The following is a 54,988-nucleotide window of genomic DNA, read 5'->3' on the forward strand; positions in this document are numbered from 1 at the left end:
CGGCCTCGAGGGGATCACCGCCGCCAAGGCGCGCACCGACGAGACCGTCCTCGCCGAGCTCCAGAAGGCCGTCGACGAGGCCAACGCCGCCGTCTCCAAGGCCGAGTCGATCCGCAAGTTCGCCGTGCTCGAGGCCGACTTCACCGAAGAGTCGGGTCACCTCACGCCGTCGCTCAAGCTCAAGCGCAACGTCGTGATGCGCGACTTCGCGGATGAGGTCGATGCGCTCTACGGCGGCTGACCCCACCTCCCCCTCGAACCGCCCTCCCGGCCCCACCCGTACGACGACGGGGTATGCCGTCGTCGTCCTGGCCCTGCTCTGGCTCGCCTGCCTCGGCATGCTCCAGTGGAGCGTCGTCCGGTTCCGCCTGCCGATCGTGCTCACCCTCACGGCGGGCGCCGTCGGCCTCGCCGTCTGGCTGTGGCGGCGCACCGAGATCCGTTGCGCCCCAATGTGGCTCGCGCCGGTCGTGCTCGTCGCGTCGGTCGCGACCACCTGGGCCGTGCCGCTCTTCAGCTACCTGCGGGGTGGCTCGCTCACGGCGGCGCTGGCCACCCTGTCGGTCGTCGGCATCGGCGCGGCGGGCCTGCTCGCGCAGCCGACAGCGGCAGGGGCGCGGACGGCATACGGGCTCGCGGTGCTCGGCCACGTCGTCACCGCCGCGATCGCGACGATCGGTGACCCCGCTCCGAGGATCGACGTCTGGGTGACGCTGCAGCAGGCCAGCGACGCGCTCGCCCGCGGCGAGAACTTCTACGACATGAGCTGGACCGACTCCCCCGGCATCCAGGACGCCTTCACCTACCTGCCGTGGACGACCGTGCTCCTGGCACCCGGTCGCTGGCTCGGCGGCGACGTGCGGTGGGCGATCGCGTTCTGGTCGGTCGTCCTCTTCGTGGGGGTCTGGGCGCTCGCGCGGCCGCGACCCGGTGACGCGCCCACGAGTGCGCGAGCGACCGCGCTCCGGGCCGCCGTCCCCGTCACCGCCCTCGTCGTCGCTCCCGGCACCCTCACCCAGATCGACCAGGCCTGGACCGAGCCGCTGCTCGCCGCCGGCCTCGTGTGGTGGGCCGTCCTCGTGCGTCGCGGGCACGCGTGGTGGGCGGTCCTGCCGCTCGCGCTGGCCTGCGCGAGCAAGCAGCACCTCGCGCTGCTGCTGCCGCTGCTCCTGATGTGGCGGCCGTTCGGTCCCCGGCGGGCCGTGGCGACCGGCGCGCTCACCGGCGTGCTCATCGCGCCGTGGTTCCTCGCGTCACCGTCGGACTTCGTCCACGACACGGTGACGCTGCTCATCGGCTTCCACCCGATCCGGTTCGCGAACACGTGGTACCTCTACTTCCTCAACGAGCACGGCGTGACCCTGCCGTTCTGGGTCACCGGGCTCGTCGTCCTCGGCGCCCTCGGTGTCGCCGCGTGGCTCGTCGCTCGGCGCCAGCCGGAGGTCGACGAGCTGCTGCGGTGGTTCGCGTTCGTCCTGCTCGCGGCCAACCTCGTCAACAAGCAGGCGTTCTACAACCAGTACTGGCTCAGCGCGGCACTCGTCGCCATCTCGCTCGCCGTGCCGCCACGCGAGCGGGGCGAGGTCACTTCGGCGCGGCCAGCTGGTTCAGCTCCGACACCCACGCCCTCGTGAACGCGGCCCTGGTCGTGCCCAGCACCTCGACGAACGCCCGGTCGGTGGCGGCGTCGGCAGCGGCCGGTGAGCCCGTGACGGTCGACGCCTCGTAGAACTGCTGGAGCCGGGCCTCACCGTGGCGCCGGGCGACGAGGTCGACCGCGAGCCACGCCGCGAGGTAGCTCGGCGCGATCTCACCCTGGGCGGGGTCGAGGTCCCCCTGCGTCGGCAGGCGGGTGGGGCCGGTGCCGGCCGCGACCCGGTCGAGCAGGGGTGCGGCGAGGTCGGCGCGGCGACGGTCCGAGGCGGCGTAGCCCACGTGGTCGGCGTAGCCCTCGACGAGCCACAACGGCGCCGCGCCGGCGAGCGAGCCGCGGACGGCGACGTGGGTGCTCTCGTGCGTGAGGACGAACTGGCGCCCCTCGGGGGTGAGCCGGGCGAACGCGTCGGGGTTGAGGACGATCCGGTCACCGGTCGCCCGGCCGTCGGCACCGAGCGGGCCGTCGGTGATCGCCGCGACCTGACTGAGGTCGTCGGCCCGCCCGACCTGCTCGCGGAACGCCGTCGCGTCCTTGGGTGCGATGACCGTCACTTGCTCGGACCAGGGGCGCTTCCAGCGCTTCGTCACCTCGGCGACCGCCCGGTCCGCCATCGCGGCGTATGCCGTGAGCGTCCTGTCGTCCACCGTGCCGGTCACCGTGCTGGCACGTCCCCGGACGGTGCGGGCACCGGGCAGCGGCGTGGCGGGCTCGGCTCCGGCCGGGGGTGACGCGGCGAGGGTGGACGAGGCCTGCGGCGCCGGGGTGGCGGTCTCGGGGGCGGTCGGGGTCGTCACGGACACGCTCGGGGTGGGGAGGGAGGGGGTGCGGTCGCAGCCGGCGAGCAGGGCGAGCGCGGTGGCGCCCAGGACCACGACGACGACGCGGCGCACACGATCGGCACCTGAGATGCGCCGGGTGCGCGACGTGCTCCACGGCATACGCGTCGTCAGGTCGGTCGGGAGCACGGTCCCATCGTGTCAGGCGGGACTCAGCCGACCGCACGTCCGAGGGTGAAGGGCGCGCGCCGGGAGCGCACGGTCGCGGCCGACTCGGCGGTGATGAGGCCCGCGCGGACGCAGGCCGTGACGGCGGCGCGCTCGTCGGCGTCGAGCGGCAGGTCGGTGCCGAGCCCCATGGAGTCGGGGTCGACCATGGCGGTGACCATGCAGTCGCCGCAGTGGAGGTCTCGCACCGGGCAGCGCGCACAGACGATGGTCAGGCTGTCGGACGTCAGGTCGTGGGTCATGTCGTCACCTCTTTCTCGGGTTGCCACCACGCTAGGAGCCCGCACTGACAGCGCCTCCCGACCGCCGCGCCGGGCCGCCTCCGCAGGGCTGTCGGACCACGCACCTAGCCTCCTCGCATGCGGATGGTCCAGGGCACGCTCGACGACCTGGGCACCCCCCTGTCGGACGTGACGTTCGTCGTCGTCGACCTCGAGACCACCGGTGGTAGCCCGAGCGAGTGCGGCATCACCGAGATCGGTGCGGTCAAGGTGCGCGGCGGGGAGGTGCTCGGTGAGTTCCAGACGTTCGTCAACCCCGGCGAGCCGATCCCGGCGTTCATCTCCGTCCTCACCGGCATCACCGACGCGATGGTCCGCGATGCGCCGCGGGTCGAGCCGGCGCTCGTGGCGTTCCTCGAGTTCGCCGCCGGGTCCGTGCTCGTGGCCCACAACGCCGGCTTCGACATCTCGTTCCTCAAGGCCGCCTGCGCTCGCGCCGACCGCGACTGGCCGCGCTTCCCCGTCGTCGACACCGTCCACCTCGCCCGCCAGCTCGTGAGCCGTGACGAGGTGCCCAACCACCGGCTGGGCTCCCTCGCCCGGCTGTTCGGCGCGGCGGTCACCCCCGACCACCGGGCCCTGCACGACGCCCAGGCCACGGTCGACGTGCTCCACGGGCTCATCGCCCGGGTCGGGTCGCTCGGCGTGCACTCCCTCGAGGAGCTCAAGGCGTACTCCGCCAAGGTGCCCGCGGCGACTCGCCGCAAGCGCCACCTCGCCGACGGCCTGCCCGAGGCGCCGGGCGTCTACCTCTTCAAGGACGGCCAGGGCAGGGTCCTCTACGTCGGCACGTCGGTCTCGATCCGCACCCGGGTCCGCAGCTACTTCACCGCCTCGGAGCAGCGGCGGCGGATGTCCGAGATGGTGCGCATCGCCGAGTCGGTGACCCCCATCGTCTGTGCCACCGCACTCGAGGCCGAGGTGCGCGAGCTGCGGCTCATCGCCGAGCACAAGCCCCGCTACAACAAGCGCTCGCGCCACCCCGAGCGCACGTGGTGGGTCAAGCTCACCGTCGAGCCCTTCCCGCGGTTGTCGATCGTGCGCCACGTCGCCGACGACGGCACCCGCTACATCGGGCCGTTCGCCTCGCGCGGATCGGCCGACGACGCGGTCGCCGGGGTGCACGAGCTCCTGCCGCTGCGCCAGTGCCTCGAGCGGCTCTCGGCGACCAAGCCGCGCTCCCCGTGCGCGCTCGCCGACATGGGCCGGTGCGGTGCGCCCTGCACCGGTGCGCAGAGCGTCGAGGACTACGCCGAGGTCGTCGCCGAGGCCGTCGAGCTGCTCGCCGGCGATGCACGCCGGGCCGTCTCCACGTGGCGCGAGCGGATGGACCGCCTCGCCGAGCAGGAGCGCTTCGAGGACGCCGGCGTCGTGCGCGACCGGATGCTCAGCCTCGTGCGCGGCGCCTCCCGTGCCCAGCGTCTCGATCCCCTGGCCCGCACCGCCGAGCTCATCGCGGCGCGGCGCAGCGAGACCGGTGGCTGGGAGGTCATGTGCATCCGGCACGGCCGCCTCGCGGGCAGCACCGTGGCGCCACGCGGTGCCGACCCCATGCCCTACGTCGAGGCGCTGCGCGCCAGCGCCGAGGTGGTCACGGCAGGGCTCTCCCCCGCGACGGCGGCCACGCCCGAGGAGAGCGAACGCATCCTGCGGTGGCTCGACGCCCCCGGGGTGCGGCTCGTCGACATCGACGGCGAGTGGACCTGTCCCGTGGGTGGCGCGACGGGCGTCCGCCACGAGCTCGAGCCCATCGAGACCTCGCGTCGCCTCACGCCGGGCTTCCGCTCGGCCTAGCCTTGTGTCTCGCCGTCGGCGGTGACGCAGCGTCGCCGTGGAGTCGAGGCCGATCCCGAGGAGTGGGAACCATGTCCTATCCCCCGCGTCTGTACACCGGCGCGTCCGGCGAGAGGTCGGCGTGGGTCACGCCCGGCGACCGCGAGCCGGACCTCGTCTACCCCAACGGCAACCGCGTGCACTACGTCGCGCGCGGAGAGGCCACGGGCGGGCTGTTCGGCCTCTACCGGTGGGAGTTCGCCGGGCCACCGAGCGGTCCGGGTGCCCACTTCCACCGGACGATGTCGGAGTCGTTCTACGTCCTCGACGGGACGGTGACCGTCTACGACGGCAACGCCTGGGTCAAGGCGGGCTCCGGCGACTTCCTCCACGTCCCGCCGGGCGGCCTCCACGGCTTCCGCAACGAGGACGGTCCGGCGACGATGCTGCTGCACTTCGCCCCCGGCGCGCCGCGCGAGCCCTACTTCGAGGGGCTGGCCCGTCCGGGCGGCGTCGCCACCATGACCGACGACGAGCGCGACGAGTTCATGGCCCAGCACGACAACTTCTGGGTCGATGAGTGAGCCGACTACGCTGCGGAGCGTGATCACTGCCATCGTTCTCATCACTGCCGACGTCGACCGGATCCCCGAGGTGGCCCAGGAGGTCGCCGAGCTCGACGGCGTGAGCGAGGTCTACTCCGTCGCGGGTGACGCCGACCTCATCGCCATGGTGCGGGTCCGTGAGCACGACCAGCTCGCCAGCGTCATCGCCGACCGGCTCAACAAGGTCCAGGGCGTCACCGGTACGGCGACGCACATCGCCTTCCAGACCTACTCCAAGCACGACCTCGAGGCCGCCTTCAGCCTCGGTCTCGAGTAGCCCACCCCCGCCCCGCGCCTAAACTTTTGCTCCCCATGGGCACAGCTTGAGGGTCCGGAGGGAACATGTCCCTCCGGACCCTCAAGGTTCCCTCATGGGGAGCAAAAGCTGTGACGGGGCCGGACGCGGCTACGGGACGGTCAGGCGGACGCGACGTCGCGGCTCGCGGTGACCCACCGGTCGAGCTGAGCCGCCGCGGCACCGGCGTCGATCGTCTCGGCAGCGCGGGCGACACCGGCGCGGATCGCCTCGTGGACGTCGGCCGTCGAGGTCCCCGCGGCACCGGCGGCCACGGCCAGCGCCGTGCCGACGTTGAGCAGGACGGCGTCGCGCGCGGGACCCGCGTCGCCGGCGAAGACCCGCCGGGCCACCTCGGCATTCTCGTCGGCGAGCCCGCCCTTGATGCTGTCGATGGACGCGACCTCGAGACCCACGTCGGACGGGTGCACCGAGACCTCGGTGACGGCGCCGTCGCGCACCCAGAGGAGCGTGGTTGCACCGGCGATCGACATCTCGTCGAGCCCCTCGTCGCCGCGGAAGACCGCAGCGGTCGTGCCACGGTCCGCGAACACCCCTGCGATCACCGTGAGGAAACGGGCGTCCGCGACGCCGACCGCGGCATACGTCGGCTGTGCCGGGTTCGTCAGCGGCCCGAGGAGGTTGAACGCTGTGGCGACGCCGAGCTCGGCACGCGCGGGGCCGGCGAACCGCATCGACGGGTGGAAGGTTTGTGCGAAGCAGAAGGTGATGCCGGCGTCGAGGGCCACCTGGCGGACCTGATCGGGGGTCAAGGTGAGGTTGACCCCGAGGGACTCGAGGACGTCGGCGGAGCCCGACTTCGACGAGGCGGCCCGGTTGCCGTGCTTGACGACCCGCAGGCCGGTCGCGGCGATGACGACGGAGGACATCGTCGAGATGTTCACGGTGCCGAAGCGGTCACCGCCGGTGCCGACGATGTCGATGCTCTCGCCGGGCACGTCGATCCGGCGGGCGTGCTCGAGCATGACGTCGGCGAGACCGCGTACCTCGGCGACGGACTCGACCTTGGAGCGCAGTCCCACGAGGAAGCCGGCCACCTGGGCCACGCTCGCCTCGCCGCTCATGATCTGGTCCATGGCCCAGCGCGACTGCTCGAGCGAGAGGTCCTCGCGGTCGAGCAGCCGGTTCAGCAGGTCGGGCCACGTCGGGCCCGAAGGGTCCGTGGCCACCACGTCAGCGTGCCGCGACGCGCGTGCGCGCAAGGCCCGCGATCGCCTCGGCCACCTTGATCGGGTCGAGGGGGTGGGGCACGGCGTCGTCGGCGAGCGACCAGGCGGCGAGCCAGCCGTCCTGGGGGCGACCGGTGAGGACGAGCACCGGGGGGCAGTCGTAGATCTCGTTCTTGAGCTCGCGGCACAGGCCGAGACCGCCGTTCTTGGCCGCCTCCCCGTCGAGCACGACGACGTCCCAGCCACCGGCGTCGAGCGCCTCGGTGACGGCGAACGCGGTCGCACACTCGAGCCATCGGGTGATCTCGACGTCGCGCGCCGGACGTCGCCCGGCAGCGGCCCGCACGGCGTCGCGCGTGGTGATGTCGTCGCTGTAGAGGAGGACCGACACCTGGTGCACAGCCGCACCTGCGGAGGGGGTCGAGCCCGCCGTCGCGAGGGAGTCCGCGTGGGGGGCCGCATGCGCTGAGGTCATGCGCTCATCCTAGCCACGCGCCCATCCGCGAGCCGATACCCCCAAACCCGGGGGTCGGTGCAGCGCCCGAGGAGGATTGAGGCAATAATGACGCTCGTGGCGACTGCAGAAGCAACGACTCGAGTGTCCGGTCCGGTTCCCAGCATCCCGGACTACGGTCCGGCGACCCGTCCCAACATGGTTGCGGTCGGGACGATGGTCTGGCTCGCGAGTGAGCTGATGTTCTTCGCAGCGCTCTTCGCGTTCTACTTCTCCCTGCGCGGGCACCTCCCCGAGATGTGGAGGACCGAGACCGAGCTGCTCAACGTCCCGTTCGCGTTCGGCAACACGATCGTCCTCGTCGTCTCGTCCGTGTGGTGCCAGCTCGGCGTCTGGAAGGCCGAGGCCGGCCAGGTCGCCCGCACCGGCTCGCTCCTGAAGTTCAAGGAGTGGGGCATGCGCGAGTGGTACGTCCTCACCTACATCTTCGGCTCGATCTTCATCGCCGGCCAGGTCTACGAGTACGCCCACCTCGTCGCCGAGGGCGTCACCCTGAGCACGAACTCGTACTCCTCGATCTTCTACCTCGCCACCGGCTTCCACGGCATGCACGTCACCGGTGGCCTCATCGCCTTCCTCCTCATCATCGGGCGCACCTTCACGACCCGGCGCTACACCCACCTGCAGGAGACCGGCGCCGTCGTCACCTCCTACTACTGGCACTTCGTCGACGTCGTGTGGATCGCGCTGTTCGCGATGATCTACCTGCTGAAGTGAGTGTCAGCGCTGAGCGCTAGCGTGACCCTCTCCCCCGGAACCCACATCCCCGAGACCCCGACAGGACCCACGTCGTGAACGCACTGGCCGCCCGCCGTCGCCACCCGGCAGCCATCGCCATCCTGCTCATGCTCGGCCTTCTCGTGACGGGCTTCGTGTATGCCGCGGTCGCGCCGCAGCCGGCCAAGGCCGAGACGAGCTCGGCCGCGGACGTCGCCGCGGGCAAGCAGCTCTTCCAGGCCAACTGCGCCTCGTGCCACGGTGTCAACGCCGAAGGCCGCGCGACGGGCAACGGCGACAAGATCGCCGGCCCGGCCCTCGCCGGTGTCGGTGCGGCGGCCGTCGACTTCCAGATGGGCACCGGCCGCATGCCGATGCGCGCCCCCGCCGTCCAGGCGCCCCGCGGCGAGGTGCAGTTCACCCAGGAGGAGATCGACAAGGTCGGCGCCTACATCGCGTCGCTGGCCCCCGGCCCGGCTGTCCCCTCCGAGGAGGACGTCGACGCGTCCAAGGGCGACCCCGCCAAGGGTGGCGAGCTCTTCCGCGTCAACTGCGCCATGTGCCACAACTTCGCCGGCTCCGGCGGTGCCCTGACCCGTGGCAAGTACGCCCCATCGCTCATGGGCGTCGAGTCCAAGCACATCTACGAGGCCATGGAGACCGGCCCGCAGTCGATGCCCGTCTTCAACGACGGCAACATCGCCCCCGAGGACAAGCGTGACGTCATCGCCTTCCTCAAGTCCGTCGAGGACACCCCCCAGCAGGGCGGGCACGCCCTCGGGTCCCTCGGACCCGTGACCGAGGGCTGGTTCGCCTGGTTCTTCGGCCTCGGCATCCTCATCGCAGCCGCCGTGTGGCTCGGGCAGAAGTCCGCCTGAGCCATGCCGCTCACAGCTTCCCACTCTCCGTCGACAGGATCGATCATCCGATGAACGAGCAGGACAGCCAGCCCACCGGAGGCGAGGTCACCCCCACGGGTGAGTTCGGCTCCGGTGCCGTTCGCCTCGACCAGGGGCACGTCATCGGGGACGGCGGGATCCCCGCCCGCTTCGAGAACCCCGGCTTCCCCCCGCACCCGCACCGTGGCACCGACCTCGACGAGGGCGCCGCCAAGCGGGCCGAGCGCGTCGTCGGCGGGCTCTTCCTCCTGTCGGTCGTGGGCACGCTTGGCTTCGTCGTGGCCTACTTCGCCATCGACTCCGACGCGACGGTCTTCGTGCCCGGCATCGGCATGACCAACGCGCTGCACCTCGTGCTCGGCCTGACGATGGCCGCCTCCCTCCTCGGCATCGGTCTCGGCGCGGTCCACTGGGCCAAGACGCTCATGCCCGACCAGGAGGAGGTCGAGATGCGCCACACGATGCGGTCGGACGACGAGCACCGCAAGGACTTCGGCACGATCCTCGGCGACGGCGCCGAGTCTTCCCACCTCACCCGTCGCCCGCTCATCAAGTACGCCATGGGTGGCGCCCTCGGCCTCTTCGCGGTGCCCGTTGTGCTCCCCGTCCTCGGTGGCCTCGGCCCGATGCCCGGTGACGACCTCTCCGTGAGCTTCTGGAACGGCGACCAGGAGGAGGACGGCACGTACCCCAACAAGCCGCTCCGCCTCATGCGCGACCCGCAGAACACGCCGATCAAGGCGAGCGAGGTCACGATCGGCTCGGTCTTCCACGTCATGCCCGAGGGCCTGCTCGACCTCGAGGAGCACATCCTCGAGGCCAAGGCCAAGGCCGCTGTCATCGTCATGCGCCTCGACCCCGACGACATCAAGGTCCAGAAGGAGAAGGACTGGGGCCACCAGGGGATCGTCGCCTACTCCAAGATCTGCACTCACGTGGGCTGCCCCGTCGGCCTGTACGAGCAGCAGACCCACCACCTGCTCTGCCCGTGCCACCAGTCGACCTTCGACGTCACGCAGGACTGCAAGGTGATCTTCGGTCCCGCGAAGCGCCCCCTTCCGCAACTGCCGATCACCGTCGATGATGAGGGGTACCTCATCTCCAAGGGCCCCTTCAAGGAAGCCACTGGACCGAGTTTCTGGGAGCGTGGTTCCGCATGAGCACCGACACCTTCCCGGCCGGCCGCCCGGCCGACCGCCTGCGCGACGGCGACACGGCCGTCGACCCGGCACCGAGCGCCGCAGCGCGCAAGGCCGGTGGCGTCGCGGGCTGGATCGACGACCGCACCGGCTCCGCCAAGGGCGTCAACTACCTGCTCCGCAAGGTCTTCCCGGACCACTGGTCCTTCATGCTCGGCGAGATCGCGATGTACTCGCTCATCATCTGCCTCATCTCGGGCGCCCTGCTCACGCTGTGGTTCGTCCCCAGCGCTGGCCACACGATCTACGACGGCTCCTACGTACCGCTGCGTGGCCAGCAGATGTCCGAGGCCTACGCCTCGACGCTCGACATCTCCTTCGACGTGCGTGGCGGACTCATCGTGCGCCAGATCCACCACTGGGCCGCGCTGATGTTCATCGTCGGCCTCACGGTGCACATGTTCCGGGTCTTCTTCACCGGTGCGTTCCGCAAGCCGCGTGAGCTCAACTGGGTCATCGGCACCGTCCTGGCCCTGCTCGCGGCCATCGAGGGCTTCGCCGGCTACTCCCTCCCCGACGACCTGCTCTCGGGCACCGGCATCCGTGCCATGGAGGGCTTCGTCCAGACGGCGCCCGTGATCGGCTCCTACCTCGCCTACGGCATCTTCGGTGGACCGTTCCCCGGTGAGGCGATCATCCCGCGTCTGTACTCGGCACACGTCCTCCTCATCCCGGCGATCCTCGTCGGTCTGTTCACCGCGCACATCGTGCTCGTCGCGGTGCAGAAGCACACGCAGTTCCCCGGCCCGGGCCGCACCAACGACAACGTCGTCGGCTACCGCGTCATGCCGGTCTACGCCGCCAAGGCGGGCGGGTTCTTCTTCATCGTCTTCGGTGTCATCGCCCTCATCTCGGCGCTGTTCACGATCAACCCCATCTGGGCCTACGGTCCCTACGACCCCTCCCCCGTGACGGCGGGCTCGCAGCCCGACTGGTACATGGGTGCCTACGACGGCGCGCTGCGACTGCTCCCGGGCTGGCTCGAGTTCAGCTTCCTGGGCTTCACGATGTCGCTCAACATCGCGCTCGGTGCCCTCGTCCTGCTGCCTCTCGTCTACACCGTGGTCGGCGTCTACCCCTTCGTCGAGCGCTGGGTCACCGGTGACGACCGCGAGCACCACCTGCTCGACCGTCCCCGCAACAACCCGACGCGCACGGGTATCGGCATGGCCGGCATCGTCGCCTACTCCGTGTTCATGTTCGCGGCCGGCAACGACATCATGGCGATCAAGCTCGGGCTGTCGATCAACGACATCACCTGGGCGTTCCGGATCGGCCTGTTCGTCCTGCCGCCGCTGACCTTCTGGGTGACCAAGCGGATCTGCCTCAGCCTGCAGCGCCGTGACCGCGACCTCGCGCTCCACTCGCGCGAGTCCGGCCGGATCATCCGCGGTGCCGACGGTTCGTTCCACGAGCGTCACGACGCCCTCTCCGACCACGACCGCTGGATCCTCGTCCAGCACGAGCCGGTGGAGCCCCTCCAGCTCACGCCCGACGTCGACGAGAACGGCGTGGCCCGCCCGGCGGCCCGCAAGGACCGGCTGCGCGCCAAGCTGTCGCACTTCTACTTCAAGGACGCGGTCAACCCGGTCACCCCGGCCGAGCTGGCGGCGGCGCACCACGATGGCCACCACGCGGAGGCCATCGAGGCGCCCTTCGACTACGAGGGCATCGAGGGCACCTCCGACCACGGCCCCGCTGCCGGGGGTGACGGCGCCGACACCGACGCCGGCCGCTCCGAGGCCAGCGAGCGTGGCATCGGCAGTGCCAGCCGACTGCGGGAGTGACCACGGCCCAGCCGTCGAGTTCCAGCGACTGACGAGAGCGACCCCCGGACTTCTGGTCCGGGGGTCGCTCTCGTTGGTCAGGGCGTGCAGGGCAGCCCGCTCGGGCCGGGGCGGCTCAGCCCGCTCGGTCGAGCTGCGTCGACCCTCAAGGCGACGGACCCATGGCGCACCCGGGTGCACGACCACCCGAAGCGTGCATGACAGGGTGGTGGCGTGGATCCCATCACCCCCGAGGACTTCGAGTCGATCGTCGAGGAGTCCCTCGACGACGTTCCGGAGGAGCTCATGGCGATGCTCGACAACGTCGTCTTCCTCGTCGAGGACGAGCCGCCTGCTGACGACCCGGACCTCCTCGGCGTCTACGACGGGGTGCCACTCACCGAACGTGACTCGGGCTGGGGCCTGGGCAACCTGCCGGACCGGATCACGCTGTTCCGGGGACCGCTGACCCGCATGTGCGAGGACCTCGAGGACCTGCGCGACGAGATCGCCGTAACCGTCGTCCACGAGATCGCGCACCACTTCGGCATCGACGACGCGGCCCTGCACGAGCTCGGCTGGGGCTGACCGACCTCGAGTCGACGCTCGGCCGCCGGGCGCACCCGCGCCGCCGGCCGGACGCGTCCTCGCTCGTGGACGTCCCCGGATACGGTTCTCGGGTGAGCATCCCTGCCGACTCCCGGCCCGCCGCGGTCCTCGACGTCCGCGACCGGCGGCTCCTCGCCTGGGTCGGCGCCGGGCTGCTCGCAGGCGGTATGCCGGTCCACGAGGTCGAGGAGGACGTCCGAGACGTGGCACGCACCCTCGGTCACGACACCCCACAGGTCGCCTGCTCCCCGACCGGCCTCATGGTGTCGCTGCGGTCAGGTGAGGCGTCCACCTTCGAGCAGGTCGACGGCGGGCTCCGGTTGGACCAGCTCGCCGACGTCCTCGCCCTCCAGGCCGGCCTACGGACGGGGCGGGTGACGCCCGAGTCCGGACTCGAGCAGCTCGGCAGGCTGCGCGCCCAGCCGCACCGCTACCGCACTGCCGGGTTCGTCGGTGGCGCGATGCTCTCCGGAGTCGGGATCGGGCTCATCCTGGCGCCTTCCCTGGCCACGTTCGTGTTTACCGTGGTCGTCGCTCCCCTCACCCCGGCCTTCGTCCTGCTCGGCGGACGCGGTCGCGCCCTGCGCACGCTCACGCCCTTCCTCGCCGGCTTCGTGGTGGCCCTGCTGGCCTTCCTCAGCGCGGACCAGGGGTGGCTGAGCACGCCGCTGCCCGCCCTCGTCGCCCCCATCGCCGTCCTGTTGCCCGGCGCGCTCATCGTCACGGGCCTCACCGAGCTCGCCGCCGGGGCAATGGTCGCGGGCAGCTCACGCCTGGCCTTCGGGCTGGTCCAGCTGCTGCTCTTCGTCCTCGGTGTCGGCGCCGCCCTGGCGGTCATGGGTGGCACGGCGGGCCTGCTGGACGCGTCGGCACCCACCGGGCCGGGCTGGTGGGCTCCCCTGCTCGGTCTCGCCGTCGTCACGGTCGCCATCGCGCTGCTCGAGTCGGTCCCCATCCGGCAGACCCCGTGGCTGGCGACGGCCATTCTTGCGACGTTCACGGCGCAGGCGCTCACCGTCGCGCTCGTCGAGACGCGCTGGGCGGGTGCCTTCGCCGGTGCCGTCGTGGCGGCGCTGCTGTCGACGCTCCTCGAGTACGTCCGCCCGGAGCTCCCCCGCATGGTGGCCTTCCTCCCGAGCTTCTGGCTACTCGTCCCCGGCTCGCTGGGGCTCATCTCGATGGCCCAGTTCGAGGTCGGCCCGGGCCAGGCTGCGGTCGCCCTCGCCGACGTCGTCGTCGTGGTGGCCGCCGTCGCACTGGGCGTCATCGTCGGCGCGGCCCTGGCGGCTCCGCTGCGCCAGCTGACCCGCCGGCTGGGGCTGCCCCACCTGCGCCGCCTCATGGTCACCCGGCGACGCAGCCCGCGGGCCTGACATCTCCCCTACCCGCCCCGGGTGGGCACACGGCATACACAGCCGTTCTCCGGGCGCGCTGGGCGCGCGGCACGAGAGGTCCGCACCACCGGGCCCGACACACGAAGGACCGGCCGTGTCCGAAGACACGGCCGGTCCTGTCGATGACGCTCAGGAGCGAGGGTCAGAGGGCGTGCGGGCCCTTCCAGTACTCGAAGACCCAGCCGATGAGCGCGGGGATCGTGAAGAACGCGCCGAGGGCGACGAGCCACCAGCCGATCGCGAGACCGAGGAAGATCAGCGCCGAGGTGAGCGCGAGGAACAGCGGCCACCAGCTGTGCGGGCTGAAGAAGCCGTAGTCACCGGCGATGTCGCTGATCTCGCCGAGCGGGTCGTCCTCGGGCGGGACGCCCTCGAGCTTGCGACGCGTGATGTTGAGGTAGCCGGCGATCATGAAGCCGAGCAGAGCACCCAGCGTCAGCCCGACGACACCCACCGGCTCGGTGAAGTCGTTCCAGACGCCGTAGATGACGGCCATGAGGGCGGCGAAGCCACCGAAGAGGTAGCCGATCCGTTCCATCGCCAGCATGGGTCAGTGCTCCTGGTTCTTCGTGTTGGACATGGCCTCGTCGCCGAGGTCCGCCGGGCCGAGGGCCCGCACCAGACCGGACCGCTCGTAGCCGGCCGGGGCCGCCTCGGGGTGGTTGAGGTCGAACGCGGGGCGCTCGGAGCGGATCCGCGGGATCGAGTCGAAGTTGTGGCGCGGCGGCGGGCAGGACGTCGCCCACTCGAGCGAGGCGCCGTAGCCCCACGGGTCGTCGGTCTCGACGAGCGGCGCGTAGCGCCACGTCTTCCAGACGTTGTAGAAGAACGGGATCATCGAGGCGCCGAGCAGGAACGCGCCGGCCGTCGACACCTGGTTGGCGAACGTGAAGCCGTCCTCCGGGAGGTAGTCGGCGTAGCGACGCGGCATGCCCCAGATGCCCAGCAGGTGCTGGATGAGGAAGGTCGTGTGGAAGCCGATGAAGAGCATCCAGAAGTGGACCTTGCCGAGCGTCTCGTCGAGCATCCGGCCGGTGAGCTTGGGCCACCAGAAGTAGAAGCCGCCGAACATCGCGAACACGACCGTGCCGAAGACGACGTAGTGGAAGTGCGCCACGACGAAGTAGCTGTCGGTGAGGTGGAAGTCGAGGGCCGGGCTGGCGAGGATGACGCCGGTGAGGCCACCGAAGAGGAAGGTCACGAGGAAGCCGAGCGCCCAGAGCATCGGCGTCTCGAAGGTGAGCTTGCCGCCCCACATCGTGCCGATCCAGTTGAAGAACTTCACACCCGTCGGCACCGCGATGAGCATCGTCATGATCGCGAAGAACGGCAGGAGGACCTGGCCGGTGCCGTACATGTGGTGGGCCCAGACCGAGACCGACAGGGCCGCGATGGCGATCGTCGCGTAGACGAGCGTCTTGTAACCGAAGATCGGCTTGCGCGAGAACACCGGGAGGATCTCGGAGATGATCCCGAAGAACGGCAGCGCGATGACGTAGACCTCGGGGTGCCCGAAGAACCAGAAGATGTGCTGCCAGAGCATCACACCGCCACTGGCCGGGTCGAAGATGTGCGCCCCGAACCGGCGGTCGGCGCCGAGCGCGAAGAGCGCGGCGGCCAGGGCCGGGAAGATGAGGAGCACGAGGATCGAGGTGATGAGCACGGTCCACACGAAGATCGGCATCCGGAACATCGTCATGCCGGGCGCGCGCATGGTGAGGATCGTCGTGATGAAGTTGACCGAGCCCAGGATGGTGCCGAAGCCGGCGAGGGCGAGGCCGAAGACCCAGAGGTTGCCGCCCATGCCCGGGCTGTAGGACGCGTCCGAGAGCGGGGTGTAGGCGAACCAGCCGAAGGCGGCCGCGCCGCCCGGCGTGAGGAAGCCACCGGCGGCGATGAGGCCACCGAAGAGGTAGAGCCAGTAGGCGAACATGTTGAGCCGCGGGAACGACACGTCGGGCGCGCCGATCTGGAGTGGCATGAGCGCGTTGGCGAAGGCCGCGAAGAGCGGCGTCGCGAACAGCAGCAGCATGATCGTGCCGTGCATCGTGAAGAGCTGGTTGAACTGCTCCGGGTTGTCGACGACCTGCATCCCCGGCTGGAACAGCTCGGCGCGGATGATGAGCGCCATGAGGCCACCCATGAGGAACCACGCGAACGAGGTGATGAAGTAGAGGTTGCCGATGACCTTGTGGTCGGTCGTGGTGATCCACTTGACGACCGTGGCACCCGGCGACACCCGCGGGTGGCGCACGGTCTCACGCTCGCGGAGCATGGTGCGGGTTTCGGTTGCTGCACTCATCTGGTCAGTTCCTCAGTTCCTCGGGCAGGAGCTCCTGCTCGCCCGGCACGAGATCCTCGCGGTTCAGGTCGGTACCGAGCAGTCCGGTCTGGCCCCGCGACTTGAGGTCGGCCATGTGCGCGTCGAACTCCCCGCGCGGGACGACCTTGACGTTGAACAGCATCTGGGAGTGGTAGGCGCCGCAGAGCTCGGCGCACTTGCCCTTGAAGGTCCCCTCCTCGGTCGGGACGACCTGGAACTTGTTGACCTTGCCGGGAATCATGTCGAGCTTCTGGAGGAACTGCGGCACCCAGAACGAGTGGATGACGTCGCGGGACGTGAGCACGAACTCGACGCGCTCGCCGACCGGGAGGTACATCGTGGGGATGGTCTCCTCGGCGCCCGGCTGTCCGGTGAGGATGGCCTGGGTACCGGCCTCGTGGACGTCCTCCTTGACGTAGTTGAAGTCCCAGGACCACTGCTTGCCGACGACGTTGACCGTGACGTCGGGCTCCTTGGAGGTGTCGAGGAGCGTGGTCTGGTCCTTGGCGGTGTAGAAGAAGAACACCGCGACCATGAAGATCGGGACGATCGTGTAGAGGATCTCGAGCGGCACGTTGTAGCGCAGCTGGACCGGGAGCTCGTTGTCGTCGCGGCGACGGCGGTAGGCGACGATGCACCACGCGGTGAGGCCCCAGACGAGGACGCCGACGGCGAGGCAGGCGATCCACGCACCGATCCACAGCGTGCGCACGCGCTCGGAGTTCTCGGTCACCCCCTGGGGGAGGAATCCGTCCTCGAACTTGCCCAGCTCACACCCGCTGAGCGTGACCATCGCGCCCACGGCCACAACGGCCCACAGGGCCAGTCGGCGGCCGCGTGAGCGGGGGTTGAAGTGGTCGTGCTGGCGCACCGTGGCACCCTCCTGCGTCGTCTGCTGGAACACGAACAAACAGTAGTGCATGGTGCGGAACTTCCTCGGGACGGGTGGAGTTACGGTGCAGGCGTGCTGGACGCCACCCGCAGCCCTCTGCACCCTGCTGCCCGAGAGACCCTGCTCACCGCTCTCGACGCCGGCTGGGCCGACCCGCGACGCCTCCACCGGGAGGGCCGCCGGGCCCGTCACCTCCTCGACCGCGCCCGCGAGAGCATCGCCGCCTCGATCGGCGCACGGCCCGACGAGGTGTCGTTCCACCCCAGCGGCGCCCACGCCCTGCGGACCGGCGTGACGGGCCTGCGCCACCCGCGTCGACGCACCTCCACGAGGGTCCTCACCTCCGCCGTGGACCGGGCCGTCCTGCTCCACGAGGCGCACGACGCGGACCCGGACACCGCTCCCCTGCCCGTCGACCGTCTCGGCCGCCTCGACCCGGCAACCCTCGAGCACGCGCTGTCCGCTGCCCCGACGGCCCTCGTCGCCCTCCAGCACGCCAACGGCGAGGTCGGGACCGTCCAACCCGTCGCTGCGCTCCATGACGTATGCCGTGCCGCGTCCGTCCCGCTCCTCGTCGACGGCACCGCGTCACTCGGGCGCATCGTCGACCCCGCTGCGTGGGACGCGCTCGTCGGCGACGCCTCGACCGTGGCCGGGCCGCCGGTGGGCGTGCTCGCCGTGCGCACGGGCACCCGCTTCGACCTGCCCGGTCCCAGGTGGGAGCCCGAGCAGGGACGCGAGGTCGAGGACCCGTGGGTCCCGCTCGTCCTCGCCGCCGCCGAGGGCTGGCAGCAGGCCGTGCACGCCCGGGCGGTCGAGGAGGCGTCGGCGCGGGCCCTCACCGACCGCATCCGCACGGCCGCAGCCGCCGTCCCCGACGTCGAGGTCGCCGGCGACCCCTCCGACCGCCTGCCGCACGTCGTGACGTTCAGCGCGCTCTACGTCGACGGCGAGAGCATCGTCGAGGCCCTCGACCAGCGTGGTGTCGCCGTCGCCTCGGGGTCGGCGTGCACGTCGAGCCGCCTCGAGCCCAGCCACGTCCTCGCGGCGATGGGAGCCCTGACCCACGGCAACGTGCGGGTCACCCTCCCTCTCGAGGCCGTGCGTCCCCATCGGGGCGACGACGTCGGCCTGCTGTGCCGCGAGCTGCCCGGTGTCGTCGCCGAGCTGCGTGCTCGTCTCGGGGTCGGCGACCTGTGAGCCCCGACGTCGTGCCCACCCCCGACCTCGACGCGTGCGGTCAGAAGTGCCCCCTGCCCGTCATCGGCCTGGCCCGGCTGGCCCGCGACCTGCCGGCCGGCACGACGCTCCACGTCCTCGCCGACGACCCCGCCGCCGAGTCCGACATCCCGGCCTGGGCGCGCATGCGCGGGCACGTGGTGACGCTCGAGCGGCGAGGTGGGCACACGGCATACACCGTCGTGCTGGGCTGAGGGGTCAGCCGAAGCGGAGGTCGGGCGCCTCGAGCGCCACCGACAGCGCGTCGAGGTAGCGCCGGCGCGGCCACTCGACGACCCCCAGTCGTTCGAGGTGCTCGGTGGCCCACTGCACGTCGATGAGCCGCCGCTCGTCCCCGTCGGCGCGCACGATGTCGACGAGCGCCGCGAGGGCCACCTTGGACGCGTCCCGCTCGCTGTGGAACATCGACTCCCCGGCGAAGAGACCCCCGACCGCGACCCCGTAGAGACCGCCCACGAGCTCGCCGTCGCGCCAGGTCTCGACGCTGTGCGCCCAGCCGAGCCGGTGCAGCTCGGTGTATGCCGTGACGATCTCGTCGGTGATCCACCGCCCCTCGCGCTCGGGGTCGGCGCAGCGTCGCATGACATCGACGAACGCCGTGTCGACCCGGATCTCGAACTTGGCGCGCGCCTTGGTGAGGGAGCGCCTCTCGCGGAACCCGCCGGGCAGCAGGACACCTCGCGGTTCGGGCGACCACCACCCGATCGGGCGCGTGCCGTGGTCACCCAGGCCCATCGGGAACAGCCCTGCGCGGTAGGCGGCGAGCAGCGTGCCCGGTGCGAGGTCGGCGCCGGCGGCGACGAGGTCCTCGTCGTCGGTGGGCCGCAGCCGGCCGAGCGCCCACTCGCCCGCGGGCGGCTCGACAGGGGGGAACGGGACCGTCACGGCCGGGACGTCAGGGCCTCGCGCACGTGATGTGCGGCTCGACGTCGGCGGCCGACTCGTCGCCGTAGGACTGGGCGAGCCGGTCGAGGAAGGCCGCCTTGTCGAGGACGTACTCCTGCGTCCCCACCGTCTCGAGGACGTAGGTCGCGAGCAGCGATCCGATCTCGGCGCTGCGGCGGTGGTCCAGCCCGGCCGAGAGTCCGGTGAGGAAGCCCGCACGGAACCCGTCGCCGACGCCGGTCGGGTCGGCGCGACGCGTCTCGCGGGCGATGGGCACCTCGATCGGGTCCTCCCCGCGCGTGATGATGACGGCGCCGTCCTTGCCCTTGGTGATGACCCGGGTCGTCACCTGCGCTTGGATGTCGGCGGCGCTCCACCCGGTCTTCTGCTCGGTGAGGTGCGCCTCGTACTCGTTGGTGAAGAGGTAGTCCGCGCCCTCGATGAGTTTGCGGATGAACGGCCCGTCGGCGAACGCGAGCTGCTGCGACGGGTCGGCGACGAAGGTCAGCCCGCGGGAGCGGCACTCGTCGGTGTGGCGGAGCATCGCGTCGGGGTCGTTGGCGCCGATGAGGACGAGGTCGAGCCCGTCGGCCGCGATCGGACCGAGCTCGATGAGCCGGGCCTCGCTCATGGCACCGGCGTAGAAGGTGGCCATCTGGGCCATGTCGTCGTCGGTCGTGCAGACGAAGCGGGCCGTGTGCTTCGAGTCCGAGATGAGGACGTGGTCGCAGTCGACGCCGTGGCGGGTGAGCCAGCTGCGGTAGTCGGCGAAGTCCTCGCCGGCGGCACCGACGAGCAGCGGGCTCTGGCCGAGGGCGGCCATGCCGAAGCAGATGTTGCCGGCGACTCCCCCTCGGCGGATCTCGAGGGTGTCCGCGAGGAACGACACCGAGATCTTGTCGAGCTGCTCGACGACGAGGGAGTCGGCGAACCGGCCCCGGAAGGTCATGAGGTGGTCGGTCGCGATGGAGCCGGTGACTGCGATGCGCACCACGGCAACCTACCTCCTCGGGCGGGGCCGCAGGCCCTCGCACCGGTGGCCCCCGCGACCGGGCGGCACCGCAGCAGTTGATTCGACATCGTCAGGTACTTGACATCACACAGTACTTGGCATCATCGTTGAGCCATGCCCACACACGACCCGCAGATGCTCAAGGGAGTCCTCGGGCTCCTCCTCCTGAGCGTGCTGTCGACCGGGGACAACTACGGCTACGGCCTCGTCACGCAGCTGCGCGCGGCGGGGTTCGACGACCTCGCCGAGGGCACGGTCTACCCCGGTCTCACCCGTCTCGAGTCCTCGGGCCTGCTCGAGTCGCACCTCGTCCGCAGCGACTCCGGCCCGGCCCGCAAGTACTACCGCCTCACGCCTGCTGGGCACGCCGAGCTCGCCGCCCGGCGCACCGCGTGGGAGCACCTCGTCCAGTCCGTCCACACCGCCACCGCCACCGCGCTCATCACAGGGGAGACCGCATGAACATCGTCGACCGCGTCCGGATCGAGTCCGCGATCCTCCGCTACGACTTCTGGCTCGAGATGCGAGGGCTCCGAGGCTCACGGCGCCGGGAGCTGAGGCGTGAGCTGCGGGCGAACCTCGCCGAGGCGGCGACCGACGTGGGGACCACTCGAGCCCTCTTCGGCATCGGCTCGCCCAAGCAGCTCGCGTATGCCGCGACCGACACCGACCCGTCCAGGCCGCGGTGGTCGCAGGGCGCGCTGTGGGCGGCCCTCGTCTTCGGTCTCGTGATCTTCGGCTGCATGTTCACCGCGATCGCCTTCACCGCCGGCGTGGAGGCGAGCGGAGTCGAGGGACGCAGGGTCCACGGCTTCGTCTTCCCGTGGTTCGGCGTGGACTTCGCGGCCCAGGTCGAACCGGGTCGCAGCTACGCCGCCGGCGCCGGGGGCGTCGGGGCCTACTTCCTCGGGCTCCCCCTGCTGACGTTCCTCCTCGTGGCGCAGCCGTGGCGGTTGCTCCGTCGGGAGCGGCACGCGCCCGCGGCGACCAGCGACCGCGCCTGACGCGCCCTCCCGCCCGGGTCGGTCCGTCCGGACCCTTGTCGTTGTCGGCGCGACCGAGCAGAGTGCGCTGCATGGACACTCCCCGCTGGCAGGACGCCGACTTCACCGGGCTCAAGGCCTTCGTCTTCAACTGCACCCTCAAGCGCTCGCCCGAGACCAGCAACACCCAGGGCCTCATCGACGTGAGCACCGCGATCATGGAGAAGCACGGGGTCGAGGTGGAGGTGCTGCGCCCGGTCGACCACGACATCGCCACCGGCGTCTACCCCGACATGACCGAGCACGGCTGGGAGACCGACGAGTGGCCCGAGATCTGGAAGCGCGTCGAGGCCAGCGACATCCTCGTCATCGCCGGGCCCATCTGGCTCGGTGACAACTCCAGCGTGACCAAGCAGGTCATCGAGCGCCTCTACGCCATGAGCGGGATGCACAACGACAAGGGCCAGTACATCTACTACGGCAAGGTCGGCGGCGCGATCATCACCGGCAACGAGGACGGCATCAAGCACTGCGCCTCCAACATCCTCTACAGCCTCCAGCACCTCGGCTGCACGGTCCCGCCCAACGCCGACGCCGGCTGGATCGGCGAGGCCGGACCCGGCCCCTCCTACCTCGACGAGGGCAGCGGTGGGCCCGAGAACGAGTTCACCCAGCGCAACACCACCTTCATGACGTGGAACCTCATGCACCTCGCCTGGCTTCTCAAGGAGCAGGGCGGCTTCCCCGCCGGCGGCAACGAGCGCACGAAGTGGGACCGGGGCGCGAACTTCGACCACCCCAACCCCGAGTACCGCTGAGGCGCACCGCCGCCGACGGCGGCGGGCGTACGGCATACGGCGAAGGGCCCCTCACCAACAGTGGTGAGGGGCCCTTCGGTATGCCGTGGTGCGGCTCAGCTGAAGGAGTCGCCGCAGGCGCAGGAGCTGCCCGCGTTCGGGTTGTCGATGGTGAAGCCCTGCTTCTCGATGGTGTCGGAGAAGTCGATCGTGGCGCCCTCGAGGTAGGGGCTGCTCATCCGGTCGACGACGACCTCGACACCGTCGAAGTCGCGGACGAGGTCACCGTCGAGGGAGCGCTCGTCGAAGTAGAGCTGGTAGATGAGGCCCGAGCAGCCACCGGGCTGCACGCCCACGCGCAGGCGGAGGTCGTCGCGACCCTCCTGCTCGAGGAGGGACTTGACCTTGCCGGCCGCCAGGTCGGTGAGGAGGACGCCGTGCGCCGGGGTCGCCTCGGTCTCGGTCGTGGTCTCGGGCTTGGTGTCGAGCTCGCTCATGGGTGACTCCTGTGATGCGTCGGGGCTCGGGTGGTCTGTGGTCCTGCAGGAGGTCGCAACCGTGGGCGGCCTCGATCTGTTCCCGGGCGTGACCTCAGGATACGTCGCCCTCGGCGGATCACCGACCAGCGGACCACGTTCTGGCCACGCGTGCCGCCCGGGCCCGCAGCGTCCCCACCGGGTCGAGCAGTGCCGCGTCGACCTGCTCGGGAGTCTCGGCGACGGCATACGTGCCGCTGATCCCCAGCCCCATCGTCTCGCGACGGCCGACGAGCACCTGGCCCGCGAGGACGACGCTGGGCAGCCCGGCCTCGAGCGCGGCGGCGGCCACGCCCGACGCGACCTTGCCCTGCAGGCTCTGCCAGTCGAAGGTGCCCTCCCCCGTGACGACGAGGTCGCTCTCGCGCACGACGTCGTGGAACCCCACGGCGTCGAGGACGAGGTCGACCCCGCTCACCCGCCGCCCGCCGAGGAGGTAGAGGGCGTAGCCGAGACCTCCGGCAGCCCCGGCCCCCGGCTCGCGCTCGAGTCGCCGCGGGGCACCGGTGAGGAGGTCGAGGGGCGCGGGGAGCGTTCGGGCGACGATCTCGGTGAACCGGCCGAGGGCGCTCTCGAGCTCCTGCGCCAGCTCCGGGGAGGCACCCTTCTGCGGGCCGAACACGGCGCTGGCGCCCTTGAATCCCAGCAGGGGGTTCTCGACGTCGCTGGCGAGGACGAGGTCGACACCGGAGAAGCGGTCGCGGGCGGCGAGCAGTCCCGACAGGGCGTCGTCGTCCGCCTGGGCGAGCGCGCTGCCGCCCCGGGCGAGGACCTCGGCGGGGCCGGCGCCGAGGGCGGCGAGGAACCCCGCGCCCCCGTCGTTGGTGCCGCTGCCACCGAGCCCGACGACGATCCGGTCGGGCCGCTCGTCGAGCGCGGCGAGGACGAGCTGGCCCACCCCCCACGTGCTCGTGAGGGCCGGGTTGCGCTCGTCGGCCGCCAGGAGATGGAGTCCCGCCGCCTGCGCGGACTCGACGTATGCCGTCCGCTCCCCTTCCCGGTCGACGACGAGGACCGCTGCCGGCACCTCGCGGCCGATCGGGTCGCTCACCGTGAGCGCGACGGTGTCGCCCTCGAGCGCGCGCCCGAGGACGTCGAGGAAGCCCGGCCCCCCGTCCGAGAGCGGGAGCAGGGTGAGCGCGTCGTGAGGCGCGGTGTCGTGCCATCCGGCGGCCATGGCCTCGGCGGCCTGGGTGGCGGTGAGGGTTCCGGTGAAGCAGTCCGGGGCGATGACGACGTGCACGGCACGCACGGTATCGGGTCCGTCCCGACCTCGACACCCACCGTCGGCACCGGGCCGGTGGGGCTGCGGGCCGGTGGGGCTCAGGGTGGGTGGGCCCGGACGACGGGGGTCCCGGCCCGACCGCTCCTCCGGTGGCGGGCCGTGAGCGCGGGTGGTTGGGTCGACAGGTCCCTTCCACGAACCCAGGAGCCAGCATGCGCCTGCGACACCTCTCCCCCGCCCTGTGCGCGACCGCGCTCGCGGCGGTCGCCGCCCTCGTCACCGGCGGGGCCTCCGCGTCCGCCGTGCCCACCGACGGATCGTTGCCACCCGGCCGCGGCTTCCACGCGGTGATCAGGCCGGTCGACGACGCCACGCGCGCCTCGATGATGGGCGTCTCGTGGAAGCCGGGGTGCCCGGTCCCGATCGAGGACCTGCGGGTCATCGAGATGACCCACCGCGGCTTCGACGGCGCGGACCACGTCGGCCACCTCATGGTCCACGAGGACATCGCCCGCGACACCGTCAACGCGTTCCGACAGCTCTACCTGCGGGACTTCCCGATCCGACGGATGGAGCTCATCGAGACCTACGGCGGCTCGGACGACGCCTCGATGGAGGCCGACAACACCTCGGCCTTCAACTGCCGCGCGATCACCGGGGGAACGAGGTACTCGGTGCACTCGTACGGCAAGGCCATCGACATCAACACCGTCGAGAACCCGTACGTCAAGGGTTCGCTCGTCCTGCCGGCCAGCGGTGCGGAGTTCACCGACCGCACCGACGTGCGACCCGGGATGCTCGTCGACGGCGACCGCGCGGTGACCTCGTTCACCAGCCGGGGCTTCGACTGGGGCGGCCACTGGACCTCGCTCAAGGACTACCAGCACATGGAGATCCCGCAACCCTGATCCCGACGCCCTGCGACGTCCACGGAGGGGCGAGCGGTGAGTGACCGGCGTCGGGAGGCCGGCGCACCGGCATACGATCGTGCCGTGACGACGACGCCAGCCGCTCCGCTCCCCCTCCTCGTGCTCGGCCAGGGCCGCGACCTGCACTCGGAGCGAGGGGTCGAGTGCCCGGGCGACCTGCCTGCCCCTTCCGACCCGGACCTCGTGGCGCGCGCCCGCGCCGCCAAGGAGGCTCTCGGCGACAAGGTGTTCGTCCTGGGTCACCACTACCAGCGCAACGAGGTCATCGAGTTCGCCGACGTCACGGGCGACTCGTTCAAGCTCGCCAAGGAGGCGGCGGCCCGACCCGACGCTCCATGGATCGTCTTCTGCGGCGTGCACTTCATGGCCGAGTCCGCCGACATCCTCACGAGCGACGAGCAGACCGTGATCCTGCCCGACCTCGCGGCGGGCTGCTCGATGGCCGACATGGCCGCGATCGCGCAGGTCGAGGACTGCTGGGAGCAGCTCGTCGAGGCCGGCGTCGCGGACGACACGGTCCCGGTGACCTACATGAACTCGTCGGCGGCGATCAAGGCCTTCACCGGTCGCCACGGCGGCACGATCTGCACCTCGTCCAACGCCAGGACCGCCCTCACGTGGGCCCTGGGCGAGCGGGGCGGCGTCGACGGTGACGGCAAGGTCCTGTTCCTCCCCGACCAGCACCTCGGCCGCAACACCTGGGCGCGTGACCTCGGCGGCTCGCTCGACGACTGCGTCGTGTGGGACCCGCACCGCCCGATGGGTGGCCTCACGGTCGAGGAGCTGCAGGCGGCGCGGATGATCCTGTGGCGCGGGCACTGCTCGGTCCACGGCAGGTTCACCACCGAGGCCGTCGCCGCCGCGCGCGCCGAGATCCCCGGCGTGCGCGTGATCGTCCACCCGGAGTGCCGTCACGAGGTCGTCGAGCTCGCCGACGAGGTCGGCTCGACCGAGAAGATCATCCAGACCATCGCCGCCGCACCGGCGGGCAGCGCGTGGGCGGTCGGCACCGAGCTCAACCTCGTGCAGCGCCTGGCCCAGATGTTCCCCGAGCAGCGGATCGCCTTCCTCGAGAAGAACGTCTGCTACTGCTCGACGATGAACCGGATCGACCTGCCGCACCTCGTGTGGGCCCTCGAGTCACTCGTCGACGGCCGTGTCGTCAATGCCATCCGGGTCGACGACCAGGTCGCCGCCGACGCGCGCCGCGCCCTCGACCAGATGCTGGCGCTGCCGGGCGAGACCTCGAAGGACTGACGCTCGCCGGCGTGGGACTCGCCTGACCATCGGGTCCGCCTCGCGCTGCCACGTCGATCTCGCACGACCACGGTGCAATGGGGCCGTGACGTGCGAGATCGACGTGCGGCCGTGGAGTGGACCCGACGGTCGAACGCAGGTCAGAGCGACATGAGGCCGTCCGGTCCGACGTGCGGGTTGTGCGCGGTCGGGACGCGCTCGGACTCCGGAGGCGGGCCGGGCGGGGTGCCGTCACCGAACGGCCGCCCACCGAGCGACTCGCGCCCGTGGGGCAGCGCCCACCCCGACGGGTCCGGCCCCGCCGGGACGACGCCGGTCGGGTTGATGTCGCGGTGGACCTCGTAGTAGTGGCTCTTGATGTGCACGAAGTCGGTCGTGTCACCGAAGCCCGGCGTCTGGAACAGGTCGCGGGCGTAGGCCCACAGCACCGGCATCTCGCTGAGCTTCTGCCGGTTGCACTTGAAGTGGCCGTGGTAGACCGCGTCGAAGCGCGCGAGCGTCGTGAAGAGCCGGACGTCGGCCTCGGTGATCGTGTCGCCGACGAGGTAGCGCCGGGTCGCGAGGCGCTCCTCGAGCCAGTCGAGCGCGGTGAACAGCCGCTCGTAGGCCGCGTCGTAGGACTCCTGCGTCCCCGCGAACCCGCATCGGTAGACCCCGTTGTTGACCTCGGTGTAGACGCGCTTGTTGACCTCGTCGATCTCGTCGCGCAGGTGCTCGGGGTACAGCACCGGAGCGCCCTCGCGGTGGTGCTCTCCCCACTCGAGCGAGAGGTCGAGGGTGATCTGCGGGAAGTCGTTGGTGACGACTCCCCCGCTCGGCACGTCGACGATCGCCGGCACGGTGATGCCCTTGGGGTAGTCCGGGAACCGCGCGAGGTAGGCGTCCTTGATCCGCGGGATCCGCAGCACCGGGTCGAGCCCCTCGGGGTCGAGGTCGAAGGTCCACGAGTCCGAGTCGTGCGTCGGACCGCAGATGCCCATCGAGATCGCGTCCTCGAGCCCGAGCAGCCGGCGCACGATGATCGCGCGGTTGGCCCACGGGCAGGCCCGCGCGACGACGAGCCGGTAGCGCCCCGCCTCGACGGGCCACTGCTCGCCTCCGCGCGTGATGCGGTCCTCGATGTATGCCGTGTCGCGGTTGTAGTCCGCCTCGACGTAGGTGCCCTGCCGGCTGTCCGTGCTGCCGTCGGTGCCCACGATCAGTCCCGACCCATCGCGCCGAGCCGGGCGAAGAGCGCCGCCTCGGCGACGCAGACCTTCTCGAACTCGCCGAGGTGCAGCGACTCGTTGGCGCCGTGCGCCCGGGTGTCGGGGTCCTCGACGCCGGTGACGAGGATCGCGGCGTCCGGGAAGCGCTCGGCGAAGGCCGCGACGAACGGGATCGAGCCACCGACACCGATGTCGACCGGTTCGGTGCCCCACGCGTCGGCGAAGGCCGCGCGAGCCTGGTCGTAGACCGGACCGCTGGCGTTGGCGGCGAAGCCGGCGCCCTGGTCGTCGAGCGTGACGTCGACCCTGGCACCCCACGGGGCGTGCTCGCGCAGGTGCTTCTCGAGGGCGGCGAACGCCTCGGTCGGCACCTCGTCGGCGGCGATGCGCATCGAGAGCTTGGCCGACGCGCTCGGCACGAGGGTGTTGGACGACTTCTCCACCGACGGGGCGTTGATGCCGATCGTCGTGAGCGAGGGCTTGGTCCACATGCGCGAGAGCAGCGAGCCGGAGCCGATCGTCGAGACGCCGTCGAGCAGGCCGGACTCCTCACGCAGCCGCTCCTCGGAGAAGTCGAGGTCCGCGGCCTCCCCCGCCTTGAGCCCGGCGACGGTGACGTTGCCCTCGTCGTCGTGCAGGGTCGCGATGAGCCGGACCAGCGCCGTGATCGCGTCGGGGACCGCACCGCCGAACATGCCGGAGTGGACGCCGTGGTCGAGCGTCGACACGGTGACGACGACGCGGATGAGCCCGCGCAGCGTGGTCGTGAGGGCAGGCGTGCCGATGTCCCAGTTCATCGAGTCGGCGAGCACGATGGCGTCGGCGGCGAGCTTGTCGCCGTGCCTCTCGAGGATCGTCATGAGCGAGTCGGACCCGACCTCCTCCTCGCCCTCGACGAAGACGGTGACGCCGACGGGCAGCGCGCCCTTGTGCGCCCGCAGGGCGGCGATGTGGGCCATGATCCCGGCCTTGTCGTCGGCGGCGCCGCGGCCGTAGAGGCGGCCGTCGCGCTCGGTCGGCTCGAAGGGCGCGCTGTCCCAGTCGGCGTCGTCACCGGGCGGCTGCACGTCGTGGTGGGCGTAGAGCAGGACCGTGGGCGCGCCCTCGGGTGCGTCGATGTGTCCAATGACCGCGGGGGCGCCACCCTCGCGGACGATCTCGACCTCGAGCCCCTCGGCGCGCAGCAGCTCGGCGGTCGCGAGGGCGGAGGCGTCGACGTGCGCCTGGTCGAAGGCCGGGAGCGAGACGCTCGGGATGCGGGTCAGCGCCTCGAGGTCGCTGCGCAGCCGGGGCATGAGGCCACGCACGGTGTCGCGCAGGTCGGAGAGCTCGGTCGGGTCGGTCGGGCTGTTGGAGTCGGTCACCCTGCCGACCCTACTCAGCGGGAGGCGGGCAGGAGGACCCAGCCGGACGGCATACACTCGGTCGGTGTTCGGACGCAGCAAGACCACCAACGAAGAGCTCGCGGAGCAGGCCGCCGTGACCTCCCGCGAGGGCGCCAAGAACCGCCCCACGCCCAAGCGGCGCGAGCAGGAGGCGGCTCGCAGGCGGCCCCTGGTCGAGACCGACCGCAAGAAGGCGCGCAACGCCGACCGCACCAAGCGGCGCGAGCAGATGGCCAAGCAGCGCCAGGCGATGCTCACCGGTGACGAGACCCACCTGCCCGCCCGTGACAAGGGTCCGGCGAAGCGGTTCATCCGCGACTACGTCGACGCCCGCTGGGGCATCGGCGAGTTCATGCTCCCGGTGATGCTCATCGTGCTCGCGCTGTCGTTCGTGCGTCAGCCGTGGGCGATGCTCATCGTCTTCATCATGGTCTACGGCCTCATCGCGTCCGCCGTCATCGACACGTTCCTCATGTGGCGCCGTGTCAAGAAGAAGCTCGTCGCGAAGTACGGCGAGTCGTCCGTGGCACGTGGTGACGGCTTCTACGCCGGCATGCGCGCGTTCCAGATGCGACGCACCCGTATGCCGCGCCCGGTCGTCAAGCGCGGCGACTACCCCAGCTGACACCCGCCAACTGATTGCCCCAAGAGGAGGCCTCGGGCCTCGTCGTGGGGCAATGAGTTGGTGGGGGCGGGGGTCAGACCGAGGCGTCCAGCGGCATCGGCCCGTAGACCTTCTCCCCGTCGCGCAGCAGCGTCACCGCGGCCACGTCGGCCTCGGCGAGCTCGCGCCAGACCTCGCCGAACCAGTTCTCGGCGTCCGACTGCGTCGGGAAGGCGGTGTCGGTCGTCGGCTCGCCGGTGACGGCGGCGCCGTCGGCGTCCTCGTAGGTCCAGGTCCAGGCCTCGGTCACGATGCGTTCTCCTCTGGTGCGGTCGGTGCGGTGGTGGCTGCGGGAGTGGGTGCGGACGCCGCCCCGGCCACCTCGACGGTCGGCTCGAGCACGACCTCCGAGGTGATCGAGCTGGCGATGAAGCAGCCCTCGTGGGCCTCGTGCATGAGCTCGTCGAACCGGCTGACGTCGCTGCCCGCCGCCACGACCACCCGGGGCCGCAGCGTGATCCGGGTGATGCGCATCGGCTTTTCGCGCACGGGCATGAGCCCCTCGGCGTCGTCGGTGTAGCGCAGGACGTCGAGGCCGGCGGTCGCGGCGACGTGGAGGAACGACAGCATCTGGCACGAGCTCGCTGCGAGGACCAGCAGCTGCTCGGGGTTGGCGCGCTCGGCGTTGCCACGGAAGTGCGGGTCGGCGCTCAGCGCGAAGGACCCCGTGGCCGGTGGCACCGCCCCCTCGTGGTCCCGCGTGTATGCCGTGTAGCCACTGCCCGTGGAGCCGTCCGAGCCGTCCCACACGAGCGTGGCGCGGTAGGTGTGGTCAGGCATCGCGACGCCTCACGCCTCGCGCACGCCGACCTCGACGAAGGGCGGCTTGGTCACCGTCGCCGGGACCTCGCGGCCACGCACGTCGATGACGACCTCGTCGCCGATCGCGACGGAGCGCTCCAGCTGGGCGAGCGCGATGCCCTCCTTGCGCGTCGGGCTGAACGTCCCGGAGGTCACCTCGCCGACGACCTCGCCGTCCTTGAGGACGGAGCAGTGCGCACGCGGGATGCCGCGACCGCTGACCACGAGTCCGCGGTTGAGTCGTGACGTCTTGGCGGCGCGCTGCTCGGCGAGCGCCTCCTTGCCCCAGAAGGTGTCCTTGTCCCAGCCCACGGCCCACGCGGCGCCGGCCATGACCGGCGTGATCTCGGTGGTGAGGTCGTTGCCGTGCAGCGGGTAGCCCATCTCGGTGCGGAGCGTGTCGCGCGCGCCGAGACCGGCCGGCATACCCGCCTGGTCCGCGACCGCGGAGGCGAGCGCGTCCCAGAGCCCGGCAGCCGCGTCCCACGTCGGCACGAGCTCGTAGCCGCGCTCCCCGGTGTAGCCGGTGCGGCAGACGATGACCGGCTGGCCCTCCCACTCGGTCTCGGCGAACGACATGTAGTCGTGGTCGACGGGCAGCCCGAGCGAGGTGAGGACCTCGTCGCTGCGCGGACCCTGGACGGCGAACACGGCATACGCGTCGTGGAGGTTCTCGACCTCGATGCCCTCGGGCGCGGCCGCGCGCAGCAGCTCGACGACCGCCGTCGTGTTGGCCGCGTTGGGGATGAGGAAGACGTCGTCGTCGCTGCGGACGTAGGCGATGAGGTCGTCGACGACGCCGCCGTCGTCCTGGCAGCACATCGTGTACTGGGCCTGACCGGGACCGATGCGGCGCAGGTCGTTGGTGAGGCACGTGTTGACGAAGTCGACCGCGCTGACGTCGCCGGCACGACCGCTGACGCGGGCCTTGCCGAGGTGGCTCACGTCGAAGAGACCGACGCGCTCGCGCACCGACGTGTGCTCGGCGACGACACCGCCACCGGGGTACTCGATCGGCATCTCCCACCCGCCGAAGTCGGCCATCTTGGCGCCGAGGGCGACGTGACGGTCATGGACGGGAGAGTGCAGCAGATCGCTCATGTGGGCACGCTATCGCGCGGGCTTCGGGACCGTCACGGCTAGGGTGCGACGCGAAGGGGCGACGATCTCGCCCGCCCGCAGACCTGTCAGGAGTGACCGCAGTGCCCAGCCTGAACCTCTCCACCCGCGACCTCGCGACGCTCAAGGTTGACGCCATCGTCGTCGGCTCCGTCTCCACCGACTCCGGTGCCGAGCTGGCGTCCGGCCACGGCCTGCCCAAGGCAGCCGCGAAGCACCTCGACGCGGTCCTCACCGACCTCGAGGCCAAGGGCAAGGCCGGCGAGGTCGTGCGCGTCGTCGCCGTCCCCGACGTCTCCGCCACGGCGGTCGTCGTGACCGGCCTCGGCAAGGCCGCCGACGTCACGCCCGACGTGCTGCGCGCCGCTGCCGGGTCCGCGCTCCGCTCGGTCGCGACGAAGTCCACGGTCGCCGTGGGCCTCCCGGCTGCCGACGAGGCGTCTCTCGCGGCCGTCTCCGACGGTGCGTATGCCGGGTGCTACACCTTCGACGCCGCCTCCACCAAGGTGTCCGCGGGTGCGAAGAAGACCGCGTCGACGGCGGCGTCGACCGGCCCCAAGGTCACCGTCGTCTCCTCCCTCGGCTCCGGCAAGTCGGTCAAGGCGGCCGTCGAGCGCGCCGCTGTCATCGGGGCGGCCCGCGACCTCGCCCGCGACCTCGTCAACACCCCGCCGAACCTCCTCACGCCTCAGGCGTTCGTCGAGCGCGTCAAGGCAGCCGTCGCGGCGTCGTCGGGCAAGGTCTCCGTCTCGGTCCTCGACGAGAAGGCCCTCGCCAAGGGCGGCTTCGGCGGCATCGTCGGCGTCGGCCAGGGCTCGGCCAACCCGCCGCGCATCGTGACGATGACGTACTCCCCCAGCGGCTTCCGCGGGTCCAAGGGCCAGTCCGTCGCCCTCGTCGGCAAGGGCATCACCTTCGACTCGGGTGGCCTGTGCATCAAGCCGGCGGCCGGCATGCTCACGATGAAGTCCGACATGGCCGGTGCCGCCGCCGTCGCCGCGGCCGTCCTCGCGGCCGCCGAGCTCGGTGGGCCCGTCGCGGTCACCGGCTACCTCTGCCTCGCGGAGAACATGCCGAGCGGCACCGCCCAGCGTCCCGGTGACGTCGTGACGATGCGCAACGGCACGACCGTCGAGATCATCGACACCGACGCCGAGGGCCGCATGGTCCTCGGTGACGGCATCTGCCTCGCGAGCGAGGCCAACCCCGACGTCATCGTCGACATCGCGACCCTCACGGGTGCGCAGATGGTCGCCCTCGGCAGCCGCGTCGCGGGTGTCATGGGCAACGACGACACCTTCCGCTCGGCCGTCGTCGACGCCGGCGCCGCCGAGGGCGAGGACTCCTGGCCGATGCCGCTGCCGCGCGAGCTGCGCGCCGGGCTGGACTCGGTCGTCGCCGACCTCGCGCACAAGGCCGACCGCTGGGGCGGCATGCTCACCGCCGGGCTCTTCCTCCAGGAGTTCGTCGGCGAGGGCATCGACTGGGCGCACGTCGACATCGCCGGCCCGTCGTTCAACGAGAAGGGCGCCGACGGCGCGACCCCCAAGGGCGGCACCGGCTACGGCGTCGCCACGCTCGTGCGGCTCATCGAGTCCCGCACCGCCTGACGGCCCCGCGCCGGACTCACGCGAACGGGCCCGGCACCGGAGATCTGGTCTCCGGTGCCGGGCCCGTTCGCGTCGCTGGGCGGGTGTCTCAGCCGGACTTGCGGCGGAACATCTGGTCGCGGCCCGAGGTCTCGGGGCCGTGACCGTGGTCGACCTTGGAGCGCTCCGAGTGGTCGGACACGTCGGCACCGCCGTGCGCGTGCTTCTTGTCCAGGGCCTCTCGGAACTTCTTCTTCATGTCCTCGCTCGGCGTGGGGCGGGAACTCTTGGAATCGGACACGGGGCCTCCTGGATCGGTGGTGCGGTCTCCCTCACTCTCGCACGGGCGAAGGCGCACCTGCCACAGGCTTTCCGGCACGGACATCGCCAACCCCGGGACGCCGACCCGGCACGGGTGCGATCTTGTGAGGGTGTCGGCGAGCTCGTGGCTGGACCGGGTGACGCTGGGACCGCAGCGTCGCCGGCGAACCATGCGCCGGCGTCTCGCCGAGCTCGACCGACTCGACGCCGTCGCGGCCGCGTCCGGCTCCCTGCGTCCGACGGACGCGATCCCGTATGCCGTCACGCCCACCTCGCGTCGTCGTCGCCTCACCGCACTTCCGCTGGTGGTCGCCCTCGTCACCGGCGGCCTGCTGTGGGTGCGCACAGCGGCGACGGAGCAGATCGACCACGTGGCGCGGGTCATCCCGGTCGAGCACGAACGCCCACCCGTCGCGGTCGACGTGGCGCCGGGCCGGCTGCTCCCGCCACCCGTGGCACCTCCGGGGTCCGGTGGCTACACGTTCATGTCCGAGAACACCCTCGGCCCGGCGGCCTACGACCCGTGCCGCCCGCTCCACCTCGTCGTCAACTACGAGGCGGCACCCGACGGCGCAGACGGCATCCTGCGCGAGGCGCTGGCGATGATCGTCCCCGCGGCCGGCCTGCAGATCGTCATCGACGGCCCGACCGACGAGCGCGCTCGTGAGCAGCGGCCAGCCATGGACCGCGACCGATACGGCAACGAGTGGTCACCCGCGCTCATCGCCTGGACGACTCCCGCCTCGGACCCGCGCCTCGACGGCGAGACGCTCGGGATCGGTGGCAGCCAGGCCGTCGCCGACGACAGCGGCCGGCTCCGGAGCGTGACCGGCATGATCCACCTCGACGGCCCCGACATCTCGCTCATGCTGTCCCGGGTCAACGGGCACGTCGACGCGGTCGCCGTCGTCGCTCACGAGCTCGGACACCTCCTCGGGCTCGGGCACATCGACGACCCGAGCCAGCTCATGGTGTCGCGCTACGACGGCCAGGTCGGGCTCGGCGACGGCGACCGGCGGGGCCTCGCCCGTCTCGCGGAGGCACCCTGCGCCCGGGGGGTGTGAGCGTCAGCGACGCCGCTGGCGCGAGTTCCAGTCGCGCATCCGCTGTGGGTAGCCCGTCTGGTTGACGTCGTAGGTCGGCAGGTGCAGCTCGGTCGCGAGCCGGAACGCGTCAGCGCGCGAGGGGACCGCGCGGCGCATCCACTCGCCGTCGTGGGCGATGAGGATGACCGTCGTCGCCGTGACGTTGGTGGCCGGCTCGACGAACGCCTCGACCCCGCGGCGGGTCGTCGCGAACTCCTGGAAGTTGGTGCGGGCGCGGCGCAGGTCGTCCTTCGAGGGCGCCGTCGAACCAGTCCCGGCCGCCTCCCGCTTGCTTCTCCTCCACCACGCCATGGCGACACGATACGGGCGCAGGCTGGGCGCGGGCTGGAACTCGCCGAGGTGGGCGCGGGCCCCACGCCCTGCGCGGCACGGCAGACGAGAGGGCTCCTCCGGACGGACATGACCTCGTGTGACGCCCGCCACGACGCAGTGACAGGATGGGCCGGAACTCGCGCCGTCGACGAGACCCGATCGACGCGTGCACCCTGACCCACAGAGGGAGCAGCACCCATGCCGGCCACCGCCGAGGACAGCTACGACGTCGTCATCCTGGGAGGCGGGAGCGGCGGCTACGCCTGCGCCTTCCGCGCAGCGGAGCTCGGGCTGCGGGTCGCCCTCGTCGAGAAGGCCAAGCTCGGCGGCACCTGCCTGCACGTGGGCTGCATCCCGACCAAGGCGCTGCTCCACGCCGCCGAGGTCGCCGACACCGCCCGTGAGGGCGCGCAGTTCGGCGTGCGCACGACGCTCGAGGGCATCGACATGGCGGGCGTCAACGCCTACAAGGACGGCGTCATCAGCCGCCTGCACAAGGGCCTGCTCGGGCTCGCGAAGGCACACAAGGTCGACCTCGTCGAGGGCGCCGGACGGCTCGTCGACCGCACCACCGTCGTTGTCGACGGGCGCCGGCTGACCGGCCGGCACGTGGTCCTCGCGACGGGCTCGTACCCGAAGTCGCTGCCCGGCCTCGAGATCGGCGGCCGGATCATGACAAGCGAGCAGGCGCTCCAGCTCGACCACGTCCCGAACCGCGTCGTCGTGCTCGGCGGCGGCGTCATCGGGGTCGAGTTCGCGTCGGTGTTCCGCTCCTTCGGCTCCGAGGTCACCGTCGTCGAGGCGCTACCCCGGCTCGTCGCCGCCGAGGACGAAGCCGTCTCCAAGGTCCTCGAGCGGTCGTTCCGCAAGCGCAAGATCACGGCGAAGACCGGGGTGAAGTTCACCGGTGCCACCCAGGACGGCGACGTCGTCACCGTCACGCTCGAGGACGGCACGTCCATCGAGGCCGACCTCCTGCTCGTCGCCGTCGGCCGCGGGCCGGTCACCGACGGACTCGGCTACGAGGAGGCCGGGGTGACGCTGGACCGCGGTTTCGTCACGACCGACGACCGACTCCGGACGAGCGCCGAGGGCGTGTATGCCGTGGGCGACATCGTTCCCGGCCTCCTGCTCGCGCACCGTGGCTTCCAGCAGGGCATCTTCGTCGCCGAGGACATCGCCGGTCTCGCACCGGCCGTCATCGACGAGAACACCATCCCGCGTGTCACCTACTGCGACCCCGAGATCGCCTCGGTCGGGCTCACCGAGGCGCAGGCGCGTGAGGTCCACGGCGAGGTCGAGACCTACGAGTACAACCTCGGCGGCAACGGCAAGTCCCAGATCCTCCAGACGCAGGGCTTCGTCAAGCTCGTGCGCTCCAAGGACGGGCCCGTCGTCGGCGTCCACATGGTCGGCGCCCGCATGGGCGAGCAGATCGGCGAGGCCCAGCTCATCGTCGGCTGGGAGGCCCACCCCGAGGACGTCGCACCCCTCGTCCACGCCCACCCGACCCAGAACGAAGCACTCGGCGAGGCCCATCTGGCGCTCGCTGGCAAACCCCTGCATGCTCACAACTAGAGTTGACGCACGCCACCGTCGATAGGAGAACAGACACCATGTCCGAACGTGTGACCATGCCCGCCCTCGGCGAGTCCGTGACCGAGGGCACCGTCACCCGGTGGCTCAAGAACGTCGGTGACCAGGTCGAGGTCGACGAGCCGTTGCTCGAGGTCTCGACCGACAAGGTCGACACCGAAATCCCCTCGCCCGTCGCGGGCACGCTCCAGGAGATCCTCGCCGAGGAGGACGAGACGGTCGCCGTCGGCGCCGACCTCGCCGTCATCGGTGACGGCGCTGCGGGCGGTGGCGACTCCAGCGCCCCGGCCGAGCAGCCGGCCGAGCAGGCCAGTGAGGCCCCGGCCGAGGCTGCGCCCGCGAGCGAGGACAGCTCGGGCCAGCCCGGCGACGGCGACGCCGTCGACTCCCCCCAGCAGCAGGACGAGGTCGCCGCTGCCGGCGACGAGGGCGGCCAGGAGCCTGCGACCCCGAACACCGAGGAGTCCGCACCGGCGACGTCCGAGACTGGGTCCGCCTCCTCCGGTGGCGGTGGCGGTGGCACGACCGTGACGATGCCCGCCCTGGGCGAGTCCGTCACCGAGGGCACGATCACTCGTTGGCTCAAGGCCGAGGGCGACGAGGTCGCCGTCGACGAGCCCCTCCTCGAGGTCTCGACCGACAAGGTCGACACCGAGATCCCCTCGCCGGTCGCCGGCACCCTGAGCAAGATCCTCGTCCAGGAGGACGAGACGGTCCCGGTCGGCGCTGACCTCGCCGTCGTCGGTGGCGGCGACGGTGGCTCGCAGCCCGCCCCGGCAGCCGAGTCCGCGCCTGCCGAGGCTCCCGCCGAGCCCCAGCAGGAGGCGCCGAAGCAGGAGGAGCCGAAGCAGGACGAGCCGAAGCAGGAGGCCCCCCAGCAGGAGGAGCCGAAGCAGGACGAGCCGAAGCAGGAGGCCCCCGCCGAGCAGACGTCGAAGGCCCCGGCCCAGCAGCCGGCCGCACCCGACGAGCCGGCCGCGTCCGAGGGTGAGGTCGCCCAAGCCGCCGCGCCCGCTGCGCAGTCCACCGCCCCGGCAGCGTCCTCGGACGGCGACGCCCAGGACGCCTCCGCCTACGTCACCCCGCTCGTGCGCAAGATCGCCTCCGAGAACAACATCGACCTCGGTAGCGTCAAGGGCACCGGCGTCGGCGGCCGTATCCGCAAGCAGGACGTCCTCGCCGCCGCGGAGGCCGCCAAGGCCCCGGCGCAGGCACCGGCCGCACCCGCTCCGGCCGCTGCTGCGCCGGCGCAGTCGTCCGGCTCCAAGGCCGCCGCACCGGAGAGCGACCTGCGGGGCACGACCCAGCCGATGACCCGCCTGCGCAAGGTGATCGCCAAGCGGATGGTCGAGTCGCTGCAGACGTCGGCGCAGCTCACGACGGTCGTCGAGGTGGACGTCACGAAGATCGCGCGCCTGCGCGACCGGGCCAAGGGAGACTTCGCTCGCCGCGAGGGCACCAAGCTCAGCTTCCTGCCCTTCTTCACGCTGGCCGCCATCGAGGCGCTCAAGGTCCACCCCACGGTCAACGCGAGCATCGAGGATGACAACGTCATCTACCACGGCAGCGAGAACGTCGGCATGGCCGTCGACACCGACAAGGGCCTGCTGGTCCCTGTCGTCAAGAACGCCGGTGACCTCAACATCGCCGGCCTCTCGCGCAACATCGCCGACCTCGCCGAGCGCACCCGCACCAACAAGATCACCCCCGACGACCTGGCCGGTGGGACCTTCACGATCACCAACACCGGGTCGCGTGGAGCGCTCTTCGACACCCCGATCATCAACCAGCCGCAGGTCGCGATCCTCGGCACCGGCGCCGTCGTCAAGCGTCCGGTCGTGGTGAAGGACAACGACGGTGGCGAGACGATCGCCATCCGCTCGATGGTCTACCTGGCACTCTCCTACGACCACCGGATCGTCGACGGCGCGGACGCCGCGCGGTTCCTCACCACGGTCAAGGAACGCCTCGAGGAAGGTGCCTTCGAGGCCGACCTCGGTCTCTGAGTCCCATGGCACAGCGCATCGCCGTCGCCGGCTCCTCCGGCCTGATCGGCGGTGCGCTGTGTCGTTCGCTGCGCGAGCGGGGCGACGACGTCGTGCGGCTCGTGCGCCGGCCGTCCGAGCACTCCTCGGAGGTCCAGTGGGACCCCGCCTCGCGCCACCTCGACCCGGCCGTCCTCGACGGCGTCGACGCGGTCGTCAACGTCGCCGGGGTGAGCCTGGGTGACAGGCGCTGGTCGCCGGCGTTCAAGGCCGAGCTCATCTCGTCGCGCACCGACGGCACGACCGCGCTCGCCGAGGCCATCGCGGACACGGGTCGCCAGATCCACCTCGTCAACGGCTCCGCCGTCGGCTACTACGGCGACCGCGGCGACGAGGTGCTCACCGAGGACAGCGAGGGCGGCTCCGGCTTCCTCAGCGACCTGGTGCGCGCGTGGGAGGGCGCGACCGAGCCGGCACGCGCGGCCGGCGCCCCCGTCGCCTGCCTGCGCACCGGGATCGTGCTCGCGGCTCAGGGCGACGCCTTCAAGCCGCTGCTCCTGCTCACCAAGCTCGGGCTCGGCGGGCCGTTGGGCAACGGGCGCCACTACTGGCCGTGGATCACGCTCGTCGACGAGGTGCGCGCGATCCTCCACGTCCTCGACCAGCGTCTCGAGGGCCCGGTCAACCTCACCGGTCCCGACCCGGCTCAGCAGCGGGAGATCGTCGCCGAGATGGGCCGGCAGCTGCACCGCCCGACGGTGCTGCCCGCGCCCTCCTTCGCGTTGCGTGCCGTCCTCGGCGAGATGGCGACCGACATCACCTCGAGCCAGCGCGCTCTCCCCCAGCGGCTGCTCGACAGTGGCTTCGAGCACGCGCACGCGACGTTGCCGGACGCGATCCGGTGGCTGCTCGCGGACGGGTCCTAGACCGCACGGACGTCGTGCACCCGCCACCCCGAGCCCGTGCGGACGAGATCGAGGAGCACCGGGGCGGCCGGGACCGCTGGTCGCGGCACGGCGCCCGAGGGCCCACGCACGACGTGGGCGCCGGTGTCGATCCGGGCGCGGACGGTCACCCGCTCCCCCGTGGTGCCCCTCCTGGCGCCCGTCGTCGCCGGGCCCCCTGCCGCCTCGGCGGAGGAGGCGCCCACGACTACGGCCTCACGCACGGTGAAGGTCAGACCGACGTAGCGCTGGCGCTCGCGCTGCACCCCGGCGAGCACCTCGGTGTCACGCGCCAGCGCCGGGGACCGGGCAGCGTCGACCTCGACGAGCCGGGCCGCGAGACCGGACGCCCACGCCTGCGCCCTCGCGTCGGCGAGGGCCTGCACGAGCTTCACGGCATCGCGTCGAGGTGCGTCTGCGTCGAGGCGGGCGTCGCCCGGGGCTGACGCGCTCGTGTCCTGCGACGCCTCCATGGACACCCCCTCCGGGACCGACCCACGCTCAGCCGACGCGGTCGACGCCCGGGCGTCGTCGCGAGTCCCGAGCCACGAGAGCGCACCGAGGACCGTGGCGGCCACGACCGCCGCCACGGCGACCCAGGGAAGGACGACGCGTCCGACATCGACGAGACGACGGCTGACTGACACGACACCTCCTCCCGCACGTGGCCTGGTCCGGCGGATGCCGTCGAGACCGGCGCCGAGCCACCCCGGGACGCGGCGCGAGCCGTGCGCGACCCCCGGCTGCTCCGACGACGGCGCGTCCCCCGACCGCGCGGCCGCGCGGATCCGACGGGTGAGCAGCCCCACGTCGTCACTCCCCGACGCCAGGACCAGCGGCTGTGCCGGAGCACTCTCGAAGATCGCCAGCGCGAGGGCGTCGGCGTCGGGCCGCTCCTCGGGCCGGGAGCGCAGGGCCTGCTCGATGCTCTCCACCAACCCTTCGGGCAGCCCCGGCACCCGCTCGGTGAGCCGCCCCCGCACGACGGCGGGACCGGGCGCCTCACCGGTCAGGCAGAACCACGCAAGCGCACCCAGGGCATGGACATCGGCAGCGGCGGTGTGCAGCCCGCCGGCCAGGACCTCGGGTGCGACGAAGCCCTCGGTGCCGCGCAGCTCGGTGGGATCGGCCCCGACGATGCGGGCGACTCCGAGGTCGGCCACGAAGGGCCGGCCGTCGAGGTCGAGCAGGACGTTGTCCGGCGACAGGTCGCCGTGCACGACACCGAGGCCGTGGAGACGGGCCAGGGTGGACGCCACCGGGCTCACCACGGTGACGAGCTCGCCCGGAGCGAGGTGCCCCCGTGTCCGGACGACCGAGCCGAGCGTGCCGCCCGCGAGATGGTCGAGGACGAGCGCGACCTCGCCGGTGGGCAGCGTCAGTGCCTTGTGGAGTCGCACGAGGTGCGGGTCGCGCAGACGCCCGAGCACCGCGAGCTCGACGAGGGCGTCGTCGGAATCGACGGCGGACACGACCTTGACCGCCACCGCCGACCCGTCCGGCGCGGTCGCCGACCACACCGTGCCCGAGCCGCCCTCAGCGATGGGCTCCACGACCTCGTAGCCCGGCAGGCTGGGAGCAGCGTGGTCCACGATCCGGTGGCGACCGGCATACCCGGTCGTGCTGGTGCGCTCCGAGGTCTCCATGGGCCCACGGTCCCCCAGACGGCGGAAACGGCCGCGAGCTTTTCCACAGGCCCGGCTAGGGTCACCGCATGCCAGCACCGCAGCCCACGATCCTCGCCACGTCAGGTGGCTACCGCCCCGCGAACCGCACCTACCTCGAGTTCGACGCGCTGGTGCACCACGCCGTCGAGCTCTCCGGCGTGCAGGGCCGCCCGAAGGTGTCCTTCCTGGGCACCGCGAGCGGCGACCAGCGGTTCTTCAACGACCACGTCCACCAGGCCGGCCGCGTGGCCGGCTTCGACATCTCGACGCTCGACCTGTTCCCGATGCCCAACGTGGACGACGTGGCCGGATACCTCCTCGAGCAGGACGTCGTCTGGGTCAACGGCGGCTCGGTCGCCAACCTCCTCGCCGTCTGGGAGGTGCACGACCTCGGCCCCGCGATGCGCGCCGCGTGGGAGGCCGGTGTCGTCCTCTCGGGCGTGTCCGCCGGCTCGATCTGCTGGTATGCCGGCGGCACCACCGACTCCTTCGGCCCCGAGCTGCGCGCGGTCACCAACGGGCTGGCCCTCCTGCCCTACGGCAACGGCGTCCACTACGACTCCGAGGCACGCCGCCGGCCGCTCGTCCACGAGCTCGTCGCCAACGGCACACTGCCGGACACCCACTGCACGGACGACGGGGTCGGCCTCGTCTACCACGGCACCGAGCTCGTCGAGGCGGTCTCGGAGCGTGACGGCAAGGGCGCCTACGTCGTCACCCGGGACGGCGACGCGGCCGTCGAGGAGCGGATCGAGCCGCGTCGCCTGCGCAACCCCTGAGCGGGACCCTCGCTCAGCGGAAGCGGTCGGCAGTCGCCTGGAGCCGCTCCCGGTACACCGCCCACCAGGCCTCGTCCTGCTTCGGCAGGTTGGGCGCCTCGGCCCGCATGCCGGTCGCGCCGTCGACGAGCTCACGGACGATGTCCATCTGCCCGGCGTGCCGGTTGGTCTCGGCGATCATGTGCACGAGGAGCACCTGCACCGGCACGGTCTCGCCGCTCTCGCCCCACCACGACACGGTGCCGGTGGCGTCGAGGTCGAGATCGGCGAGCACCGCGTCGGCATGCGCAGCTGCCCTGGTGTAGAGGTCGAGGATCGAGTCGCGCGACTCGTCGGCGGACGCCCACATGTCACCGTTGTCCTCGAGGGTGTCGTCCATCAGCGCGGCGTACCAGTCGGGCAGGTCGCTCATCGGCCGGCCGAGGCAGTCCCCGAAGTAGCCCGCCTCCATCGCGGCGAGATGCTTGACGACGCCGAGCAGGTTGGTCCCCGTCGGTGTCATCGGGCGCCGGACGTCGTGCTCCGAGAGCCCGTCCACCTTCCAGCGGACGGCGGTGCGAGCGACCGAGAGGTAGCGCAGCAGGACGGCCTTGGGGTCGTCGTACATGTCACGCCTCCTCGGCGCGCGGGCGGGTCCCCGGCGTGAGGACCTCGACGACCCGGCCGTCCTCGGCGCTCGTCCGAGCGGCGTCGATGACGGCGAGGGTGTGCACGGCGTCGGCCGGGTCGACCGGCATCGCCGCCTGCACGTCCTCGGCGGTCAGCGCCTCCCCGACCGCGCGGTAGAAGTCGACCTGGGTCGACGCGGTCGTCGACACCGGCTCGCGCTCGTCGGCGCGGTAGAGCCAGCCGCAGTGCTCGTCGTCGGCGTCGGCGGTGTCGGGGAAGACGTTGACGTCGTTCTCGAACTCGTTCTGGACGTATGCCGCGTCCCGCCCGAGCAGTCGCACGCGCGGACCGGGCGCGCCGGCGACCGACGTGGCGCCCAGGTGCGACGTCACGCCCGTCTCGTGACGGCATACGAGGAAGGCGTCGTCCTCGGCGGGGGTCGTGTGCGACTCGACCGTCGCGAACACCGTCTCGACCGGGCCGAACAGCTGCACGGCCATGTCGACGAGGTGCGAGTGGAGGTCGAGCAGGATGCCGCCGCCCTCGGTCGGCGGGGCGTTCTCGCGCCAGCGGTCCTTGGCGACCGGACGCCACCGCTCCCAGCGCAGCTCGCACCGGAACGGCTCTCCCGCAAGGCGATCGGTGACCACAGTCGCCAGCGTCGTGAACTGCGGGTCGTAGCGTCGGTTCTGGAACACCGTGAGCGGCACCCCGGCGTGGGCGGCGGCGTCGACGAGCCCGAGGGCGTCGTCGGCGTCGACCGCGAGCGGCTTGTCGACGACGACGGGGATGCCGGCCGCGATGACCTTTTCGGCGTGCTCGACGTGGCTGCCGCTCGGGGTCGCGAGCACGACGACGTCGAGACCCTCGACCTCCAGGAGTGCGTCGAGGTCGTCGACGACGAGGGCGTCCGGGAAGTCTGTGGCGACCTCGGCCCGGCGGTCCGGGTTGGACGTGGCCACCGCGGCGAGCTCGAGGCCCGCGTCCCGGATGAGCGGCGCGTGGATCCCGCGCCCCGCCGATGCGTACCCTGCCAGTCCGACTCTCACCATCTCCCGGACACTAGTGGGCGACGGTGTCAGCGGTCTCCTCGACCCGGTCCGTCGTGTCCGCGCCCTCGCGGTCCCCTGCGAGCCGGGCCGGCCACCACACCTTCGGGCCGAGGTCGTGGGCCAGCGCGGGGACGAGCAGGCTGCGGACGACGAAGGTGTCGAGGATGACGCCGAAGGCGACGATGAACGCCACCTGCACGAGGAAGACGAGCGGAAGCACGGTGAGCGACGAGAAGGTCGCCGCGAGGACGATGCCCGCGCTCGTGATGACGCCGCCGGTGACCGCGAGCCCGACGAGGATCCCGGGTCGGGTTCCGCGGTGCACCGACTCCTCGCGCACGCGGGTCATGAGGAAGATCGAGTAGTCGATGCCCAGCGCCACGAGGAAGACGAATCCGTAGAGCGGGATCGCGGGGTCGCTCCTACCGAACCCGAGGACGTGGTCGAAGACGAGCGCCGACACCCCGATCGTGGCTGCGAACGACACGACGTTGGCGACGACGAGCAGCAGCGGGGCGACGAACGAGCGGAGCAGCAGGCAGAGGACGAGGAAGATCACGACGAGGATCGAGGGCACGATGACGCGCAGGTCGCGGCCGCTCGCCTCGAGGACGTCGAGGTTGATCGCCGCCTGGCCGCCGACGAGGGCGTCCGGGCTGATGGCGTCGAGCGAGGTCCGCAACCGCCGGACGGTCTCCTCCGCCTCGGCGCTGTCGGCCGCACCGGTCGAGGTGCCCTGCACGAGCTGGAGGCCGTCGACAGGTGCCGCCTCCGGTGCGGGTTGTCCGGGCACCGGTGGCGTGAGCCCGATGTAGGCCGACTCGACCCCGGGGTCCGCGTCGAGGGCCGAGCGCACCGACTCGGCACGGTCCTCGGGAACGACGACCTGCACCGGGCTGCCGGCTCCGGCGGCGAAGTGTCGCTCGATCGCCTCCTGCGCGTCGACCGAGTCGGTGGCCACGAGGAACGTGTCCTTGATGGTGACACCGGAGGCCTTGAACGTCGGCGCGAACGCCGCGGCGGCGAGCAGCACCGCGAGGGTGACCACCCACGTGCGGCGGGGGTGACGACCGACGAGCCCCGAGACGCGACCCCACAACGAGCGCGTCCCGACGGCGTCCTCCGCGTGGTGGTGGTCGACGCGAGGGGCGAACGGCCAGAACGCCTTCCGGCCGAAGAGCAGCAGCACCGCGGGCAGGAACGTCAGTGACGCGAGCAGCGCACCGGCGACCCCGAACGCGCCCACCGGCCCGAGCCCGGCGGTGTTGCGCAGCGACGCGAGCATGAGGCAGAGCAGCCCGAGGATGACCGTGGCCGCGCTCGCGGCGATCGGCTCGACCGAGCCCCGCCACGCCCGGCGCAGCGCCACCCAGGTGCTGTCGTGCTCGTGCAGCTCCTCGCGGAAGCGGCTCACGAGGAGCAGGGCGTAGTCGGTGGCGGCGCCGACGACGAGGATGAACATGATCCCCTGCGACTGCCCGGACAGCTCGATCGTGCCGTTCTCGGCGAGCGGTCGGATGACGAGCACCGCGAGGCTCAGCCCGAACACCGCGCTGAGCAGTACGGCAATGGGCAGGATCGGGCTGCGGTAGACGACGAGCAGGATGACGAGGACGACGACGAGCGCGACGAGCAGCAGAACCCCGTCGATGCCGGCGAACGCCGCCGAGAAGTCGGCGACGAGGCCACCCGGCCCTCCGACGCTCGTCGTGAGCCCGGTGCCACTGAGCGACACCCGGGCCTTGACCCGCAGCTCCTCGGTCGCCGAGACGATCGGGGCCTCGCCGTCGACGACGTCGGAGACCGCCGCCTCGGTGAGCGGCACGATGAGCAGTGCGGCCCTGCGGTCCTCGCTGGGCACCGGGACGATCTGCGCGCCGTCGACGATGTAGTCCCCGAGCGTCCTGTCGAGCCCCGGCAGGGGCAGAGACGGCAGCTCGCGGCCGAGCTGGAGCAGGGCGAACCCGTCGCGCTCGTCGAGCTCGCCACCGTCGCGCCCCTCGGCGACGAGGAAGAGTGGGATCTCGTCCTCGTCGCTGAACCGGCTCACCGCCTCGAGCACCGCCGTCGACTCGGCGTCGGTGGGCAGGAAGGAGGCGTTGTCGTTCTTCTGCACCTCGGACAGGCGCCCGGTGGCGGGACCACCGATCGCCCCCACGGCCAGCCAGCAGAGCAGCACGACGAGGGCGCCGAACATCACCCGGCGAGGCAGGCGCGCCCGATGCTGTCCCCTGTGGTGCGTCACCCGCCTCACCCTAGGTGCCCGACCTTGGCCGGGGAGGCGAGACGGAAGGTTCGCCCGGGCCCCGGGCTCTGCGTGGGACGGCATACGGTGGGGTCATGCGTTTCGTGCACTTGGGCTTCGCTCCTGACTTCGTCGACTACTCCGACGGCTGGGAGCGCCAGCGCGAGGTGCACGCCGCCGTCGCCGAGGAGCGCGAGCCCGACACGACGCTGCTCCTCGAGCACGCCGCCGTCTACACCGCCGGCAAGCGCACCCTGCCCGAGCAGCGTCCCTTCGACGGCACCCCCGTCGTCGATGTCGACCGCGGTGGCCTCATCACGTGGCATGGGCCCGGTCAGCTCGTCGGATACCCGATCGTGCGCCTGCCCGAGGTGCCCATCGACGTCGTCGCTCACGTCCGCCGCCTCGAGGAGGCGATGATGCGGATGACGCGCGAGTTCGGTGTCGAGACCGTCCGTGTCGAGGGCCGCAGCGGGGTCTGGGTCCTCGAGGACGACCGTGGGCCGGACCGCAAGCTCGGCGCCATCGGCGTCCGGGTGAGCCGCCGGACGACGATGCACGGCTTCGCGCTCAACTGCGACGCCGACCTCTCGTGGGCCGACAACATCGTCGCGTGCGGCATCGCCGACGCCGGCGTCTCGTCGATCAGCCGCGAGGCCGGCCGCACGGTCACCGTCCAGGACCTCCTCCCCTACGCCGAGAAGCACCTCACCGACGTCCTCGGCTGAGTCCCGGTCACTGCCGGCGCGTATGCCGTTCGCCCACCTCCGCGTGTGGCCGCAGCCCTCGCTGGGAGTCGAGGTGGCACGACACGCCGCGTGGGCTCGAGCAGCGTGGCATCTCGCGCTCTCTCGTCCGCGGTGGCCGTCCTCTCGGGCGGATGTGGGGTGTGTCTCACCCCGGGCGTACTCTGGAGCGCGTGACTGTCGCACCCGAAGGACGTCGTCTCCTGCGCGTCGAGGCCCGCAACGCCGAGACCCCGATCGAGCGCAAGCCGGAGTGGATCCGCACCACCGCCAAGATGGGCCCGGAGTACACCCAGCTGCACTCGATGGTGAAGAAGGAGGGGCTCCACACCGTCTGCCAGGAAGCCAGCTGTCCCAACATCTTCGAGTGCTGGGAGGACAAGGAAGCCACCTTCCTCATCGGCGGTGACGTCTGCACCCGCCGCTGCGACTTCTGCGACATCGCCACGGGCCGCCCGACCGCGCTCGATCTCGACGAGCCGCGTCGTGTCGCCGAGTCCGTCCAGTCGATGGGCCTGCGCTACTCGACCGTGACGGGTGTCGCCCGCGACGACCAGCCCGACGGCGCCGCCGGTCTGTACGCCGAGACGATCCGCCAGATCCACGCCCTCAACCCCAACACCGGCGTCGAGATCCTTCCGCCCGACTTCGGCGCCAAGCCCGAGCTCGTCGGCCAGGTCTTCGACGCCCGCCCCGAGGTGTTCGCGCACAACCTCGAGACGGTGCCGCGGATCTTCCGCCAGATCCGCCCGGCGTTCACCTACGAGAAGTCGCTCAAGGTGCTGTCGATGGCCCGCGACGCCGAGCTCGTGACCAAGTCCAACCTCATCCTCGGGATGGGCGAGCAGGACCACGAGGTCGAGCAGGCCATCGCCGACCTCCACGACGCGGGCTGCGACATCCTCACGATCACCCAGTACCTCCGCCCCTCGAAGCTGCACCACCCGATCGACCGGTGGGTCAAGCCCGAGGAGTTCGTCCACTGGAGCACCGTCGCCGAGGACATGGGCTTCAAGGGCGTCATGGCCGGCCCGCTCGTGCGCTCCTCCTACCGCGCCGGTCGTCTCTGGGCCACCGCCATGACGAAGTGGGGCCGCCCGATCCCCGAGCACCTGTCGCACCTCGCCCAGGCCGCCGGGGACCCCGCCCGCCAGGAGGCCGCGTCGCTGGTGGCGCGCTCCGCGCGGGCCGTATCCTGATCCCTGAAGAACTCGCTCGCACCGGTGCGCTCCCGCGCGCCATCCACTGACGCAGGAGCACGCACCCCGTGGCCAAGGCCAAAGAGAGCACTGAAGAGAAGAAGCCCGGACGGTTCGCCGAGATCCGCCAGGGCTACCGCGCCGTCAAGCAGGTCGACCCGAAGATCGGGTGGTTCATGCTGCTGGCCGCGGTCGTGACGTTCCTCGTCATCGTCGGCATCGGCTTCCTGCTCGGTGGCCTGTGGCGCTGGTACCTCATCCTCATCGCGATCCCGGCCGCACTCCTCGCCGCCACCTTCGTCATGAACCGTCGTGGCAACAAGGCCATGTACGGCATGCTCGAGGGTCAGGCCGGCGCCGCCGGCGCCGCGCTCCAGAGCATGGGTCGTCGCGGCTGGTACGCCGCGACCGAGCCCGTCGCCATCGACGCCAACCGCGCGTCCAAGCCGAGCGCCCTCTCCGGCTCTGCGATGGTCTTCCGCGCCCTCGGTCGACCGGGCGTCGTCCTCATCGGCGAGGGCCCCAAGCAGCGGGTCATGAAGCTGCTCAAGGCCGAGGAGAAGAAGGTCGGCCGCGTGGCCCCCGGCGTGCCCGTGCACCTCTGGGTCGTTGGTGACGGCGAGGGCGAGGTCAAGATCAGCAAGATCAGCTCCAAGCTCAGCCGCATGCGTCCGGTCCTCACCAAGGAGGAGACGTCGGTCGTCAACAAGCGGCTCAAGTCGCTCGGCGGCCTGCGCACCGGCGTCCCCGCCGGCATGGACCCGACCCGTGCCCGCGTCGACCGCAAGGCCATGCGCGGCAAGTAGGCCTGACCGCTCGCCTGCCGGAATCCTCTCGCCTCGCAGGGGTGGCCGGGTCCACCATGGGCGTATGCCGTCCGCTCCCACCCTCGCTGCCTTCGCCGGGGCCTCGCTGATGCTCATCCTGCTGCCCGGCCCGGCGATGCTCTTCTTGGTCGCCCGGGGCGTGGCCGGCGGTCGCCGGGTCGGTGTCATGTCGGCACTCGGTGTCGACTCGGCGACCGCGACGTTCGTCGTCGCGACGGCGCTCGGGCTCACGGCGGTCCTCGCGACGTCGGCACTGGCCCTGTCGGTCGTGCGCTTCGTCGGCGCCGGATACCTCGTGTGGCTGGGCATCGGCGTGCTCCGCCGCCGCAACGGCGACGTCGCTCCTGCCGCGGCGCTGCCGTCGGCGTCGGCGCCCACCCGGCAGAGCGACTGGACGAGCTGGCGGCAGGGGTACGTCGTCGGCATCGCCAACCCCAAGGTGGCGCTGTTCTTCCTCGCCTTCTTCCCGCAGTTCCTCGACCCCGCCCGTGGCTCGATGACCGTCCAGATCCTCGTCCTCGGGGCGGTGTTCGTCGGGATCGGCACCTTCTTCGACACGAGCTACGGCGCACTCGCCGGGACGCTGTCGGCGCGGATGGCTCGACGCCGTGCCGAGCGCACCGGTTCGGCCCGGCGCTCGGCCAGGGGCCGGATCGCGATCGGCCTGACCTACATCGGGCTGGGCGGGTTCACCGCGGCGACGGGCACCCGCGCCCTCTGAGCCTCAGCGACGGACGATGACGGTGCCCGCGATGGCGTCGTGGAAGCCCCGCCCGTCGCGCGCGCTGAGCACGGCCGGGACGAAGAGGCAGAGCAGCAGGGTGCGGACGACGACCTGCAGCGGGAACGAGCCCGGCTTCACCTGAAGCACTTGGAGCCTGACAATTGCCTGACCGGGTGTCGCCGCGAACGCCGTGATCGACAGGATGTTGAGCACGGCGAGGATCCCGAGCGGGACGAACGACTGCACTCCCCCGGCCCCCAGCTCGGCCCCGAAGGCCACACCCGCCAGCACCTGGACGAGAACCCAGTCGACGAGCAGGCCGAGCGCGCGACGCCACAGCGGAGCCATCGACCCGGGTCCGGCGGCCGGGAGCCCAAGGTGCTCGCCGGCATACGACGACTCTTCTTCGGTGCTCACACGAGGACTGTATGCGGCGCCACCATGGACGCCCCGAACGGGTCCGTGGCGGCTCTGGCAGGGTGTAACACCGGTGAAACATTCGGGTCATGGCCGAGAAACCGCGCACCTCTAGGGTTCTCGACATGTCCGGGCACCGCCCGCCGTTCCCTTTGCCTAGGAGGCCCCACTTGTTCAGCTCCGCTGACGAGGTCCTGTCGTTCATCAAGGACGAGGACGTCAAGTTCGTCGACATCCGTTTCTGTGACCTCCCCGGGGTCATGCAGCACTTCAACGTGCCGGCCGAGAGCGTGGATGAGGACTTCTTCACCAACGGCCAGGCCTTCGACGGATCCTCGATCCGCGGCTTCCAGGCGATCCACGAGTCCGACATGAAGCTCATCCCGGACGTGTCGTCGGCCTACCTCGACCCGTTCCGTGAGCACAAGACGCTCATCATGAACTTCTCGATCGTCGACCCGTTCACCGACGAGCCCTACAGCCGCGACCCGCGCAACATCGCCGCCAAGGCCGAGGCCTACCTCACGTCGACCGGCATCGCGGACACCGCCTACTTCGGTGCCGAGGCCGAGTTCTACGTCTTCGACGACGTGCGCTTCGAGACCAAGGCCAACGCCTCGTACTACTACATCGACTCCATCGAGGCCGCCTGGAACAGCGGTCGCGAGGAGGAGGGTGGCAACAAGGGCTACAAGACGCGCTACAAGGGTGGCTACTTCCCCGTCCCGCCGGTCGACCACTTCGCCGACGTGCGCGACAACATCTGCCTCAACCTCGACCGCGTCGGCATCAAGGTCGAGCGCAGCCACCACGAGGTCGGCACCGCGGGCCAGCAGGAGATCAACTACCGCTTCGACACGCTCCTCGCGTCCGGCGACGACATGATGAAGTTCAAGTACGTCGTCAAGAACACGGTGTGGGCCGGCGGCAAGACCGCGACGTTCATGCCGAAGCCGATCTTCGGTGACAACGGTTCGGGCATGCACACCCACCAGTCGCTCTGGAAGGACGGCGAGCCGCTCTTCTACGACGAGCGCGGCTACGGCGGCCTCTCCGACATCGCCCGCTGGTACATCGGTGGCCTCCTCAAGCACGCCCCCGCCGTCCTCGCGTTCACGAACCCGACGGTGAACTCGTACCACCGCCTCGTGCCCGGCTACGAGGCCCCGGTCAACCTCGTCTACTCGGCGCGCAACCGCTCCGCCTGCGTGCGCATCCCGATCGCCGGCGACTCGCCCAAGGCCAAGCGCATCGAGTTCCGCATCCCGGATCCGTCGTGCAACCCCTACCTCGCATTCGCCGCGCAGCTCATGGCCGGCCTCGACGGCATCCGCAACCGCATCGAGCCCCCGGAGCCCGTGGACAAGGACCTCTACGAGCTGCCGCCCGAGGAGCACGACGCCATCGAGCAGGTCCCCGGCTCCCTGCCCGCCGTCCTCGACGCGCTCGAGGCCGACCACGAGTTCCTCCTCGAGGGTGACGTCTTCACCCAGGACCTCATCGACACCTGGATCGAGTGGAAGCGCAAGAACGAGGTCGACCCGATCCGCTTCCGCCCGCACCCGCACGAGTTCGAGATGTACTTCGACATCTGAGCAAACCTGCAGTGTCGGGTGTCGACGAAGGCACAGACAACTGGGCCGACACTTTCGCTCCCCATGAGGGAACGTTGAGGGGCCGGAGGGAACATTTCCCTCCGGCCCCTCACCCTTTCCTCCGTATGCCGTCCGCCACCGCTGCCGGCCTCCCCGAACCCGTCCGGGCGCGACGAAGGAGCGGTCCGGCCCGGCTCAGTCCTGCTCGACGAGGTCCTGGCCGTCGATGGTCTCGGCCGTCTCGTCGATGGCCTCGACGAGGGCGGTCGGCTCGGGCTCGGCCGTGGGCCGGCGGTCGAGGTGGACGCCGGCGATCATGCAGCGCACCGATCCACCGGCGAGCTCGATCGTGGGGATGTCGACGGCGACGATCTCGCACGACTCCTCGATCGCGGCGACCTGGTCGGAGCGCAGGCTGCGCCGGGCGCGGGCCGACATCGCCATGACGTAGCGGCGCTTGCCCGTGTCGGTGCGTCCACAGAGCTCGACGGCGTTGCCGGCGAACTCACGGATCTGCTGCTCGGTGAGCTCGACGATCGTGCGTCCGGTGACGGAGAGACGCTCACGGACCTGCTCACGGCGCACCTCGTCCGGGATCATCTCGAGGGCGATGAGGGCGACGTCGGTGCCGATGCAGGCGATGACGTTGGTGTGGTAGACCGCGACACCCTCGGAGTCGACGGCGTCGAAGGCCATCGGCTCGTAGCCGAAGTCGGTGCAGAAGCGCTCGAGGACGGCGATGTCGGCACGGTGGCTGCGTGCGGTGTAGGCGACGCGGGAGACGTGGTCGAGGACCATGGCCCCGGTCCCCTCGAGGAAGATCCCATCGGGCTCCAGCCCCGAGTAGTCGACGATCGCCTGGACGCGGTAGTCCGACTTGAGCATCTCGAGCACGTCGGCGCGCCGCTCGTGGCGACGGTTGGAGGCGTACATCGGGTAGACCGCGACGTAGCCACCGGCATGGGTCGAGAGCCAGTTGTTGGGGAAGACGCTGTCGGGTCGGGTGTGGTCCTCGTCGGCGAAGACGTGGACCCGGACGCCGACGGCCCGCAGGGCGTCGGCCAAGGCGTCCATCTCGGCCAGCGCGGTCGTCGACACGACGTCGTCGGACTGTCCCGCGGGGACGTCACGCTGGAAGGCGTTGTCGGCGGCCGTCGCAGGGTTGGGCAGGAACTTCTCGGCACGAACGAGGATGACAGCGGAAGGGGCCTGAGCACTCACGGACGGAATGTAGTCCATGCCTCCTCAGGCCCCGAAACTCCGCCGGGTCAGAACCCGCCGCCGAAGTCACCTCCACCGAAGTCGCCACCGCCGAAGACCCCGCCACCGAGGTCACCTCCGCCGCCGAGGTCCGAGCCACCGCCCTCGTCGGGAGCCACGGGGCCGGCGCCTCCTGGGTCAGCCGCGCCTCCACCGCCGCCGTCCTGCGCGTATCCCGCGCCGCCGCCGTCACCGCCGCCGTCCTGGTCCCCGAACCCACTGGCGTCGCCTTCGGCGCCCGTGTCGCCGGCTCCGGTGTCGCCCGCGCCGGTGTCGCCCGCCTCGGCGGCCTCGGGCGACGAGCCGTAGTCGGTGAACAACGCGTCAGCGATGGCGGACCCGACGACGACACCCGCGATGGTGCCCATCATCGAGCCCATGAGCGTGCCGCCCATCCCGCCACCACCGAAGCCGCTGCGCCCGAACGTGCGCTCCAGCGTGCCGGGCTGGCGCACCTCTGCGCGGGTTGCGGCACGGGCGAGGTCCTGGGGCTCGGCACTCACGGGCGCCTCGCCCTGGGGCGCGCCCTCACGCAGCCCCTCGAGGACCTGCTGGCGTTGGTCGGGGCTCAGCCGTCCGAACGCCTCGGCATGGACCTGTTCGAGGGTCTCGGGCGGCGCCGTGCGCAGGAGGTAGCGGTAGCGGGCGATCGCCCGGGCGTCCTCACTCGAGGCTCCAGCCGCACCCGCACCCGCATGCGCTCCGCCGCCCTGGAACTGCTGCGACTGCTGGGGCTGACCGGACGGCGTCCCCTGCGTCGTCCATGACCCGCCGCCGGAGCCCGGTGCGCCGGCCTGTCCCTGCATGCGTGGCTCCCGTCCGAGGAGCCTGTCGAGGAAACCCATGGTTCGTCCTCCCGTCGTGGCGCATCCGGTGACGCGACCGCGTATCCAGCATGCCGCAGCACATGCGTCAGCGGGTCAGGGCGAGCGACCCCAGCGCGACGAGCCAGCTGACGAAGCTGCCCACGAGGAAGTACTCGGTGACCTGGTCGATGCCGTCACCCTTGATCGTCGCGTCGTCCTTGGCCGACTGGAGCTCGGGGAAGCGGATGAGGCCCTTGGCGGCGATGACGATGCTCGCCGCCGTGACCTGACCGGCGAGGCCCAGCCCGAGGATGAAGACACGCTCCATGGGACCGAGGAGCCGGCCGCCCTTGAGCCTGTCGGACGGCTCACTCTCGCGGGGGCGACCCGAGCGCGCCGAGGGACGCATCGCCCCCACACTCACGAGGACGAGCCTGACGATGACGTTGCCGGTGGCGAGGTTGGCGACGAACAGCCCGGCGACCAGCAGCAACCGGCCGACCGGCTCGTCACCGGCGAACGGCAGGTCCGCCCACGCCAGCCACTCGCCCAGGGGTCCTCCCGCGGAGCTCTCCAGACCAGACGTCGCCACGAGCACGACGGCAGTGCCACCGAGCACGAGGAGGGCCTGCGCGTGACCGCCTCCGCGGCGCAGCGAGCGCTCGGACAGGGCGACCCACCCGACGAGGGGCACGACCGACACGACGAGGGCGACGAGGTCCGCCGCGCCGGTGAGGCCGGCGAGCAGCCCGACGCCCACGATCGCGAGCGCGCCCACGGGCACCGCCGCTCGACGGACGAGGGGCGAGTCGACGGCGCGGAGCAGGTCGGCCGTGCCGACCCCGAGCAACCACACGGCGAGCCAGGTCATGGCAGCGTCCTCAGCAGCTCGTGGGTGCGCAGGATGACGGCGAGGCCGTCGGCCCGCACCCGCTGCGAGACCGCTGAAGGGCTGATGCCCTCGGCCGCAGCCAGCTCACGTTGTGTCATCCCCTCGAGCAGTCCTCTCAACAGTCGCCCCGACCTCGCTGACAACGAGCCAACCATGTGGTCCTGACAGTGCAGGGCGGCATCCACCGCGATCGCGGCCCCGAGGTCGTCCCGCTCCCCCTCGGCGAGCCGGTATGCCGTGTGGACGTGCGCGAGCGCGGCCCGCTGGGCCTGCTCCTCCACGGCGACGATGGCCTCGCGCGCCGCCCACCAGGCCGGCCCGTCCTTGATGCCGCGTTGCTCGTCGAGGGTGGTCGTCGTCCCCCGACCCAACCCGTAGCGGGTGTCCGCGTGCGGGAGGAGCGCGACCCGGGCGCGGAGGGCGGCGTCGAGGGCCGCGCCGAGGTGGGGGTAGACGCCCTGGAACTCGTCGCCGACCGTGACCTCGAGCGGTTCGACGTGCTCGACCCGGTCGTTGGTGTCGAGCAGCGCGGCCTCGACGGCGTGGTGAAGGGCGCGCCGGTCCTTGCTCGCGCGCGACTCCACCACGTCACCGATGAGGACGACAGGTGAGAGCTGAACTTCGGCCATATCAAGATCATACCTTTATTTCGGTGAGATGTAGTTCATTGCTTCATCATGACGAAGTGAAGCAGTGCACTGAACTCTCGCGAGCACCGTTCCGCCCCGCGAGTCTGACCACGCAGCCGCCCTCCCGAGGTCCATGATGGGAGGACGACCCCGACGGGTCGTGACGACGGGACTCACGGTCCCGGGCCGAGAGGTTCCCGCCGCCTGACCACCAAGATGTGGAGGCGTCATGAGCGGCATCACTTCCCCCGCCCGCACGGAGCGGATCGTCGTCGGCATCGACGGCTCCGCACACGGCTGGGCGGCCCTGGCGTGGGCGGCCGAGACCGCCTCCCGACGCTCGGTCCCGGTCCACATCGTCCATGCGTTCGCCCCTGACCTACCGATGCTCGGGTTCGGCAGCACCGACCAGACGTCGATCAAGGAGGAGGGCGAACGACTCCTCGCCACGGCCCGCGCCCGCGCGCACGCTGTCGACCGCGACCTCACGGTGACGACCTCGCTCCCGCCGGGGTTCGCCTCACCCGCGC

The 54,988-nt window shown here is 71.3% G+C and carries 58 protein-coding genes (2 of these 58 running past the window's edge); 31 read left to right on the plus strand and 27 right to left on the minus strand.

Annotated elements, in window-relative coordinates:
* On the plus strand, nucleotides 1-241 hold the end of the coding sequence (locus ACSQ11_RS15805; RefSeq protein WP_436007511.1) for an AMP-dependent synthetase/ligase. Its footprint begins 1,550 nt before the window's first position; the window shows 241 of its 1,791 coding nt (coding positions 1,551-1,791); the start codon falls outside the window, past its left edge; it ends in the stop codon at nucleotides 239-241.
* On the plus strand, nucleotides 213-1,634 hold the full coding sequence (locus ACSQ11_RS15810; protein WP_436007239.1) for a hypothetical protein: 1,422 nt from the start codon (nucleotides 213-215) through the stop codon (nucleotides 1,632-1,634). The genes ACSQ11_RS15805 and ACSQ11_RS15810 overlap by 29 nt, the downstream gene beginning before the upstream one ends.
* Here ACSQ11_RS15810 and ACSQ11_RS15815 read toward each other — a convergent pair.
* Together ACSQ11_RS15815 and ACSQ11_RS15820 are read right to left on the minus strand one after the other, a co-directional pair.
* Nucleotides 1,585-2,622: a hypothetical protein gene (locus ACSQ11_RS15815; RefSeq protein WP_436007241.1), complete on the minus strand. Its 1,038-nt coding sequence runs from the start codon at nucleotides 2,620-2,622 to the stop codon at nucleotides 1,585-1,587. The two genes, ACSQ11_RS15810 and ACSQ11_RS15815, sit on opposite strands and share 50 nt — an antisense overlap.
* Before the next feature lie 23 nt (nucleotides 2,623-2,645).
* Nucleotides 2,646-2,903: a hypothetical protein gene (locus ACSQ11_RS15820; protein ID WP_436007243.1), complete on the minus strand. Its 258-nt coding sequence runs from the start codon at nucleotides 2,901-2,903 to the stop codon at nucleotides 2,646-2,648.
* Between the two features lie 117 nt (nucleotides 2,904-3,020).
* On the opposite strand from ACSQ11_RS15820, the gene ACSQ11_RS15825 reads away from it, so the two are divergent.
* The 3 genes from ACSQ11_RS15825 to ACSQ11_RS15835 all read left to right on the plus strand — a co-directional run bounded on the left by ACSQ11_RS15825 (nucleotide 3,021) and on the right by ACSQ11_RS15835 (nucleotide 5,597).
* Entirely contained in the window at nucleotides 3,021-4,736 is a 1,716-nt protein-coding gene (locus tag ACSQ11_RS15825; protein WP_436007245.1) for a DEDD exonuclease domain-containing protein, read from the plus strand.
* 71 nt (nucleotides 4,737-4,807) lie between these two features.
* Nucleotides 4,808-5,299 (plus strand): cupin domain-containing protein, encoded by a 492-nt coding sequence (locus ACSQ11_RS15830; protein WP_436007247.1) that lies wholly within the window; start codon nucleotides 4,808-4,810, stop codon nucleotides 5,297-5,299.
* A gap of 19 nt (nucleotides 5,300-5,318) precedes the next feature.
* Nucleotides 5,319-5,597, plus strand: coding sequence for an Lrp/AsnC family transcriptional regulator (locus tag ACSQ11_RS15835; protein WP_436007249.1), 279 nt, complete (start codon nucleotides 5,319-5,321; stop codon nucleotides 5,595-5,597).
* A 140-nt stretch (nucleotides 5,598-5,737) separates the two neighbouring features.
* Here ACSQ11_RS15835 and trpD read toward each other — a convergent pair whose 3' ends face one another.
* Complete coding sequence (gene trpD / locus ACSQ11_RS15840; protein WP_436007251.1) at nucleotides 5,738-6,805, minus strand: anthranilate phosphoribosyltransferase; 1,068 nt, start codon at nucleotides 6,803-6,805, stop codon at nucleotides 5,738-5,740.
* Nucleotides 6,806-6,809: 4 nt separating this feature from the next.
* Entirely contained in the window at nucleotides 6,810-7,280 is a 471-nt protein-coding gene (locus ACSQ11_RS15845) for a hypothetical protein (protein ID WP_436007253.1), read from the minus strand.
* 87 nt (nucleotides 7,281-7,367) lie between these two features.
* Here ACSQ11_RS15845 and ctaE point away from each other — a divergent pair, with 87 nt between their 5' ends.
* From ctaE to ACSQ11_RS15875, 6 genes are all read left to right on the plus strand, one after another.
* Nucleotides 7,368-8,036 carry an aa3-type cytochrome oxidase subunit III gene (gene ctaE, locus ACSQ11_RS15850; protein ID WP_436007255.1) on the plus strand — a complete coding sequence of 223 codons (669 nt, stop codon included), beginning with the start codon at nucleotides 7,368-7,370 and terminating at the stop codon, nucleotides 8,034-8,036.
* A 74-nt stretch (nucleotides 8,037-8,110) separates the two neighbouring features.
* A complete protein-coding gene (gene qcrC, locus ACSQ11_RS15855; protein ID WP_436007257.1) occupies nucleotides 8,111-8,914 on the plus strand; it encodes a cytochrome bc1 complex diheme cytochrome c subunit in 804 nt (267 codons plus the stop codon).
* Nucleotides 8,915-8,964: 50 nt separating this feature from the next.
* Nucleotides 8,965-10,095: a cytochrome bc1 complex Rieske iron-sulfur subunit gene (qcrA, locus tag ACSQ11_RS15860; protein ID WP_436007259.1), complete on the plus strand. Its 1,131-nt coding sequence runs from the start codon at nucleotides 8,965-8,967 to the stop codon at nucleotides 10,093-10,095.
* Complete coding sequence (gene qcrB, locus ACSQ11_RS15865) at nucleotides 10,092-11,921, plus strand: cytochrome bc1 complex cytochrome b subunit (RefSeq protein WP_436007261.1); 1,830 nt, start codon at nucleotides 10,092-10,094, stop codon at nucleotides 11,919-11,921. The genes qcrA and qcrB overlap by 4 nt, the downstream gene beginning before the upstream one ends.
* Nucleotides 11,922-12,134: 213 nt before the next feature.
* Nucleotides 12,135-12,488 carry a metallopeptidase family protein gene (locus ACSQ11_RS15870; protein ID WP_436007262.1) on the plus strand — a complete coding sequence of 118 codons (354 nt, stop codon included), beginning with the start codon at nucleotides 12,135-12,137 and terminating at the stop codon, nucleotides 12,486-12,488.
* 92 nt (nucleotides 12,489-12,580) lie between these two features.
* Entirely contained in the window at nucleotides 12,581-13,882 is a 1,302-nt protein-coding gene (locus tag ACSQ11_RS15875; protein ID WP_436007264.1) for a threonine/serine ThrE exporter family protein, read from the plus strand.
* A gap of 163 nt (nucleotides 13,883-14,045) precedes the next feature.
* Here the strand turns inward: ACSQ11_RS15875 and ACSQ11_RS15880 are convergent, their stop codons facing one another.
* From ACSQ11_RS15880 to ctaC, 3 genes are read right to left on the minus strand one after another with little or no spacing between them, the layout of a single operon-like run.
* Entirely contained in the window at nucleotides 14,046-14,450 is a 405-nt protein-coding gene (locus ACSQ11_RS15880) for a cytochrome c oxidase subunit 4 (RefSeq protein WP_436007266.1), read from the minus strand.
* A gap of 3 nt (nucleotides 14,451-14,453) precedes the next feature.
* On the minus strand, nucleotides 14,454-16,205 hold the full coding sequence (gene ctaD / locus ACSQ11_RS15885; protein ID WP_436007268.1) for an aa3-type cytochrome oxidase subunit I: 1,752 nt from the start codon (nucleotides 16,203-16,205) through the stop codon (nucleotides 14,454-14,456).
* A 4-nt stretch (nucleotides 16,206-16,209) separates the two neighbouring features.
* Complete coding sequence (gene ctaC, locus ACSQ11_RS15890; protein ID WP_436007270.1) at nucleotides 16,210-17,130, minus strand: aa3-type cytochrome oxidase subunit II; 921 nt, start codon at nucleotides 17,128-17,130, stop codon at nucleotides 16,210-16,212.
* A gap of 60 nt (nucleotides 17,131-17,190) precedes the next feature.
* Between ctaC and ACSQ11_RS15895 the strand changes: the two genes are divergently transcribed.
* Both ACSQ11_RS15895 and ACSQ11_RS15900 read left to right on the plus strand, forming a co-directional pair.
* On the plus strand, nucleotides 17,191-18,318 hold the full coding sequence (locus tag ACSQ11_RS15895; protein ID WP_436007272.1) for a cysteine desulfurase family protein: 1,128 nt from the start codon (nucleotides 17,191-17,193) through the stop codon (nucleotides 18,316-18,318).
* Nucleotides 18,315-18,551, plus strand: a complete 237-nt coding sequence (locus ACSQ11_RS15900) for a sulfurtransferase TusA family protein (RefSeq protein WP_436007274.1) — start codon at nucleotides 18,315-18,317, stop codon at nucleotides 18,549-18,551. The genes ACSQ11_RS15895 and ACSQ11_RS15900 overlap by 4 nt, the downstream gene beginning before the upstream one ends.
* A 4-nt stretch (nucleotides 18,552-18,555) precedes the next feature.
* Here the strand turns inward: ACSQ11_RS15900 and aat are convergent, their stop codons facing one another.
* Nucleotides 18,556-19,242: a leucyl/phenylalanyl-tRNA--protein transferase gene (aat, locus tag ACSQ11_RS15905; protein WP_436007276.1), complete on the minus strand. Its 687-nt coding sequence runs from the start codon at nucleotides 19,240-19,242 to the stop codon at nucleotides 18,556-18,558.
* A gap of 10 nt (nucleotides 19,243-19,252) precedes the next feature.
* Nucleotides 19,253-20,233 (minus strand): carbohydrate kinase family protein, encoded by a 981-nt coding sequence (locus ACSQ11_RS15910; RefSeq protein WP_436007278.1) that lies wholly within the window; start codon nucleotides 20,231-20,233, stop codon nucleotides 19,253-19,255.
* A gap of 135 nt (nucleotides 20,234-20,368) precedes the next feature.
* On the opposite strand from ACSQ11_RS15910, the gene ACSQ11_RS15915 reads away from it, so the two are divergent.
* The 3 genes from ACSQ11_RS15915 to ACSQ11_RS15925 all read left to right on the plus strand — a co-directional run bounded on the left by ACSQ11_RS15915 (nucleotide 20,369) and on the right by ACSQ11_RS15925 (nucleotide 22,055).
* Nucleotides 20,369-20,716 (plus strand): PadR family transcriptional regulator, encoded by a 348-nt coding sequence (locus ACSQ11_RS15915; protein ID WP_436007280.1) that lies wholly within the window; start codon nucleotides 20,369-20,371, stop codon nucleotides 20,714-20,716.
* Entirely contained in the window at nucleotides 20,713-21,258 is a 546-nt protein-coding gene (locus ACSQ11_RS15920) for a hypothetical protein (RefSeq protein WP_035947645.1), read from the plus strand. Before ACSQ11_RS15915 ends, ACSQ11_RS15920 begins: the two co-directional genes overlap by 4 nt.
* A gap of 71 nt (nucleotides 21,259-21,329) precedes the next feature.
* On the plus strand, nucleotides 21,330-22,055 hold the full coding sequence (locus ACSQ11_RS15925; RefSeq protein WP_436007283.1) for a flavodoxin family protein: 726 nt from the start codon (nucleotides 21,330-21,332) through the stop codon (nucleotides 22,053-22,055).
* A 95-nt stretch (nucleotides 22,056-22,150) separates the two neighbouring features.
* On the opposite strand, the gene ACSQ11_RS15930 is transcribed toward ACSQ11_RS15925, so the two are convergent.
* Nucleotides 22,151-22,531: a HesB/IscA family protein gene (locus tag ACSQ11_RS15930; protein ID WP_035947648.1), complete on the minus strand. Its 381-nt coding sequence runs from the start codon at nucleotides 22,529-22,531 to the stop codon at nucleotides 22,151-22,153.
* Nucleotides 22,532-22,649: 118 nt separating this feature from the next.
* Entirely contained in the window at nucleotides 22,650-23,813 is a 1,164-nt protein-coding gene (locus tag ACSQ11_RS15935) for a glycerate kinase family protein (protein WP_436007285.1), read from the minus strand.
* 194 nt (nucleotides 23,814-24,007) lie between these two features.
* On the opposite strand from ACSQ11_RS15935, the gene ACSQ11_RS15940 reads away from it, so the two are divergent.
* Together ACSQ11_RS15940 and nadA are read left to right on the plus strand one after the other, a co-directional pair.
* Nucleotides 24,008-24,703 (plus strand): M15 family metallopeptidase, encoded by a 696-nt coding sequence (locus ACSQ11_RS15940; RefSeq protein ID WP_436007287.1) that lies wholly within the window; start codon nucleotides 24,008-24,010, stop codon nucleotides 24,701-24,703.
* A gap of 84 nt (nucleotides 24,704-24,787) precedes the next feature.
* Nucleotides 24,788-25,981 (plus strand): quinolinate synthase NadA, encoded by a 1,194-nt coding sequence (gene nadA / locus ACSQ11_RS15945; RefSeq protein ID WP_436007289.1) that lies wholly within the window; start codon nucleotides 24,788-24,790, stop codon nucleotides 25,979-25,981.
* 140 nt (nucleotides 25,982-26,121) lie between these two features.
* Here nadA and ACSQ11_RS15950 read toward each other — a convergent pair whose 3' ends face one another.
* Together ACSQ11_RS15950 and ACSQ11_RS15955 are read right to left on the minus strand one after the other, a co-directional pair.
* Nucleotides 26,122-27,180 carry a glutathione S-transferase family protein gene (locus ACSQ11_RS15950; RefSeq protein WP_436007513.1) on the minus strand — a complete coding sequence of 353 codons (1,059 nt, stop codon included), beginning with the start codon at nucleotides 27,178-27,180 and terminating at the stop codon, nucleotides 26,122-26,124.
* Complete coding sequence (locus ACSQ11_RS15955; protein WP_436007291.1) at nucleotides 27,180-28,553, minus strand: dipeptidase; 1,374 nt, start codon at nucleotides 28,551-28,553, stop codon at nucleotides 27,180-27,182. Before ACSQ11_RS15955 ends, ACSQ11_RS15950 begins: the two co-directional genes overlap by 1 nt.
* 64 nt (nucleotides 28,554-28,617) lie before the next feature.
* Here ACSQ11_RS15955 and ACSQ11_RS15960 point away from each other — a divergent pair, with 64 nt between their 5' ends.
* A complete protein-coding gene (locus ACSQ11_RS15960; protein ID WP_436007293.1) occupies nucleotides 28,618-29,199 on the plus strand; it encodes a DUF3043 domain-containing protein in 582 nt (193 codons plus the stop codon).
* Between the two features lie 73 nt (nucleotides 29,200-29,272).
* Here the strand turns inward: ACSQ11_RS15960 and ACSQ11_RS15965 are convergent, their stop codons facing one another.
* Genes ACSQ11_RS15965 through gcvT form a run of 3 tightly spaced genes read right to left on the minus strand, consistent with a single transcriptional unit; the run spans nucleotide 29,273 to nucleotide 31,140 of the window.
* Complete coding sequence (locus ACSQ11_RS15965) at nucleotides 29,273-29,488, minus strand: hypothetical protein (RefSeq protein WP_436007295.1); 216 nt, start codon at nucleotides 29,486-29,488, stop codon at nucleotides 29,273-29,275.
* Nucleotides 29,485-30,018, minus strand: coding sequence for an OsmC family protein (locus ACSQ11_RS15970; protein ID WP_436007297.1), 534 nt, complete (start codon nucleotides 30,016-30,018; stop codon nucleotides 29,485-29,487). Before ACSQ11_RS15970 ends, ACSQ11_RS15965 begins: the two co-directional genes overlap by 4 nt.
* 9 nt (nucleotides 30,019-30,027) lie before the next feature.
* The gene (gcvT, locus tag ACSQ11_RS15975) at nucleotides 30,028-31,140 is read right to left on the minus strand and encodes a glycine cleavage system aminomethyltransferase GcvT (RefSeq protein WP_436007299.1); all 1,113 of its coding nucleotides are present in this window, start codon (nucleotides 31,138-31,140) and stop codon (nucleotides 30,028-30,030) included.
* A gap of 101 nt (nucleotides 31,141-31,241) precedes the next feature.
* Here gcvT and ACSQ11_RS15980 point away from each other — a divergent pair, with 101 nt between their 5' ends.
* Complete coding sequence (locus ACSQ11_RS15980; protein ID WP_436007301.1) at nucleotides 31,242-32,768, plus strand: leucyl aminopeptidase; 1,527 nt, start codon at nucleotides 31,242-31,244, stop codon at nucleotides 32,766-32,768.
* 88 nt (nucleotides 32,769-32,856) lie between these two features.
* On the opposite strand, the gene ACSQ11_RS15985 is transcribed toward ACSQ11_RS15980, so the two are convergent.
* Entirely contained in the window at nucleotides 32,857-33,048 is a 192-nt protein-coding gene (locus ACSQ11_RS15985) for a DUF5302 domain-containing protein (protein WP_436007303.1), read from the minus strand.
* A gap of 190 nt (nucleotides 33,049-33,238) precedes the next feature.
* Here ACSQ11_RS15985 and ACSQ11_RS15990 point away from each other — a divergent pair, with 190 nt between their 5' ends.
* Nucleotides 33,239-34,132, plus strand: a complete 894-nt coding sequence (locus ACSQ11_RS15990; RefSeq protein WP_436007305.1) for a matrixin family metalloprotease — start codon at nucleotides 33,239-33,241, stop codon at nucleotides 34,130-34,132.
* A 3-nt stretch (nucleotides 34,133-34,135) separates the two neighbouring features.
* Here the strand turns inward: ACSQ11_RS15990 and ACSQ11_RS15995 are convergent, their stop codons facing one another.
* Entirely contained in the window at nucleotides 34,136-34,465 is a 330-nt protein-coding gene (locus tag ACSQ11_RS15995) for a hypothetical protein (RefSeq protein ID WP_436007307.1), read from the minus strand.
* 219 nt (nucleotides 34,466-34,684) lie between these two features.
* Here ACSQ11_RS15995 and lpdA point away from each other — a divergent pair, with 219 nt between their 5' ends.
* The 3 genes from lpdA to ACSQ11_RS16010 are packed head-to-tail and all read left to right on the plus strand — an operon-like array spanning nucleotide 34,685 to nucleotide 38,993.
* Nucleotides 34,685-36,064: a dihydrolipoyl dehydrogenase gene (lpdA, locus tag ACSQ11_RS16000; RefSeq protein WP_436007309.1), complete on the plus strand. Its 1,380-nt coding sequence runs from the start codon at nucleotides 34,685-34,687 to the stop codon at nucleotides 36,062-36,064.
* Between the two features lie 38 nt (nucleotides 36,065-36,102).
* Nucleotides 36,103-38,088, plus strand: coding sequence for a 2-oxoglutarate dehydrogenase, E2 component, dihydrolipoamide succinyltransferase (gene sucB, locus ACSQ11_RS16005; RefSeq protein WP_436007311.1), 1,986 nt, complete (start codon nucleotides 36,103-36,105; stop codon nucleotides 38,086-38,088).
* A 5-nt stretch (nucleotides 38,089-38,093) separates the two neighbouring features.
* Nucleotides 38,094-38,993, plus strand: a complete 900-nt coding sequence (locus ACSQ11_RS16010) for a TIGR01777 family oxidoreductase (RefSeq protein ID WP_436007313.1) — start codon at nucleotides 38,094-38,096, stop codon at nucleotides 38,991-38,993.
* Here ACSQ11_RS16010 and ACSQ11_RS16015 read toward each other — a convergent pair.
* On the minus strand, nucleotides 38,990-40,657 hold the full coding sequence (locus ACSQ11_RS16015; RefSeq protein ID WP_436007315.1) for a serine/threonine protein kinase: 1,668 nt from the start codon (nucleotides 40,655-40,657) through the stop codon (nucleotides 38,990-38,992). The genes ACSQ11_RS16010 and ACSQ11_RS16015 overlap by 4 nt on opposite strands.
* A gap of 68 nt (nucleotides 40,658-40,725) precedes the next feature.
* On the opposite strand from ACSQ11_RS16015, the gene ACSQ11_RS16020 reads away from it, so the two are divergent.
* Nucleotides 40,726-41,457 carry a Type 1 glutamine amidotransferase-like domain-containing protein gene (locus tag ACSQ11_RS16020; RefSeq protein WP_436007317.1) on the plus strand — a complete coding sequence of 244 codons (732 nt, stop codon included), beginning with the start codon at nucleotides 40,726-40,728 and terminating at the stop codon, nucleotides 41,455-41,457.
* 13 nt (nucleotides 41,458-41,470) lie between these two features.
* On the opposite strand, the gene ACSQ11_RS16025 is transcribed toward ACSQ11_RS16020, so the two are convergent.
* The 3 genes from ACSQ11_RS16025 to ACSQ11_RS16035 are packed head-to-tail and all read right to left on the minus strand — an operon-like array spanning nucleotide 41,471 to nucleotide 45,363.
* Nucleotides 41,471-42,064: a DinB family protein gene (locus ACSQ11_RS16025; RefSeq protein WP_436007319.1), complete on the minus strand. Its 594-nt coding sequence runs from the start codon at nucleotides 42,062-42,064 to the stop codon at nucleotides 41,471-41,473.
* Between the two features lies 1 nt (nucleotide 42,065).
* The gene (locus ACSQ11_RS16030; RefSeq protein WP_436007321.1) at nucleotides 42,066-43,118 is read right to left on the minus strand and encodes a Gfo/Idh/MocA family protein; all 1,053 of its coding nucleotides are present in this window, start codon (nucleotides 43,116-43,118) and stop codon (nucleotides 42,066-42,068) included.
* A 10-nt stretch (nucleotides 43,119-43,128) separates the two neighbouring features.
* The gene (locus ACSQ11_RS16035) at nucleotides 43,129-45,363 is read right to left on the minus strand and encodes an MMPL family transporter (RefSeq protein WP_436007323.1); all 2,235 of its coding nucleotides are present in this window, start codon (nucleotides 45,361-45,363) and stop codon (nucleotides 43,129-43,131) included.
* A 95-nt stretch (nucleotides 45,364-45,458) separates the two neighbouring features.
* On the opposite strand from ACSQ11_RS16035, the gene lipB reads away from it, so the two are divergent.
* The 4 genes from lipB (at nucleotide 45,459) to ACSQ11_RS16055 (ending at nucleotide 48,856) form a co-directional block, all read left to right on the plus strand.
* Entirely contained in the window at nucleotides 45,459-46,091 is a 633-nt protein-coding gene (gene lipB, locus ACSQ11_RS16040; RefSeq protein WP_436007325.1) for a lipoyl(octanoyl) transferase LipB, read from the plus strand.
* Nucleotides 46,092-46,282: 191 nt separating this feature from the next.
* On the plus strand, nucleotides 46,283-47,308 hold the full coding sequence (lipA, locus tag ACSQ11_RS16045) for a lipoyl synthase (RefSeq protein WP_436007327.1): 1,026 nt from the start codon (nucleotides 46,283-46,285) through the stop codon (nucleotides 47,306-47,308).
* 68 nt (nucleotides 47,309-47,376) lie between these two features.
* Nucleotides 47,377-48,114: a DUF4191 domain-containing protein gene (locus tag ACSQ11_RS16050; protein WP_436007329.1), complete on the plus strand. Its 738-nt coding sequence runs from the start codon at nucleotides 47,377-47,379 to the stop codon at nucleotides 48,112-48,114.
* A gap of 64 nt (nucleotides 48,115-48,178) precedes the next feature.
* Nucleotides 48,179-48,856, plus strand: a complete 678-nt coding sequence (locus tag ACSQ11_RS16055; RefSeq protein WP_436007331.1) for a LysE family translocator — start codon at nucleotides 48,179-48,181, stop codon at nucleotides 48,854-48,856.
* Between the two features lie 3 nt (nucleotides 48,857-48,859).
* Here the strand turns inward: ACSQ11_RS16055 and ACSQ11_RS16060 are convergent, their stop codons facing one another.
* Nucleotides 48,860-49,276 (minus strand): RDD family protein, encoded by a 417-nt coding sequence (locus ACSQ11_RS16060; RefSeq protein WP_436007333.1) that lies wholly within the window; start codon nucleotides 49,274-49,276, stop codon nucleotides 48,860-48,862.
* Between the two features lie 170 nt (nucleotides 49,277-49,446).
* On the opposite strand from ACSQ11_RS16060, the gene glnA reads away from it, so the two are divergent.
* Nucleotides 49,447-50,871, plus strand: coding sequence for a type I glutamate--ammonia ligase (gene glnA / locus ACSQ11_RS16065; protein ID WP_436007335.1), 1,425 nt, complete (start codon nucleotides 49,447-49,449; stop codon nucleotides 50,869-50,871).
* Between the two features lie 195 nt (nucleotides 50,872-51,066).
* On the opposite strand, the gene ctlX is transcribed toward glnA, so the two are convergent.
* The 4 genes from ctlX to ACSQ11_RS16085 all read right to left on the minus strand — a co-directional run bounded on the left by ctlX (nucleotide 51,067) and on the right by ACSQ11_RS16085 (nucleotide 54,458).
* Nucleotides 51,067-52,092, minus strand: a complete 1,026-nt coding sequence (ctlX, locus tag ACSQ11_RS16070) for a citrulline utilization hydrolase CtlX (RefSeq protein ID WP_436007337.1) — start codon at nucleotides 52,090-52,092, stop codon at nucleotides 51,067-51,069.
* 47 nt (nucleotides 52,093-52,139) lie between these two features.
* The gene (locus ACSQ11_RS16075; RefSeq protein ID WP_436007339.1) at nucleotides 52,140-52,976 is read right to left on the minus strand and encodes a hypothetical protein; all 837 of its coding nucleotides are present in this window, start codon (nucleotides 52,974-52,976) and stop codon (nucleotides 52,140-52,142) included.
* Nucleotides 52,977-53,043: 67 nt separating this feature from the next.
* Nucleotides 53,044-53,808 (minus strand): hypothetical protein, encoded by a 765-nt coding sequence (locus ACSQ11_RS16080; protein WP_436007341.1) that lies wholly within the window; start codon nucleotides 53,806-53,808, stop codon nucleotides 53,044-53,046.
* On the minus strand, nucleotides 53,805-54,458 hold the full coding sequence (locus tag ACSQ11_RS16085) for a SatD family protein (RefSeq protein WP_436007343.1): 654 nt from the start codon (nucleotides 54,456-54,458) through the stop codon (nucleotides 53,805-53,807). The genes ACSQ11_RS16080 and ACSQ11_RS16085 overlap by 4 nt, the downstream gene beginning before the upstream one ends.
* A 229-nt stretch (nucleotides 54,459-54,687) precedes the next feature.
* On the opposite strand from ACSQ11_RS16085, the gene ACSQ11_RS16090 reads away from it, so the two are divergent.
* Nucleotides 54,688-54,988: the start of a universal stress protein gene (locus ACSQ11_RS16090; RefSeq protein WP_436007345.1), read on the plus strand. The gene runs 587 nt beyond the window's last position; the window shows 301 of its 888 coding nt (coding positions 1-301); the start codon lies at nucleotides 54,688-54,690; its stop codon lies off the right edge, out of view.

Origin of the sequence: Knoellia sp. LjRoot47, assembly GCF_964253435.1 — a bacterium.
Taxonomy (GTDB): Bacteria; Actinomycetota; Actinomycetes; order Actinomycetales; family Dermatophilaceae; genus Knoellia.

Bases quoted from the DNA above. Each gene is read 5' to 3' on its own strand.
- ACSQ11_RS15970 (WP_436007297.1), bottom strand. From the start codon at position 30,018: ATGCCTGACCACACCTACCGCGCCACGCTCGTGTGGGACGGCTCGGAC.
- ACSQ11_RS15825 (WP_436007245.1), top strand. From the start codon at position 3,021: ATGCGGATGGTCCAGGGCACGCTCGACGACCTGGGCACCCCCCTGTCG.
- sucB (WP_436007311.1), top strand. From the start codon at position 36,103: ATGTCCGAACGTGTGACCATGCCCGCCCTCGGCGAGTCCGTGACCGAG.
- ACSQ11_RS16015 (WP_436007315.1), bottom strand. From the start codon at position 40,657: ATGGAGACCTCGGAGCGCACCAGCACGACCGGGTATGCCGGTCGCCAC.
- ACSQ11_RS15990 (WP_436007305.1), top strand. From the start codon at position 33,239: ATGCGCCGGCGTCTCGCCGAGCTCGACCGACTCGACGCCGTCGCGGCC.
- qcrB (WP_436007261.1), top strand. From the start codon at position 10,092: ATGAGCACCGACACCTTCCCGGCCGGCCGCCCGGCCGACCGCCTGCGC.
- ACSQ11_RS16055 (WP_436007331.1), top strand. From the start codon at position 48,179: ATGCCGTCCGCTCCCACCCTCGCTGCCTTCGCCGGGGCCTCGCTGATG.
- ACSQ11_RS16025 (WP_436007319.1), bottom strand. From the start codon at position 42,064: ATGTACGACGACCCCAAGGCCGTCCTGCTGCGCTACCTCTCGGTCGCT.
- ACSQ11_RS15925 (WP_436007283.1), top strand. From the start codon at position 21,330: ATGGACACTCCCCGCTGGCAGGACGCCGACTTCACCGGGCTCAAGGCC.
- ACSQ11_RS15810 (WP_436007239.1), top strand. From the start codon at position 213: ATGAGGTCGATGCGCTCTACGGCGGCTGACCCCACCTCCCCCTCGAAC.
- ACSQ11_RS16085 (WP_436007343.1), bottom strand. From the start codon at position 54,458: ATGGCCGAAGTTCAGCTCTCACCTGTCGTCCTCATCGGTGACGTGGTG.
- ACSQ11_RS15880 (WP_436007266.1), bottom strand. From the start codon at position 14,450: ATGCTGGCGATGGAACGGATCGGCTACCTCTTCGGTGGCTTCGCCGCC.
- lipB (WP_436007325.1), top strand. From the start codon at position 45,459: ATGCGTTTCGTGCACTTGGGCTTCGCTCCTGACTTCGTCGACTACTCC.
- ACSQ11_RS15920 (WP_035947645.1), top strand. From the start codon at position 20,713: ATGAACATCGTCGACCGCGTCCGGATCGAGTCCGCGATCCTCCGCTAC.
- ACSQ11_RS16010 (WP_436007313.1), top strand. From the start codon at position 38,094: ATGGCACAGCGCATCGCCGTCGCCGGCTCCTCCGGCCTGATCGGCGGT.
- ACSQ11_RS15845 (WP_436007253.1), bottom strand. From the start codon at position 7,280: ATGACCTCAGCGCATGCGGCCCCCCACGCGGACTCCCTCGCGACGGCG.
- ACSQ11_RS15930 (WP_035947648.1), bottom strand. From the start codon at position 22,531: ATGAGCGAGCTCGACACCAAGCCCGAGACCACGACCGAGACCGAGGCG.
- ACSQ11_RS15820 (WP_436007243.1), bottom strand. From the start codon at position 2,903: ATGACCCACGACCTGACGTCCGACAGCCTGACCATCGTCTGTGCGCGC.
- ctaD (WP_436007268.1), bottom strand. From the start codon at position 16,205: ATGAGTGCAGCAACCGAAACCCGCACCATGCTCCGCGAGCGTGAGACC.
- qcrA (WP_436007259.1), top strand. From the start codon at position 8,965: ATGAACGAGCAGGACAGCCAGCCCACCGGAGGCGAGGTCACCCCCACG.
- ACSQ11_RS15940 (WP_436007287.1), top strand. From the start codon at position 24,008: ATGCGCCTGCGACACCTCTCCCCCGCCCTGTGCGCGACCGCGCTCGCG.
- ctaE (WP_436007255.1), top strand. From the start codon at position 7,368: ATGACGCTCGTGGCGACTGCAGAAGCAACGACTCGAGTGTCCGGTCCG.
- ACSQ11_RS16020 (WP_436007317.1), top strand. From the start codon at position 40,726: ATGCCAGCACCGCAGCCCACGATCCTCGCCACGTCAGGTGGCTACCGC.
- lpdA (WP_436007309.1), top strand. From the start codon at position 34,685: ATGCCGGCCACCGCCGAGGACAGCTACGACGTCGTCATCCTGGGAGGC.
- ACSQ11_RS15915 (WP_436007280.1), top strand. From the start codon at position 20,369: ATGCCCACACACGACCCGCAGATGCTCAAGGGAGTCCTCGGGCTCCTC.
- ACSQ11_RS15830 (WP_436007247.1), top strand. From the start codon at position 4,808: ATGTCCTATCCCCCGCGTCTGTACACCGGCGCGTCCGGCGAGAGGTCG.
- ACSQ11_RS16080 (WP_436007341.1), bottom strand. From the start codon at position 53,808: ATGACCTGGCTCGCCGTGTGGTTGCTCGGGGTCGGCACGGCCGACCTG.
- ACSQ11_RS15995 (WP_436007307.1), bottom strand. From the start codon at position 34,465: ATGGCGTGGTGGAGGAGAAGCAAGCGGGAGGCGGCCGGGACTGGTTCG.
- ACSQ11_RS16030 (WP_436007321.1), bottom strand. From the start codon at position 43,118: ATGGTGAGAGTCGGACTGGCAGGGTACGCATCGGCGGGGCGCGGGATC.
- ACSQ11_RS16075 (WP_436007339.1), bottom strand. From the start codon at position 52,976: ATGGGTTTCCTCGACAGGCTCCTCGGACGGGAGCCACGCATGCAGGGA.
- gcvT (WP_436007299.1), bottom strand. From the start codon at position 31,140: ATGAGCGATCTGCTGCACTCTCCCGTCCATGACCGTCACGTCGCCCTC.